47 protein-coding genes and 7 pseudogenes (1 of these 54 running past the window's edge) are annotated in these 56,360 nt (G+C 71.1%); 23 read left to right on the forward strand and 31 right to left on the reverse strand.

Annotation, left to right across the window (positions count from 1 at the left end):
• The 3 genes from ACZ4Z4_RS04595 to ACZ4Z4_RS04605 form a co-directional block, all read left to right on the forward strand.
• Positions 1-612: cytochrome c oxidase subunit I (locus ACZ4Z4_RS04595; protein WP_468322171.1), on the forward strand; the 612-nt coding region annotated here is incomplete at its 5' end.
• A gap of 5 nt (positions 613-617) precedes the next feature.
• Entirely contained in the window at positions 618-995 is a 378-nt protein-coding gene (locus ACZ4Z4_RS04600) for a hypothetical protein (protein ID WP_468322173.1), read from the forward strand.
• Between the two features lie 41 nt (positions 996-1,036).
• A complete protein-coding gene (locus ACZ4Z4_RS04605; protein ID WP_468322176.1) occupies positions 1,037-2,026 on the forward strand; it encodes an AraC family transcriptional regulator in 990 nt (329 codons plus the stop codon).
• A gap of 6 nt (positions 2,027-2,032) precedes the next feature.
• Here the strand turns inward: ACZ4Z4_RS04605 and ACZ4Z4_RS04610 are convergent, their stop codons facing one another.
• Complete coding sequence (locus tag ACZ4Z4_RS04610) at positions 2,033-3,010, reverse strand: alpha/beta hydrolase (protein ID WP_468322177.1); 978 nt, start codon at positions 3,008-3,010, stop codon at positions 2,033-2,035.
• Between the two features lie 318 nt (positions 3,011-3,328).
• On the opposite strand from ACZ4Z4_RS04610, the gene ACZ4Z4_RS04615 reads away from it, so the two are divergent.
• Positions 3,329-4,309, forward strand: a complete 981-nt coding sequence (locus ACZ4Z4_RS04615; protein WP_468322179.1) for a helix-turn-helix domain-containing protein — start codon at positions 3,329-3,331, stop codon at positions 4,307-4,309.
• A gap of 17 nt (positions 4,310-4,326) precedes the next feature.
• Here ACZ4Z4_RS04615 and ACZ4Z4_RS04620 read toward each other — a convergent pair whose 3' ends face one another.
• On the reverse strand, positions 4,327-5,247 hold the full coding sequence (locus ACZ4Z4_RS04620) for a helix-turn-helix domain-containing protein (protein WP_468322182.1): 921 nt from the start codon (positions 5,245-5,247) through the stop codon (positions 4,327-4,329).
• 232 nt (positions 5,248-5,479) lie between these two features.
• Here ACZ4Z4_RS04620 and ACZ4Z4_RS04625 point away from each other — a divergent pair, with 232 nt between their 5' ends.
• Positions 5,480-8,293, forward strand: coding sequence for an AAA family ATPase (locus ACZ4Z4_RS04625; protein WP_468322184.1), 2,814 nt, complete (start codon positions 5,480-5,482; stop codon positions 8,291-8,293).
• Here ACZ4Z4_RS04625 and ACZ4Z4_RS04630 read toward each other — a convergent pair.
• The 5 genes from ACZ4Z4_RS04630 to ACZ4Z4_RS04650 all read right to left on the reverse strand — a co-directional run bounded on the left by ACZ4Z4_RS04630 (position 8,275) and on the right by ACZ4Z4_RS04650 (position 14,141).
• On the reverse strand, positions 8,275-8,838 hold the full coding sequence (locus ACZ4Z4_RS04630) for a dihydrofolate reductase family protein (protein WP_468322186.1): 564 nt from the start codon (positions 8,836-8,838) through the stop codon (positions 8,275-8,277). The genes ACZ4Z4_RS04625 and ACZ4Z4_RS04630 overlap by 19 nt on opposite strands.
• 87 nt (positions 8,839-8,925) lie before the next feature.
• Positions 8,926-11,907: a helix-turn-helix transcriptional regulator gene (locus tag ACZ4Z4_RS04635; RefSeq protein ID WP_468322189.1), complete on the reverse strand. Its 2,982-nt coding sequence runs from the start codon at positions 11,905-11,907 to the stop codon at positions 8,926-8,928.
• Positions 11,880-12,221: a GNAT family N-acetyltransferase gene (locus ACZ4Z4_RS04640; protein WP_468322192.1), complete on the reverse strand. Its 342-nt coding sequence runs from the start codon at positions 12,219-12,221 to the stop codon at positions 11,880-11,882. Before ACZ4Z4_RS04640 ends, ACZ4Z4_RS04635 begins: the two co-directional genes overlap by 28 nt.
• Positions 12,222-12,343: 122 nt before the next feature.
• Positions 12,344-13,159, reverse strand: coding sequence for a phytanoyl-CoA dioxygenase family protein (locus ACZ4Z4_RS04645; RefSeq protein WP_468322194.1), 816 nt, complete (start codon positions 13,157-13,159; stop codon positions 12,344-12,346).
• A 70-nt stretch (positions 13,160-13,229) separates the two neighbouring features.
• Positions 13,230-14,141 carry a glutaminase gene (locus tag ACZ4Z4_RS04650; RefSeq protein WP_468322196.1) on the reverse strand — a complete coding sequence of 304 codons (912 nt, stop codon included), beginning with the start codon at positions 14,139-14,141 and terminating at the stop codon, positions 13,230-13,232.
• A 294-nt stretch (positions 14,142-14,435) separates the two neighbouring features.
• Here ACZ4Z4_RS04650 and ACZ4Z4_RS04655 point away from each other — a divergent pair, with 294 nt between their 5' ends.
• From ACZ4Z4_RS04655 to ACZ4Z4_RS04665, 3 genes are all read left to right on the forward strand, one after another.
• Positions 14,436-15,161 (forward strand): alpha/beta fold hydrolase, encoded by a 726-nt coding sequence (locus ACZ4Z4_RS04655; protein ID WP_468322199.1) that lies wholly within the window; start codon positions 14,436-14,438, stop codon positions 15,159-15,161.
• A gap of 74 nt (positions 15,162-15,235) precedes the next feature.
• Positions 15,236-16,105 carry an alpha/beta fold hydrolase gene (locus ACZ4Z4_RS04660; RefSeq protein ID WP_468322202.1) on the forward strand — a complete coding sequence of 290 codons (870 nt, stop codon included), beginning with the start codon at positions 15,236-15,238 and terminating at the stop codon, positions 16,103-16,105.
• Positions 16,106-16,148: 43 nt separating this feature from the next.
• Positions 16,149-17,129, forward strand: a complete 981-nt coding sequence (locus tag ACZ4Z4_RS04665; RefSeq protein WP_468322205.1) for a hypothetical protein — start codon at positions 16,149-16,151, stop codon at positions 17,127-17,129.
• Between the two features lie 60 nt (positions 17,130-17,189).
• On the opposite strand, the gene ACZ4Z4_RS04670 is transcribed toward ACZ4Z4_RS04665, so the two are convergent.
• From ACZ4Z4_RS04670 to ACZ4Z4_RS04715, 10 genes are all read right to left on the reverse strand, one after another.
• Entirely contained in the window at positions 17,190-18,641 is a 1,452-nt protein-coding gene (locus ACZ4Z4_RS04670) for a vanadium-dependent haloperoxidase (protein ID WP_468322207.1), read from the reverse strand.
• A gap of 136 nt (positions 18,642-18,777) precedes the next feature.
• Positions 18,778-19,203, reverse strand: coding sequence for a DUF6299 family protein (locus ACZ4Z4_RS04675; protein ID WP_468322210.1), 426 nt, complete (start codon positions 19,201-19,203; stop codon positions 18,778-18,780).
• Positions 19,204-19,307: 104 nt separating this feature from the next.
• Complete coding sequence (locus tag ACZ4Z4_RS04680; RefSeq protein ID WP_468322213.1) at positions 19,308-20,270, reverse strand: glycoside hydrolase family 6 protein; 963 nt, start codon at positions 20,268-20,270, stop codon at positions 19,308-19,310.
• Between the two features lie 95 nt (positions 20,271-20,365).
• Positions 20,366-22,597, reverse strand: coding sequence for a glycoside hydrolase family 3 N-terminal domain-containing protein (locus ACZ4Z4_RS04685; protein WP_468322216.1), 2,232 nt, complete (start codon positions 22,595-22,597; stop codon positions 20,366-20,368).
• 48 nt (positions 22,598-22,645) lie between these two features.
• The gene (locus ACZ4Z4_RS04690; RefSeq protein WP_468322218.1) at positions 22,646-23,482 is read right to left on the reverse strand and encodes a carbohydrate ABC transporter permease; all 837 of its coding nucleotides are present in this window, start codon (positions 23,480-23,482) and stop codon (positions 22,646-22,648) included.
• A complete protein-coding gene (locus tag ACZ4Z4_RS04695; RefSeq protein ID WP_468324104.1) occupies positions 23,479-24,465 on the reverse strand; it encodes a carbohydrate ABC transporter permease in 987 nt (328 codons plus the stop codon). Before ACZ4Z4_RS04695 ends, ACZ4Z4_RS04690 begins: the two co-directional genes overlap by 4 nt.
• A 5-nt stretch (positions 24,466-24,470) precedes the next feature.
• Complete coding sequence (locus ACZ4Z4_RS04700; protein WP_468322221.1) at positions 24,471-25,805, reverse strand: extracellular solute-binding protein; 1,335 nt, start codon at positions 25,803-25,805, stop codon at positions 24,471-24,473.
• 130 nt (positions 25,806-25,935) lie between these two features.
• On the reverse strand, positions 25,936-26,934 hold the full coding sequence (locus tag ACZ4Z4_RS04705; protein WP_468324107.1) for a LacI family DNA-binding transcriptional regulator: 999 nt from the start codon (positions 26,932-26,934) through the stop codon (positions 25,936-25,938).
• Between the two features lie 216 nt (positions 26,935-27,150).
• A complete protein-coding gene (locus ACZ4Z4_RS04710) occupies positions 27,151-28,212 on the reverse strand; it encodes a type I phosphomannose isomerase catalytic subunit (protein ID WP_468322223.1) in 1,062 nt (353 codons plus the stop codon).
• Between the two features lie 6 nt (positions 28,213-28,218).
• Positions 28,219-29,058: an SDR family oxidoreductase gene (locus ACZ4Z4_RS04715; RefSeq protein ID WP_468322226.1), complete on the reverse strand. Its 840-nt coding sequence runs from the start codon at positions 29,056-29,058 to the stop codon at positions 28,219-28,221.
• Positions 29,059-29,244: 186 nt separating this feature from the next.
• Here ACZ4Z4_RS04715 and ACZ4Z4_RS04720 point away from each other — a divergent pair, with 186 nt between their 5' ends.
• Entirely contained in the window at positions 29,245-29,820 is a 576-nt protein-coding gene (locus ACZ4Z4_RS04720; protein WP_468322228.1) for a DUF6328 family protein, read from the forward strand.
• A gap of 63 nt (positions 29,821-29,883) precedes the next feature.
• Here ACZ4Z4_RS04720 and ACZ4Z4_RS04725 read toward each other — a convergent pair whose 3' ends face one another.
• Complete coding sequence (locus ACZ4Z4_RS04725) at positions 29,884-30,801, reverse strand: LysR family transcriptional regulator (RefSeq protein WP_468324109.1); 918 nt, start codon at positions 30,799-30,801, stop codon at positions 29,884-29,886.
• A gap of 157 nt (positions 30,802-30,958) precedes the next feature.
• Here ACZ4Z4_RS04725 and ACZ4Z4_RS04730 point away from each other — a divergent pair, with 157 nt between their 5' ends.
• Positions 30,959-32,086 carry an FAD-dependent oxidoreductase gene (locus tag ACZ4Z4_RS04730; protein WP_468322230.1) on the forward strand — a complete coding sequence of 376 codons (1,128 nt, stop codon included), beginning with the start codon at positions 30,959-30,961 and terminating at the stop codon, positions 32,084-32,086.
• Positions 32,087-32,096: 10 nt separating this feature from the next.
• Here ACZ4Z4_RS04730 and ACZ4Z4_RS04735 read toward each other — a convergent pair whose 3' ends face one another.
• On the reverse strand, positions 32,097-33,338 hold the full coding sequence (locus tag ACZ4Z4_RS04735; RefSeq protein ID WP_468322233.1) for a cytochrome P450 family protein: 1,242 nt from the start codon (positions 33,336-33,338) through the stop codon (positions 32,097-32,099).
• Positions 33,339-33,601: 263 nt separating this feature from the next.
• Here ACZ4Z4_RS04735 and ACZ4Z4_RS04740 point away from each other — a divergent pair, with 263 nt between their 5' ends.
• From ACZ4Z4_RS04740 to ACZ4Z4_RS04750, 3 genes and pseudogenes are all read left to right on the forward strand, one after another.
• Entirely contained in the window at positions 33,602-34,414 is an 813-nt protein-coding gene (locus ACZ4Z4_RS04740) for an SAM-dependent methyltransferase (RefSeq protein ID WP_468322235.1), read from the forward strand.
• Between the two features lie 52 nt (positions 34,415-34,466).
• Entirely contained in the window at positions 34,467-35,027 is a 561-nt protein-coding gene (locus tag ACZ4Z4_RS04745) for an isochorismatase family protein (protein ID WP_468322238.1), read from the forward strand.
• A gap of 59 nt (positions 35,028-35,086) precedes the next feature.
• Positions 35,087-35,533: pseudogene (locus ACZ4Z4_RS04750) on the forward strand (cbb3-type cytochrome c oxidase subunit I); the annotation flags it as partial.
• Here ACZ4Z4_RS04750 and ACZ4Z4_RS04755 read toward each other — a convergent pair.
• Positions 35,490-35,651 (reverse strand): annotated as a pseudogene (locus ACZ4Z4_RS04755) (hemerythrin domain-containing protein); the annotation flags it as partial. The pseudogenes ACZ4Z4_RS04750 and ACZ4Z4_RS04755 sit on opposite strands and share 44 nt — an antisense overlap.
• A 242-nt stretch (positions 35,652-35,893) precedes the next feature.
• Entirely contained in the window at positions 35,894-36,289 is a 396-nt protein-coding gene (locus tag ACZ4Z4_RS04760; RefSeq protein WP_468322241.1) for a hypothetical protein, read from the reverse strand.
• 183 nt (positions 36,290-36,472) lie between these two features.
• On the opposite strand from ACZ4Z4_RS04760, the gene ACZ4Z4_RS04765 reads away from it, so the two are divergent.
• A complete protein-coding gene (locus ACZ4Z4_RS04765; protein WP_468322244.1) occupies positions 36,473-36,763 on the forward strand; it encodes an SbtR family transcriptional regulator in 291 nt (96 codons plus the stop codon).
• Positions 36,764-36,980: 217 nt separating this feature from the next.
• On the opposite strand, the gene ACZ4Z4_RS04770 is transcribed toward ACZ4Z4_RS04765, so the two are convergent.
• The 4 genes and pseudogenes from ACZ4Z4_RS04770 to ACZ4Z4_RS04785 form a co-directional block, all read right to left on the reverse strand.
• Positions 36,981-39,170, reverse strand: coding sequence for a WD40/YVTN/BNR-like repeat-containing protein (locus ACZ4Z4_RS04770; RefSeq protein WP_468322247.1), 2,190 nt, complete (start codon positions 39,168-39,170; stop codon positions 36,981-36,983).
• 63 nt (positions 39,171-39,233) lie between these two features.
• Complete coding sequence (locus ACZ4Z4_RS04775) at positions 39,234-41,615, reverse strand: non-reducing end alpha-L-arabinofuranosidase family hydrolase (protein WP_468322249.1); 2,382 nt, start codon at positions 41,613-41,615, stop codon at positions 39,234-39,236.
• Between the two features lie 180 nt (positions 41,616-41,795).
• Positions 41,796-43,298 carry a sigma-70 family RNA polymerase sigma factor gene (locus ACZ4Z4_RS04780; RefSeq protein WP_468322251.1) on the reverse strand — a complete coding sequence of 501 codons (1,503 nt, stop codon included), beginning with the start codon at positions 43,296-43,298 and terminating at the stop codon, positions 41,796-41,798.
• Between the two features lie 131 nt (positions 43,299-43,429).
• A pseudogene (locus tag ACZ4Z4_RS04785) lies at positions 43,430-43,537 on the reverse strand (pirin family protein); the annotation flags it as partial.
• A gap of 162 nt (positions 43,538-43,699) precedes the next feature.
• Here ACZ4Z4_RS04785 and ACZ4Z4_RS04790 point away from each other — a divergent pair.
• Positions 43,700-43,981, forward strand: a complete 282-nt coding sequence (locus ACZ4Z4_RS04790) for an NUDIX domain-containing protein (protein WP_468322253.1) — start codon at positions 43,700-43,702, stop codon at positions 43,979-43,981.
• Between the two features lie 90 nt (positions 43,982-44,071).
• On the opposite strand, the gene ACZ4Z4_RS04795 is transcribed toward ACZ4Z4_RS04790, so the two are convergent.
• Positions 44,072-45,469, reverse strand: coding sequence for an MFS transporter (locus ACZ4Z4_RS04795; RefSeq protein WP_468322255.1), 1,398 nt, complete (start codon positions 45,467-45,469; stop codon positions 44,072-44,074).
• 397 nt (positions 45,470-45,866) lie between these two features.
• Positions 45,867-46,460 carry a hypothetical protein gene (locus tag ACZ4Z4_RS04800; protein WP_468322258.1) on the reverse strand — a complete coding sequence of 198 codons (594 nt, stop codon included), beginning with the start codon at positions 46,458-46,460 and terminating at the stop codon, positions 45,867-45,869.
• Positions 46,461-46,904: 444 nt separating this feature from the next.
• On the opposite strand from ACZ4Z4_RS04800, the gene ACZ4Z4_RS04805 reads away from it, so the two are divergent.
• From ACZ4Z4_RS04805 to murJ, 3 genes and pseudogenes are all read left to right on the forward strand, one after another.
• The gene (locus tag ACZ4Z4_RS04805) at positions 46,905-47,930 is read left to right on the forward strand and encodes a serine hydrolase domain-containing protein (RefSeq protein ID WP_468322260.1); all 1,026 of its coding nucleotides are present in this window, start codon (positions 46,905-46,907) and stop codon (positions 47,928-47,930) included.
• A gap of 175 nt (positions 47,931-48,105) precedes the next feature.
• The gene (locus ACZ4Z4_RS04810) at positions 48,106-48,273 is read left to right on the forward strand and encodes a hypothetical protein (RefSeq protein ID WP_468322262.1); all 168 of its coding nucleotides are present in this window, start codon (positions 48,106-48,108) and stop codon (positions 48,271-48,273) included.
• A gap of 202 nt (positions 48,274-48,475) precedes the next feature.
• A pseudogene (gene murJ / locus ACZ4Z4_RS04815) lies at positions 48,476-50,160 on the forward strand (murein biosynthesis integral membrane protein MurJ).
• 66 nt (positions 50,161-50,226) lie between these two features.
• On the opposite strand, the gene ACZ4Z4_RS04820 reads toward murJ, so the two are convergent.
• The 3 genes and pseudogenes from ACZ4Z4_RS04820 to ACZ4Z4_RS04830 form a co-directional block, all read right to left on the reverse strand.
• Complete coding sequence (locus ACZ4Z4_RS04820) at positions 50,227-50,574, reverse strand: phosphotriesterase family protein (RefSeq protein ID WP_468322265.1); 348 nt, start codon at positions 50,572-50,574, stop codon at positions 50,227-50,229.
• Positions 50,575-50,771: 197 nt separating this feature from the next.
• Positions 50,772-50,974 (reverse strand): annotated as a pseudogene (locus tag ACZ4Z4_RS04825) (hypothetical protein); the annotation flags it as partial.
• Between the two features lie 299 nt (positions 50,975-51,273).
• Entirely contained in the window at positions 51,274-52,374 is a 1,101-nt protein-coding gene (locus tag ACZ4Z4_RS04830) for a glutamate--cysteine ligase 2 (protein WP_468322268.1), read from the reverse strand.
• A 157-nt stretch (positions 52,375-52,531) separates the two neighbouring features.
• Here ACZ4Z4_RS04830 and ACZ4Z4_RS04835 point away from each other — a divergent pair, with 157 nt between their 5' ends.
• Together ACZ4Z4_RS04835 and ACZ4Z4_RS04840 are read left to right on the forward strand one after the other, a co-directional pair.
• Positions 52,532-52,669 carry an FAD-dependent monooxygenase gene (locus tag ACZ4Z4_RS04835; RefSeq protein ID WP_468322271.1) on the forward strand — a complete coding sequence of 46 codons (138 nt, stop codon included), beginning with the start codon at positions 52,532-52,534 and terminating at the stop codon, positions 52,667-52,669.
• A gap of 55 nt (positions 52,670-52,724) precedes the next feature.
• Positions 52,725-53,198 (forward strand): annotated as a pseudogene (locus tag ACZ4Z4_RS04840) (FAD-dependent monooxygenase); the annotation flags it as partial.
• Here the strand turns inward: ACZ4Z4_RS04840 and ACZ4Z4_RS04845 are convergent.
• The gene (locus tag ACZ4Z4_RS04845; RefSeq protein ID WP_468324210.1) at positions 53,087-53,326 is read right to left on the reverse strand and encodes a hypothetical protein; all 240 of its coding nucleotides are present in this window, start codon (positions 53,324-53,326) and stop codon (positions 53,087-53,089) included. The pseudogene ACZ4Z4_RS04840 and the gene ACZ4Z4_RS04845 sit on opposite strands and share 112 nt — an antisense overlap.
• On the opposite strand from ACZ4Z4_RS04845, the pseudogene ACZ4Z4_RS04850 reads away from it, so the two are divergent.
• The 3 genes and pseudogenes from ACZ4Z4_RS04850 to ACZ4Z4_RS04860 form a co-directional block, all read left to right on the forward strand.
• Positions 53,320-53,685: pseudogene (locus tag ACZ4Z4_RS04850) on the forward strand (FAD-dependent monooxygenase); the annotation flags it as partial. The gene ACZ4Z4_RS04845 and the pseudogene ACZ4Z4_RS04850 sit on opposite strands and share 7 nt — an antisense overlap.
• Before the next feature lie 149 nt (positions 53,686-53,834).
• Entirely contained in the window at positions 53,835-54,215 is a 381-nt protein-coding gene (locus ACZ4Z4_RS04855) for a cupin domain-containing protein (RefSeq protein WP_468324112.1), read from the forward strand.
• A 261-nt stretch (positions 54,216-54,476) separates the two neighbouring features.
• Positions 54,477-56,360 carry the 5' portion of a type II secretion system protein GspG gene (locus tag ACZ4Z4_RS04860; protein ID WP_468322273.1) on the forward strand. 837 nt of this gene lie beyond the right edge of the window, so only the first 1,884 of its 2,721 coding nucleotides appear in the window; its start codon is at positions 54,477-54,479; its stop codon lies off the right edge, out of view.

The raw sequence follows: 56,360 nt of genomic DNA on the forward strand, positions 1-56,360 counted from the left end.
ACCCCGATGCTCTGGGCGGTCGGCTTCCTGATCACCTTCACCTTCGGCGGTCTGACCGGTGTCATCCTGGCCTCGCCGCCGATGGACTTCCACGTGTCCGAGTCCTATTTCGTGGTGGCGCACTTCCACTACGTGGTGTTCGGCACCGTCGTCTTCGCGATGTTCTCCGGCTTCCACTTCTGGTGGCCGAAGTTCACCGGCAAGATGCTCGACGAGCGCCTGGGCAAGATCACTTTCTGGACGCTGTTCGTCGGCTTCCACGGCACGTTCCTCGTCCAGCACTGGCTCGGCACGGGAGGAATGCTCCGCCGTGTCCCCGACTATCTGGCGGTGGAAGGCTTCACCACGCTCAACACCGTCTCGACCATCTTCTCCTTCCTGCTCGGCCTGTCGTTCCTGCCGTTCTTCTACAACATCTGGAAGACGGCCAAGTACGGCAAGAAGATCGAGGTCGACGACCCGTGGGGTTACGGCCGTTCGCTGGAGTGGGCGACGTCCTGCCCGCCCCCGCGGCACAACTTCATCACCCTGCCGCGCATCCGCTCGGAGTCACCCGCCTTCGACCTGCACCATCCCGAGATCGCCGCGACCGAACAGCGGGCCCTGCGGTGACGGCGATGGACGACCGCCCGGTGCGCGTGCGGGCCTTCATCAACGACGTCGAGGGACATCTCCTCGTGGCGGCCGCCCGCGCCGAGGGCCGCGCGGCGGCACGGCGCTTCACCGAACGGCTGCCCTGGCTGACCGACACCCAACGCGCCGAGGTGGAACGGCTCTACGCCGAGGAGCACCTGTCGCTCACCCGGCAGGGCTGGCAGCACATCGCCCGGCGCGGGCGCCGGCTGCGTGCCGAGTACGAGGAGACGTATCGCGTCCTGCGGCGACAGCTCCTGCTGCGGAGCCTGGTGGGTCTCGTCCTGGCGCTGATGGTGCTGCTGGTGCTCGGGGCGGTTCTGACGGTTCCGGTGGGGGAGGAGTCCTTGAGGATTCAATAAGGCAGAATGTGCTCCCAGGGTGTAGTTCTCCAGGGGGTTCCGTGTTGCTCGTCGATCTTTCCACCGTGGCGCCGCGCGAGCGCGCGGACGCCTTCCACCACGCCCTGACGGATTCGTCGGTGCCCAACGAGGTCGTCCACGAGGAGCCCGAGACGGGCATCCACGCCCGCATGGAGCTGTGGCGCGTGGGCGGCCTCGACCTCTTCTCCACCCGCAACTCGGGCTTCGAGGTACGGCGGAACGAACGGCACGTGCGCCATCACCGCAGCAACCCCGTGATCTCCGTCTCGCTCCAGCTGTCGGGCGCCCACCGCGCCGAGGTCGCCGGGCGGCAGCGGGTCCTCGGCCCTGACGACATCTGCGTCTTCCACGAGCTGTCGCCCCGGGTCTACGGCTGGTCGGGCGACGGCGCCTCCCAGGCCATGATGTTCGACGTGAACCGCCTCGACGTACCTGTGGAGACCGTCGAGCAGGCCTCGCACCGGCTGCGCGCCAGCCCGATGTACGACCTCGTCCTCAACCACCTGCGCGGTGTGTGGCGCGACCCCGGGCGCCTCGAAGCCGACCCCGGTGCCGGCGCCCTCGCCACGGCCACCACCGAACTCGTCCGTGGACTGCTCCTCTCGGCCGCGCACGCCGAGGACTCCCCCACCGTCCGTTCGACAATGGACGACACGCTGGTCACCCGGATCCTGGCCTACGCGCGCCGCCACCTCGCGGACCGCGAACTGACGCCCGAGCGGATCGCGCAGGAACACGCCGTCTCCGTGCGCAGGCTCTACCAGCTGCTCAACAACGCCGGCATCAGCCTCGAACAGTGGCTCATCACCGAACGCCTCGCCAAGGCACGCGAGATGCTGGCCGCGCCCCGCTACGACCGCCTCACCGTCGCGGCGGTCGCCGCCCGGTGCGGATTCAGCAGCCCGAGCCACTTCAGCCGCCGCTTCCAGGCGGCCTACGGCGCCTCCCCCAGCGAGTGGCGGCGCCACCGCGACAGCAGCCCGGGAGCCCAGGAGATCGACGCGCCCTGACGCGGCTCAGGCCGCGTGCAGCGCGGCATGCAGAGTGTCCGTCACCTGTATGCGGGCCGCCCTGGAGACCTCCGTGCGGCGCAGCAGGTCGAACAGGACGAAGCCGTGGATCGTGCCCTGGTAGCGGATCGACACGACCGGCACGTCCGCTGCCCGCAGGCGCGCCGCGTACGCCTCCCCCTCGTCGCGGAGCACATCGGCCTCGGCCGTGAGGACCAGCGCCGACGGCAGCCCGCGCAGCCGGCTCACCGGTGCGCGCAGCGGCGAGACGGCGCCGTGCGTCCGGCTCTCCGGGTCCGGCGCGTACCGCCGCCAGTACTCGCGCATGACGGCGCGGCCGAGGAAGTACCCCTCCGCGAACTGGCGGTAGGACGGGGTGTCCATCGCCGCGTCGGTCACCGGACAGACCAGCACTTGCTGGCGGAAGCCGGGCCCGCCGCGCTCGCGCGCCACGAGGGTGAGGGCCGCCGCCTGCTGGGCGCCCGCGCTGACACCGACGACCGCCATCCTGCTCCCGTCCAGGCCGCATTCCGCGCCGTGCCGGGCGACCCACCGGGCGACGGTGTAGGCACGCTCCACGGCGTGGGGGTGCCGCGCGTCCTCCGGTACGTCGTACTCGGGGACGACGACCGCGGCGTCCGCGCCGAGCACGAGATCCGCCACCAGCCGCCGGTGCGCGTACGCGTCCGTCAGCATCCAGCCGAGACCGTGCAGGTACAGCACCACGGGCAGCGGCTCGTCCGTGCCCGCGGGGCGCAGTATCCGTACCCGGATCCGGCTCCCGTCGGATGCCGGCAGGGCGAGCCACTCCTCCTCGACGTCCGGTTCGTCGTCACCGCCGCCGTCCCAGAGGGCCGCGACGCGGCTCCTGGTCGCGACGGGGTCGGCCTCCAACGGCACCGGGCACGCGTGCGCCTCGGCGAAGGCCCGCGTCCACCGTTCGAGGACAGGTGTCTCCCGGGCGGCCGGAATGTCTGCTTCCACGGGGACTCCTGCACGAGGGGCGGATCACGGGGCCGTTCGCGGCTCCACCGGGCACGGAGTACTCACCCTAGGACGCCGTCGACCCGAAAGGGGCGCGGCCACCCTACGGATCCATGCCGCTGCGTGCACACTTCGGTCGCGTCGCCCCCTCCGAACGCTCATCTCCTTCCTGACGAAGGCAGTCAAAGCACAGTCATATGACCTAACGCCTCCCCCGGTTGTCGGCCGAGACTCGCGTAAGGGCCGTGGGCCAGGGGCGACCGTCCCCCTCTGCCACGCACCGTGCACCGGCCCGGGGACGGACGAAGGGAGCCCTCCGTGAGCACTCGATCCGCGACGGCCGTGTCACCGGGCCCGGGAACCGAGGCCTCGACCGACGTGGCAGCCGCCTTCTCCCGGTGGCTCACGCCCGTCGTCGCACCCGCCGACCCGGGCGCGCCCGCCGACGGGGTCGTGACACTCCACCACTTCGGATACGTACGCGTGCTCACCTGTGAGACGGCCGGGCCGCTGCGCCTCGCCCGCAGCCCCCGCTCTGCCGGGCCGGGCTCCGGGGACGCGGTCGCCCTCCTCGTCCCCCGCGAAGGGACCGTGCGGCTGGCCCAGGACGGGCGCGGCACGAGCGTGTCGGTCGGCGAGGTCGCCCTCGTCGACCTGCGCCGCGCCTTCTCGGTCGAGCAGCGGGACCGGGCACGGACCCTCGTCCTGCGCCTGCCACTGCACGCGCTGCACCTCCCCGCGGTCCCCCTGCGCTCCCTCACGGCCCGCGCCGTCACCCCGCCCGAGGGTGCGGCCGCGCTCCTGCCCGCGCTGCTCCCTCGGCTGGACGTGCCGGGAGCCCGGGTGCCGGCCCAGGTGGGCGAGCGGCTCGGGGGCGTCATCGCGGACCTGGTCGCCGGTCTGGTCGAGGACCTCGCCGCCGACGCGGAGGGCCCACCGGGCCCCGACCGGCACCCTCTCCTCGCCACGATCCTCGACTACATCGAGAACCACCTCGGCGACCCGGACCTCTCCGCGGAGCGCATCGCCGCGGCCCATCTCATCTCGATCCGCTACCTCCACCGCCTCTTCGAGGCCGAGGGCGTGACCGTGGGGCGGCTGATCCAGCGTCAGCGCGTCGAGAAGTGCGCCCAGGAGCTCGCACGGCGCGGACGGGTGAGCCCGTCCATCGCCGTGGTGGCGTCCCGCTGGGGCTTCCGCAGCGCGGCCCACTTCAGCCGCGCGTTCAAATCCGTCCACGGTCACTCGCCGCAGCAGTGGCGGCGCCTGGTGACCGCGGCGGAGGCGGAGCCCCGCTGACAGCTGTCGGCGTCGGGCTACTCGGCGGGTCTCGTCCTGCCGTCGCGCCAGTCGCTGGGGGACATGCCGTATGCCGCGCGGAAGCTGCGGCTGAAGTGGGTGGCGCTGGCGAAGCCCCAGCGGCGGGCGACCGCCGACACCGTGATGTCGTCGCGCCCGGGGCGGGCGAGTTCCCGCCGTGCCTCCTCCAGGCGGCGGCGCTGGATCCACCGGCCGACCGTGCTGTCCCGGCCTTCGAAGAGCTTGTGCAGGTAGCGGATCGAGATGTGCTGGGCCTCGGCGACGCTCGCCGGGGTCAGGTTCCTGTCCCACAGGTTGGCGTCGACGTACGCGTGCAGCCGGTCGAGGAGCGCCTCGCGGTCCTGCCCGCCCTCCCGCGGCCCGGGGCCGCTGTCCGACGGCGCGCTTTCGGCGCTCTCGACGGCGAGCAGCCCGACCAGGTCGGCGACGGTGCCCGCGAGCCGGAACTCGGCGCGAGGCGCGTACCCGGGGCGTGGGGCCGCGATGTCCCGCAGCAGCGGGGCGAGCAGCGGCGCGACGGTCCCGTCGGCGAAGGGGGCCCGGCCGCCCAGCTCGCGTACCTGCCCGTCGGTGAGGGTGAGCGCCCGCCGCGGTATCCGCACGAGGTGCAGTTCGAAGTCCCCCTCCTCGTCGAGGACGAAGGGCTCCGCCCCGTCGCAGGCGAACAGGTCACCCGGCAGGCAGACCTCGGTGCTCCCCCGCCGCACGAGGGTGGCCCGGCCGAGGCTGTGGATGCCGAGGAGGACGTACGGCTCGGTCACCGCGTCGCTTCCGGGGTCGTGGTGGGGGTCGTGCCGCACGTGCTGCGCCGTTCCCCGCACCGTACGCACATGAAGGAAGCCGAGCGTGCGGGCGGTACGGGCGTCGCACGCGGCGGTGGGGGCGGGGTTCTGGGTCATGATCGTTGTGAGGCTCATACGGAGTCAGCCTGGGGCGTCCCGCCGTCGTTGACGAGAGCGTGCGGCGTCGCCTGCGGGCAGGGGCACGAGCAGTGCACGGTGAGGCATCGGAGCGGTGTCACGGTGGTCCGGAGGCGGCGCGCGAAGCGACGGGAGCCGGTCGTCGGACGGACGCGGTCGCATGGTTCGTGCGTCGGACGGACGCCGTCGGACGATCCGTACGTGGGGGCAACGGGACGAGGGGAAGGTCATGGGGAACGGACAGGGCGACAGGACACTTGTCGGCCGTCAGCGCGAACAGGCGCTCCTGGAACGCTCCCTGGAGCGTGCGCGGGCCGGAGCGGGCGGCTCTGCGACGGTGCTGCGCGGTGACGCCGGCATCGGCAAGACCACCCTGCTCGACTGGACGGCGACGCGCGCGGCGCGGGACGCCTTCACCGTCCTGCGCGTCGCGGGGAACGAGGCGGAGTCCGGCGTCGCCTTCGGCGCGCTGCACCACGTACTGCGGCCGCTGCGCGAGAACTCCCGTGCGCTGCCCCCGCACCAGCGGCTCGCGCTCGAACGGGCGCTCGGCCTGCGGGACGGCCTGCCCCCGGAGGGTTTCATGGTGGGCGCGGCGGCGCTGGCCCTGCTCGCGGAGGAGGCGCGCCGCCGTCCGGTGCTGGTCCTCGTGGACGACCTGCACTGGGTCGACCCGTCCAGCGCCGCCGTCTTCGTCTTCCTGCACCAGCGGGTCGCCGAGCTGCCCGTGGTCATGGTGTGCACGAGCCGGCCCGACCACTCGGCCCTGGAGGGCTGGCCGGCGCACCCGGTGGACGTCGAGGCGCTGTCGGGCGCGGACTCCCGCACACTGCTGCGGCGCTGGCATCCCGGGCTCGCGGCCGCCACCGCCCGGCGCGTGATGGACGAGGCGGCGGGCAACCCGCTGGCCCTGGCCGAGCTGCCCGGCCAGCTGGCGGCCGAGCACCGCAGGGGCGTGGTGCCGCTGCCGGAGAGGCTGCCGCTGGGCGAGCGCCTCGAGGAGTTGTTCGCCCGGCGGCTGCGGTCGCTGCCCGAGAGCGCGGCACGGGCCCTGCTGCTCGCCGCGCTGGACGGCGCCGCCACCGTCGGGAACGACGCGGCCGGGCAGGAGGCGGGCAAGGAGCGTGCCGAGTGGGTTCTCGGCCTCATCGAGGCGAGCGGTCTCGCGCGGCTGGACTCCGTGGGGCGGCTGGTGTTCCGGCATCCGCTGGTACGCAGCGCGGTGATCGCCTCCGCATCGGCGGCCGAGCTGCGCGCCGCACACCGGACGCTTGCGCGGCGGTTGCGCGAGGACGACCCGCGTCGGCTGCTGCACGAGGCGTCCGCCGCGGACGGCACGGACGAACCGCTCGCCGCGCGGTTGCAGGAGGCCGGGACCCGCATCGCGCTGCGCGGCGGTGACGCGGAGGGAGCGCTGCTCCTCGACCGCGCGGCGGCCCTCGGGGCCGACCCCGCGGACCGGGCGCGGCGGCTGACGTGGGCCGCCGTCATGTCGGCCCGGGGAGGACGCCTGGCGTACGCGGCGGAGCTGGTGAGGGAGATCCGGCGCGGGCCGGTGCCCGAGGACATCGCGCCGTTGTTCGCCTACGCGGTCGTGTACGTCGACCAGAGTCATCACGTCGACTTCGCCTCGTCGTTCACGCTGCTGCCCGGCGCCCTGGCCGCGCTGACCGCTCCCGGCGCCCCGGTGTTCGGCGATCTGGTCGAGCAGATGGCGTTCAAGCTCCTGCTCGCCTCGGCCTACACCGGCGACCCGCGGGGTTGGGAGGCGCTGGAGCGGCACCGCGAGCACCTCTCGCCCGCGGCGCTGCTGTGCCACCGCGCCTGGTCGGACCCGCCGCGCACGGCGCACGGCGCGGAGAAGGAGCTGCGGGATCTGGTGGCGCGTATGGCGGTGCAGCGGGAAGCCGCCCGTGCGTGGCTGGTGTTGTGGGCGGCCTCAGCGGTGGACGCGGCCGACGAAAGGCTGTGGCGGCTCTTCAACGACGAGCACACGTACGCCACGCAGGGGTCCGTCGCCAAGGCACGGTGCCATCAGGCGTTTCTGCGGGGCCGGTGGGACGCCGCGGAGGTGTGTCTGCGGGAGGCCGACATCGCCGAGGAGCTCGGCTACCACTGCAATGCCCTGCTCTTCAGGCACTACTACGCGCACTTCCTGGCGGGCCGGGGCGACGAGCGGGGCCTGCGGGCGGTGCGGGCGCGCGTCGAACCGGCGGCGGCGCGGGCACGGATGCGGTTCGTCACCGACCACCTCGACCGTCTCGAAGCCCTCGCCGCCCTGGCGCACGGCCGGCACGAGGAGGCGTACGCGCTGCTGCGGCGCTTGATGGCGCCGGGTGAACTGCCGCGCGGCCTTGCCTGGTTCCACCTCCCCTTCTTCGACTTCGTCGTCGCGAGTACGCGCTGTGGCCGCCGGGCGGAGGCGCTCGCCCACGTCGCCGCGGGGCGGGCGGCGGGGATGGACTCCGTCTCCGCGCACCACGCCTTTCTGCTGGCGGCGGCCTGTGCGATCACCGCCGACGACGAGGAGGCCGACGCGGCGTACGCGGCGGCCTACGCGGTGCCGGGCGCCGGCGAGTGGTCCTTCGACCTGGCGCGGCTCCGCCTGTCGCACGGCGCCTGGCTGCGCCGCCGGGGCCGGTGCGCCGAGGCGACGGAGCCCCTGCGTGCCGCGGCCCGCACCTTTCAGGAGCTGCGCGCCGACCCCTGGCTGGCGCAGTGCCAGGCGGAACTCAGATCCGCCAACCGCTTCCGGGTCTCCGCACCCGCTTCGCCCCCCTCGGCCGCCGCGACTATCCCCACCGTCTCGGCCGTCTCGGCCGGCGTGCTCACGGCCCAGGAGCTGCGCATCGCCCGTCTCGTCTCCACCGGCCTGACGAACAAGGAGGTCGGCGCCGCACTGCACCTGTCACCGCGCACGATCGGCGCCCACCTCTACCGGATCTTCCCCAAGCTGGGGGTCACGTCCCGGGCCGCTCTGGCGAGGGCGCTGCCGGGGCCGGGGCCGGACTCAGGAGGAGCCGGTCACCGCACCACGCGGTAGCGGAGGTAGACGACCTTCGAGTTGAAGGTGCGGGTCTCGGCCAGTTCGAGGTTCACCCGGCGCTCGTCCCGGGGAAAGAACGGGGTGCCTCCGCCGACCAGCACCGGGTGGACCACCGCCCGGTACTCGTCGATCAGATCCGCCGCGGCCGCCTCGGCGGCGAGGGTCGCGCCACCGATCGCGATGTCGCCCTCCCCCGGCTCGGCCCGCAACCGTTCGATCTCCTCCGCCACACCACCGGAGAGCAGGCGGGCATTGCCCTGCACCGACGACAGCGTGGTGGAGAACACCACCTTCGGCAGCGGGTTCCAGAGCCCGGCCCACTCAAGCGTGGACTCATCGAGCGAGGGGTCCTGGTCGGCGGTCTCCCAGTACAGCATCGTCTCGTACAGCCGTCGCCCGAGCAGGTGGACGCCGACCTCCCGGATCTCGTCGATCCAGAAGCGGAAGACATCCGGGTCGGGCTCCGTCCAGTCGAACCGGCCGTCGGGACCGACGATGTAGCCGTCGAGCGAGACGCCCATCGAGTAGGTCACTTTGCGCATCGGAAGTCCTCCTCGGGGAAGAGCCCACTCTCTCGCGTACGGCCGGCCGCCGCCACCGAACCGAGCGGGCTTCCCTGCCGGACACAGTCAGCGTGTCGGCCGGGGCTCGTCCTGCCGCCCGCTGCCCGCTCCGTCTTCGAGGGCGCGGGCGATCCCGGCCCGCGTCGTGATGCCCAGCTTGGGGAAGACGCGGTAGAGGTGCGCGCCGATCGTCCGCGGTGACAGACCGAGCCGCTCACCGATCTGCCGGTTGGTCAGCCCTTCCGCCGCGAGTTCGGCGATACGCGTCTCCTGCGCCGAGAGGAACGGGTGCCGGTGTACTGCGGTCGGTCCGCCGGGTGCGCCGACGTCCGCCGTCGCCGCGGCGAGTGCCTGAGACGTCTGTGCGGCCCAGGGCGCGGCGCCGAGTCGGTCGAACGCGGTGAGCGCGGTCCGGCAGTGCGCGGCCGCCTGCTCGGGCCGGCCGTGGCGTCGGAGCCACGCGGCGTGGGCCAGGTGGGCGCGGGCGAGCGGGAAGGGCCAACTCTCCGCGCCGGGCAGGGCGTACACCACCTCGTACCGCTCCGCCGCCTCGTCCTCCTCGGCGGCGAGGGCCTCGGCGACGGTCACCAGGAAGGTGTGGTGCGCCGACGCGCGGGCGAGACCGGAAGACCTGACCGCGTGCAAGTAACGTCGGGCCTCCACTCGTCGTCCGCTGTCGACTGCCGCCTGTATGCAGTCGACGAGCGACAGGTGCAGCCACGGGCTGCGGGCGGGGAGTTCGCCGGGCGGCATGAGGCCGCGTGCGTGGTGCCACGCCTCCTCGGTGAGACCGTGCCCGAGTGCACACAGCAGCTTTGCCGCGCGCAGCCGTTCGGCGACCAGGCGCAGCCCGCGGGCTCCGGCGGCCGTGCCCAGCGCGGGCTCCAGTGCGGCGAGGCCGGCCCGGTCCCCGCGAGCGGCGAGGATCTGTGCGGTGTTCTGCTGGAACAGCGTCTCGGTCAGCGCGTAGCCGTGGTCCCCGGAGGTGCGGGCGCCCGCGCGGGACGCGGTCAGGGATGTATCCCAGTGTCCGTGCAGGAAGTCGTCGTGGGCGCGCAGGCTGTCCATGAACGTCTGCGTCGCGTACGCGTGGCGGCGCGCGAAGGCGCTCCAGAGCGCGCAGTGCTCGCCGACGGCGTCGACGGCGGCGGCCGCCCACAGGAGGAGCCAGGCGGCGGTGGTCTCCCTGTCGGCCGGCAGGGTCGCGACGGTCTCGCGGAGCCGGAGCGGCACCTCGTGGACGACGTTCCGGAGAGGCGTCTCGTCGGTGGCTCGTCCGGGACCGGACCAGGCCTCCAGGCACAGCGTCGCCGCCGGGGAGGCGTGCGCGGCGTGGCGTTCGACGGCGGCCCATGCGCGCTCGTCCCCGGTGAGCACGGCCGCGACGAGGAGAAGGAAGAGCATCGGCTCACGAAGCGCCATCGGCTCGCCGTCGTGGCCCGCGCCTTCCGGTGACGCCTGCGCGTCAAGGACCGGGGGAAGCAGTTCGATCGCGGGGTTCGGGTCGGCGTCGAGCTGGAGGCGGGTCTGGGCGACGGCGAAGGCGTACGGGGCGGCGGGTTCGGGCTTGCCGGGGCAGGCCTCCGTCTCGGCCTCGGCGACGAGTTCCGCCGCGAGGTGCGGGCGGCCGCTCCGTACGGCGGCCGCTGCGGCCGTGACGAGGCGGGCGGTTCTGCGCGCCGGGTCCGGACTGAGCCGGGCCGCCCGCGCCATCAGCTCCGCCGCCTCCGCGTCACCGCCCTGGGCGGCCATGCTGTCGGCCTCGGTGTGCAGCAGCGCGGCCAGCTCGCCGTCGGTGCCGAGCGCGGCGGCGGCCAGGTGCAGGGCCCGGCGGGGGCTCTTGGCGGGCAGGGCGTCCGCGAGCAGCCGGTGCGCGGCGCGCCGCTCGGCCGGTGAGGTGATGTGCACGAGAGAGGCGCGCACCAGCGGATGGTGGAACACCACGAGGCCGCTCTCCGCGTCGGTGTGCGCGAGACCGGAGTTCTCGATGTGCTCGTCGATCTGTGTCCACGGCATGCCGGTGACCCGGTCGGCCAGGCCCCGCAGCACGGTGGCGCGCCGGGCGGGCGCGTCGTCGAGGGCGGCCACCAGCAGCAGGCGCCGCACGGCGGCGGGCAGGGCGCGCAGCCTGTCCTCGTACAGCCGTCCGAGGCGCTCGCCCAGCGGCAGTACGTCGAAGGGTTCCGTCAGTCCGAGCGGGGCGGGGCCCGCGAGGAACTCGGCGCGGTCGGCGGCCACGCGCCGCAGTTGTGCCGGGAGTTCGTGCAGGGCGAGCGGGTTTCCGCCGGCGGCCCGCAGCACCCTGCGGCGTGCTCCGTCGGGCAGTTCGGGGTGGATGGCGCGCAGGAGCCGCTCGGCCTGTGGCTCGTCCAGCGGCGGCAGGTCGATCACCCGTCCCGGCAGGCCGTGGTTGGCGTCGCGCTTCTCCTTGACGGCGGCGGGCGCGCGGCCTGCCGTGTCTCCCGCAGGCCGGGTCGCGGCGATGGCGACGACGGGCAGCGGGGCCAGATGCCGTTGTACGTATCCGAAGACGGCGACGCTCGACGGGTCGGCCCACTGGAGGTCGTCCAGGAGGACCACCGCGGGGCGGCGCGCGGCGGCGTGGGCGAGCAGGGTGAGGGCGGCGCTCGCCACGGTGAAGCCTTCGGGCGGCGCCCCTTCGCGGATGCCCAACGCGCTCTCCAGGGCGTGGCGTTGTTCCTCCGAGAGCCCCCGCGCGTCGTCGAGCAGCGGCCAGAGGACCTGGTGGAGGGCGGCGAACGGCAGCCCGGCCTCCGCCTCGGCCCCGGTCATCCGCAGGACGCGCAGACCGGCACGGCGGGCTGTCGCCTCGGCCGACCTCAGCAGCGCGGTCCGTCCCGTGCCGGGGTCGCCGCGCAGGATCACCGAGGTGCCGGTGGAGCCGATGTCCGCCAGGGCGGCGTCGATGACCGCGAGCTGCGCTTCGCGCCCCATCAGGTGGGGCACGTCGCGCGGATGGAAGGTGTCGCGGTCCGACGGATCGGCGGCGTCCGGACCCATCAGCGCTTCAGCACACCGTCCAGCCATGCCAGGACCTCGGGGGTCACCGGGTCGGCGAGATCGGCGAACTCCTCGTGCTTCTGAAGGAACTTCGCCACGTAGGGGCAGACGGGCACGATGCGCAGGCCGGCGCCGCGCACGTCGTCCAGTGCTCCCCGGACGAGCGTCGAGGCCAGGCCCTGTCCCGCGTAGGCGTCGTCGATCTCGGTGTGGAAGAACACGCGCCGGTCGTCCCGGTCGCGGTACGCGGTGAATCCCGCGCTCTTGTCGTCGACCAGGATCTCGTACCGATGCCTGGCATCCACGCGGCGGACCACCGGAGTCGGTGCGGGCTGCGTCATTGTCGTACTGCCTTTCAGTGGCGTGCCGGACTCCTGCCCGACCTCGACGATGTCCTCGCGGCCACGGCCGACGAAATACCATCACATCTTATACAGTTCCGGCGTCTGCCCAGGTCAAGCGGTTATGTGAGGTGAGGCGCACGTCCGAGGCCTCGGCGGATCGCGGCCTCCACCGGGGAGTGGGCGTCGCCATCGGGGCGTTCGGCGAACGGCCCGCGGCCCGGCTTGGGAAGCAGCGGCGGCTGCGCCATGAAACGGGGTTCGGCGCCTCGGTGCGGTTGCGCGGCGTGGACGAGGAAGGGGTGGCAGAGGTAGACGTCACCGGCCCGGCCCGTGGCCAGGGCGAGCGGCCGGTGCTCGGTGGCGGGCACGGCACGCCCGGCGAGCTCCATGAAGGGCAGACCGTCCTCGCGCTCGGGTCCGAGGAGTGCGGCGACGTCCAGGTGGGACCCGACACGGATGCGGGTGGGCGCGTCGTCCTTGCCCACGTCGGACATGAGGAACAGCATCAGCAGCCACCGCCCGCGCGAGGCGACGTTCACCCGGTAGGACAGGAAGTCGGCGGGATCGTCCCCCGGGTAGCTCGCGTCGATGTGCCATCCGTCGTCGCCCGGCTCCTCGTCACTGGGGAACCGCACCGGGAACGTGCCGAGTCCGCCGAGAGGCGCCCAGCGCCCCGCACCGGCGAGGGCGTCGAACGCGGCGTGCAGGCGCGGCGAGTTGGCGGCGGCCCGGAAGGGCTCCTGCGCATAGGCGCCGAGCCGCACGACGGGGCTCTGCCACGTCGCGGGGTCATCGGGCTCACCGTCGATGTCCCGCCACATGATGTCCCGGCACTGCGCCGCGAGGTCGCGCGAGAACGCCCCCTCCAGACGGAGAAACCCCTTCTCCACGAACCCGGACACGTCTTCGTCGCTGATCACTGACTCACTGCTCATGCCGTCAGCGTGTCATCGCGGCGAGGGCGCCCACCCGACACTTCCCGCACGGCTCCTGTCGGAACGACGGCTAGAAGACCGACCAGCCCGTCACCGTGGTGAAGTGGTCGAGCGCCGCCACGCCCGCCACGGAGTTGCCGTACGTGTCCAGGCCCGGGCTCCAGACGCACAGGGTGCAGCGTCCCGGGATGACCGCGACGATGCCGCCGCCGACACCGCTCTTGCCCGGCAGACCGACCCGGTAGGCGAAGCTGCCCGCCGCGTCGTACGTACCGCAGGTGAGCATGACCGCGTTGACCTGCTTCGCCTCGCGCGCGGGCAGCAGACGCGTGCCGTCGCCGCGCAGCCCGTGCCGGGCCAGGAACGCCCCCGCGAGCGCGAGGTCGCGGCAGCTCATACGGATCGCGCACTGCCGGAAGTAGTGCTCGAGGACCGTGGACACGGGGTTGTCGAGGTTGCCGTAGCTCGCCATGAAATGCGCGAGAGCCGCGTTGCGGTCGCCGTGCTCGGCCTCGGAGGCCGCCACCACCGGGTCGAAGGCGACATCCGGATTGCCGCTCTCCGCGCGCAGGAACTCCAGCATCGTCGTGGCGGCGTCCCCGGTGAGGCTCTGAAGCCGGTCCGTGACGACCAGCGCGCCGGCGTTGATGAAGGGGTTCCGCGGGATGCCGTTCTCGTACTCGAGCTGCACCAGCGAGTTGAAGGGGTTGCCGGACGGCTCCGTGCCGACCCGGTCCCAGATCCGCTCGCCGCCCTCCGCCAGGACGAGCGCGAGGCTGAAGGCCTTCGAGATGGACTGGACGGAGAACGGCTCCTGCCAGTCCCCCACCCCGTGCACCTCGCCGTTGACGTCGGCGACCGCGATACCGAAACGCTCCGCGTCCACGCCCGCGAGCGCCGGGATGTACTGAGCCACCTGGCCGCGGCCCACCAGTGGCCGGGCGAAGGCGGTGACTTCTTCTAGAACGGCCTGGTAGTCCACAACAACCCGAGCTTTCTGCTCTCTGCACTCTGCGTATACGGCGCGGCCGCTTCATCCTGAGAAACCGCTGGTCGGGGGCTGTGTCGGCGGCCGCGGCCACAGAATAACGCCCGGCCGGGGCGCGCTCTTGTCCGGGATGTCCCGTTCACCGCGGCCGCTCGGCGTACCCCTCCGCCTCGCCACTGGTCGACGTGGACACGCACAGACCACTGCCAGGCCGCCGACAGACAAATACCCCGGCGGCCCCGCCCCCATGATGCTCACGCCCTGCCCCGCCGAATGAGGGAGTTCCCCATGTCCAGTTCCGCCAAGCCGACCGTCGTCCTCGTGCACGGCGCTTTCGCCGACGCCTCCAGCTACGCCCGGGTCATCCCCCGGCTGATCGCCCGCGGCTACGACGTGGTCGCCCCGGCCGTGCCCAACCGCAGCCTGATCGGGGACGCCGCCTATGTCGCCTCCGTCGTCCGGCAGATACCCGGCCCGGTCGTCCTGGTCGGTCACTCCTACGGTGGCGCGGTCATCACCGTCGCCGGTACCGAGGACAACGTCAAGGCGCTGGTCTACCTGGCCGGTTACGCCCTGGAGAAGGGCGAGAGCCTGGGCGAGCTGCAAGGCCGCTTCCCGGACAGCGACCTCGCCGCCGCACTCGTGTACACCCCGTTCCCCATCGAGGGCTCGGCCACGCCCGGCACCGACGTGTCGGTCCGTGCCGACAAGTTCCCGGCCGTCTTCGCCGCCGACGTCGACCCGCGGCTCGCCGCCGTCCTCGCCGCGTCCCAGCGCCCGCTGGCCGCCCAGGCCTTCGCCGACGCGGCCCCGGCCGCGGCGTGGAGGACCAAGCCGTCCTGGGGCCTGGTCGCCTCGTCCGACCGCACCATCAACCCCGACGTGGAGCGGTACGGCTACCGGCGCGCCGGCATGACCACCGTCGAGGTCGACTCCTCCCACCTCGTGATGCTCGCCCACCCCGAGCGCGTCGTCGACCTGATCGAGGAAGCCGTACAGGCCACCTCCCGCTGAGGCCGCACACGTCCCTTCGCAGCGTCCCCATCCCCTCCAAGCAGAGTCCCCATCCCCTCCAGAGAGAGCGAACGATGAACCCACCGATCTCCCGCCGCACCGTCACCGTGTCCCTCCTGGCCGGCGCCGCCGCCCTGGGAACCGCCGGTGCCGCACAGGCCACGCCGACAACACAGACCCCACAGGCCACGGCCGGCCGCCCCGCCGAACGGTACGGTCGCCCGGCCGCGCCCACCGTCGTCCTGATCCACGGCGCGTTCGCCGACGCCTCCAGCTGGAGCGCGGTCGTCGAACGCCTGCAACGCCAAGGCCACCGCGTCCTGGCACCGGCGCTGCCCCTGCGCGGACTGGCGAGCGACGCCGCCTACATCCGCAGCGTGCTGGACAGCGTCACCGGACCGATCGTGCTGGTGGGGCACTCCTATGGCGGTGCGGTGATCAGCCAGGCCGCGGCCGATCACCCGAGGGTCGAGGCGCTGGTCTACATCGCCGCGTTCGTGCCCGACATCGGGGAGAGCGCGCTCCAGCTCACCGACAAGTTCCCCGGCAGCACGCTGGGGCAGGCGACCGCCACGCAGTACTACCCGCTGCCCGGCGGCGGTCGGGGCGAGGAACTGGTCATCAAGAAGGACGTGTTCCGCAAGCAGTTCGCGGCCGGTGTCCCCCGGCAGACCGCCCAGGTCATGGCCGCGGGACAGCGTCCGATCACCCTGGCAGCCCTGCGGGAACCGGCGACCGCGGCCGCGTGGAAGAAGATCCCCAGCTGGTACCTCGTGGCCACCGAGGACCGCAACATCCCGCCGGCCGCCGAGCGTTGGATGGCCGGGCGCGCCCGCGCCCACACGGTCACCGTCCGCGCCCCGCACGCGGTCTCAGTGAGCGATCCCGGTCCCGTCACCGGCCTGATCCTGCGCGCGGTCCGCTCCGTCCGCTCCCACCACTGACCGGAAGCACCCCAGAGACAAAGACAAGAAGAAGAGATCACCCATGCCCGGATTCCTGACAGGCACGCGCACCGGCCTCCTCGTCTCGGCCGTCGCCGCGGCCCTCACCATGACCGCGACCGGCCCCACGACAGCGGCCACCGCCGCCCCGAAGCCGCACGTACACTTCGTGGCCCACCTGAACATGGCCGACGGCCAGCGCCCGGAGAACATCACCCTGGAGCCCGGCGGCAGTGCCGTCGTCACCTTCGCCTACAGCCGCCAAGTTGCCCGCATCCACCCCGACGGCCGCGTACAGGTCCTCGCCACCCTGCCCAAGCCTCCGGCCGACGCGGAGACCCCCGCTCTCTCCTCGCCCTTCCTCGGCGGCATCGTCCGTTCCCATGACGGCACCCTGTACTTCCTGTACGCCACCGGCAGCAGCGACCTGACAGGGCTGTGGCGCCTGCGTCCCGGCGGCACCCCGCGGCGCATCGCCGCGCTCCCGGCCGACGGCCTGCCCAACGGCCTGGCCCTCGACCACCACCAGGGCCGGCTGTACGTGGCCGACTCGGTCCTCGGCACGGTGTGGCGGGTGCCCGTCACCGGAGGCAGGCCCACCCGCTGGGTCACCGCCCCGGACCTGGCCGCCGCCGGATTCCTCGGAGCCAACGGCATCAAGGTTCACAAGGGGGCCGTCTGGGTGTCCAACCTGGACAAGGGCACCGTGCTGCGCATCCCCGTCACCCAGTACGGCACCGCGGGCCGCGTCGAGACCCGGGCCACCGGCCTGACCAACATCGACGACTTCGCGTTCACCGGCCACGGCGACACGCTCCTGGCCGCGATCAACGCGGACAACGAAGTGGCCCGCGTCAGACCTGACGGCAGCCACACCGTCGTACTGACCGACGCCGACGGGCTGGAGAACCCGACCTCGCTCGCCGTACGCGGCAAGAAGGCCTACATCGCCAGCGGCGCCTACTTCACCAACAACGACCCCAACCTCCTGACCGCGCGGATCAGCCCTGCCCACACCCGATAGAGACCGCAGGCAGCCCGGCCGGTCGTCGTGCCGGCCGGGCTGCCGGGCCCGGGGCGGGCGTCAGAGCTTGCGCAGCTTGGTCGTGTAGACGTGGTTGGCGATCTTGTCACCGAGTACGAGGCCGTCCTCGGCGTCCCACGGGAAGTGGACGCCCAGCCAGACCCGGCTCTGTGCGTCCTCCTGGGCGGCCTGGCTGAAGCTGGTGAACGAGCGGGACTTGATCGGGGACTGCGGTTCGTCGGTGGTCATGGTGAAGGCGATCTCGTCGTTGCGGAAGTAGCGCTTCATCACGCCCGCCCAGGCGGCGCCGAAGGTGGCGTGTCCGGAGGCCCAGGCCGGGAAGCACGGGGTCACGTTGACTCCGGCGCGTGTCTTGAGGAGGGGCTTCCACTCGGGGTCCAGGCCGCTGTCGCGGATGGCGGACACGGGGCGCCACAGGTCGATCGAGGTCAGGTACTTCACGTCCCGCACGGCGATCCCGGCGTCCGCCATCGCGATGGAGACGAGCGCGAACAGCCGGGCGTTCTCGTACGTGTTGAGCTTCTGCTGGGTCGCGACCTCACGCGTGGCCTGGAGCAGCTGCCCCGGCGGCTTGTACGTGCCGTCCTCGTCGTTCGCCCAGAACCAGGCCACCGCTTCCTGCTCCGTCGTCCGGTTGACCTCGGGGGTCTTGGCGGTGGGCCCGTCGGCACCGGCCTTGCGCACCACCTCGACCTGCTGTTTGTACGCGTCGCTGGCCAGCAGCTTCTCGTACGTGCCGTACACACCGGGGGTCGGCGGCCGGAACTGCGAGCCCGACGTCAGTGCGAAGGGTTTGACCTGCCCCCAGAACGGGGTCACGGCCTGGCTGGCCTGCGTGCACGTGGGGTCGACCATGTCGGGATAGCTGGTGGGCCGCCAGGCGCCGGGCTTGTTGTCCGCGACGTACTTCTCGTCGTTGTCGGACCCGTCGGCGTGCCGCGCGTCCCGCATCTGCTTGACCATCGGCCCGACGATCGTCGTGTCGAGGAGGTCGAACCCGGTCGGCTCGGCGCCGAAGCGCTCGCGGAACCGTGCGTCCAGGTAGTGGGTCTGAGCCGGGTAGAGCCCGAGCAGGATGTTGTAGGCGGTCCGTCCGACGACCCGCTCCTCCTCGTCGGGCCCCTCGACCCAGCCCGCGTACTTGTCGGCGCGTATGTAGGGCTCGGACGTGATCTTGCCCTTCCACTTGAGCTGGTACGAGGACTCCGCGTCGTAGATGGCGGCGTTCAGCATCGCGGCGGACCTGGCCATCGGGCCGGGACCGCCGCCCTCTCTTCGTACGACCTCCATGAGCACGTCGTTCCAGAAGTGCACCGGGTTCGCGATGGTCTGCGGCGGCAGGGCGGCATGGGCCTGCTGCGGCACCGCGGTCAGCGTGGTGCTCGCGGCGGTCACCGCCACGGCGATCACCAGGGCCCGGCGCCAGCGCGCCGTCCGCTTGCCGTTGCCGGTCCGTATGTGCGCGGCCATGGGCGATATGTGCGCGGTCATGGTCGATCCCCCTGAGGACGGTCCGTGTCACTCACCACCGGTGCGGTGGCGGCGAGATCCTCGCCCCGGCGCACCGGTGGCACGGACCGCTCCCGGCGGAATGTCCGGCCCCGGCCAGGTGGTTGTCCGAAACCCGTCAGACGCGGACGAGGGTGATGTCCTGCCGGTGGAGCGCGTGGAACTTCGGCAGCGGGAGGCCACTGCGGGCGTCCAGCTCCATCACGGTCGCCTCGACATGAGCCGGGCCCGCAACCAGCTTGGACAAGGTACGGCCCCGGTTCACCCAGCGGTGCTCCGCACCGTCGCAGACCGCGCGGGAGCCACCGATGCCGTACCGGACACCGTTGGCCGCCTGGCCCACCGACGACGACACGAAGACCGGGCCCGTGCCACCCGTACAGCGGTAGGTGCCGGAGAGCGTGACGGTGCCGTCCGCGGCGAGCTTGCCGGTCCGGTCCACCGTCACCGACTCCAGGGGTGCGGCGGACGCGTCGGTGGCCGGGGCGGTGAGCAGGAGCAGTGCGGTGCCGATGAACGTGGCGGTGAGCTGTCGCAAGGACATGGGAATCCCTCATGGCGTAGGCACTCGGAACGAGGAGTTCCACATATACCGGCACGGCGTCGGTCCACACATGATTGACCCGGTTCGCGGCGTCGTGTCCCGGATCAGTATCCGTAGATCATCTTGTAGGCGACCTCGGGCAGGAACTGCCCGGCCGAGGAGCCGGCTCCGACGCCGCAGTTGCCGTCGGACTCGCCCGGGACCTTGATCCACAGGAGCATCTCGGCGCCTCCGCCCTGCTGGGTGGGGGTGCCGATACGGCGACCCGCGGGGTTGCACCACTGGCCGTTGGAGCCGTTTCCGTTGCGGCTGGTGTCCACGACGAACGGTTTGGTGTAGCCGTAACGGGCCTTGAGCTCGCTGTTCACGGCGTTGCCGTACGCGGTGTTCTCGGCCGTGGTCAGATAGTTGGAGACGTTGAGCGAGAAGCCGTGGGCCTGTCGGACACCGGCTTCGTGGAGGCGTCGGGCCATGGTCGCAGCGCTCGCCCAGGCCGGGTTGCCGGCGTCGAGGTAGACCCAGGTGTGGGGAGCCCGGCGGCCGAACTCCGCGAGGGCGCCGGTGAGCATGGACTCGCGTTCGTCGATCTGGGGCTGGGTCATGCAGCCGTAGTCCCCGAGGGAGTCCGGTTCGAGGACGACGACGGCCGGGCGGTCGGCGATGCCGCCCGCGAACCGGGCGATCCACTCCGCGTAGGCGGCCGGCGAGGCGGCCCCGCCCGAGGAGTGCCCGCCGCAGTAGTCGCGGTTGTAGATGTTGTAGGCGACGAGGAGGGGCAGCTTGTCCCGGGCGTCCGCGGCGCCCGTGTACGCGGCGGTGGCGGTGTCGATGCTGCCGCTCCACGAGCCGAACCAGCGGGCCGTCGGCGTGTTGGCGATGGAGGCGCTGATCGCGGGCGCCCGGCCGTCACCGGGGTTGGCGGCGACCCACCGCTTGGCGCTCGAGTCGGGGTCCACGTAGAACCCGTTGGTCATGGTCGTCGGGTCGGCCGCGTGGGCCGGTGCGGTGGCGAGCGCCGGCGACAGTGCGGCGAGCGCTGCCAACAGTGTGAGCAGTCTGCGGCGCATGACGGGTACCTCGGCTTTCTGACGGGGATGCGTCGGACGGTCGGTGGTGAACGGCTCCGGAATCTCCGCAGCGGCTGTTTCCGTGCGGGCGCGGTCTACTTGACCCGCGTCTCGCACCTCATCCGCCGCTCGTGCCCGACCTCGCGCACCGGTCCGGTCAGGGTGAGCGGCACCGTGTGGTGGACGTGGGCGCTGGAGGCGGCGATGCGCAGTTCGAGGGCGCCGGGTTCGACGACGCGACGGCCGTCGGCGCCGGTGTACGAGGCGAGGTCGGCGGGGAGCGTGGCGTGCACCTCCGCCGACGCCCCGGCCTCCAGCGGCACCCGGGCGTAGCCGACGAGGCGGACCTCGGGGCGGGCGACGGTGCCGACCGGGTCGTGCAGATAGAGCTGGACGACTTCGGTTCCGGGACGGTGTCCGGTGTTGCGGACGGTCAGGCGCAGCGCGGTCTCGCCGTCGGTGGCGAACTCCGTCGCGTCGCAGAGCGGCCGGCTCCAGCTGAACGTGGTGTACGAGAGGCCGTGCCCGAACGGGTACAGGGGTGTCGGGTCCACCGAGCTGGGGAAGCCGTGCCGGCCGAGCGGCGGCGCGAGGTACGGTGCGGGCTGGCCGCCCGGACCGCGCGGGACCCCGACGGGCAGGCGCCCGGAGGGGGTGACGCGGCCGGAGAGGACGCCCGCGACGGCGCCGCCGCCCTCCTGCCCGGGGAAGAACGCCTGGACGACGGCGGCTGCCCGGTCCGCCCAGCGGCCGAGCGCGTACGGTCTTCCGCTGAGTACGACGATGACGACCGGCACTCCGCGGGCCAGCACCTCGTCCAGCATCTCGCCCTGCCCGTACGGCAGTTGCAGGTCTTCGGCGTCACAGCCCTCGCCCGAGGAGCCGCGGCCGAACAGACCCGAGCGGTCCCCGACCACGGCCAGGCAGACGTCGGCCGCCGCCGGATCGTCGACGAACACGGCGTCCGGGAACTCGACACGCAGCGCCTCGGCGAGTGTCGGCACCTCGACGCCGGTGGGCAGTTCGGGATGGTGCACGCCCACGTGCCGGGGGAAGGTGTAGCAGCCGAGCATGGCGGCCTGTTCGTCGGCGAGCGGACCGACGACGGCGATGCGCGGCCCGGTGCTCAGCGGCAGCACCCCGGAGTCGTTGGCGAGCAGGACGACCGACTCCTCGGCGACCTGGCGGGCGAGCTCCCGCAGGTGGGGCGGGTCGAGGTCGACGGGTGCCCCGTCGGTGACGGGCTCCCAGTCGGGGTCGAGCAGCCCCAGTTCGCACTTCTGCGTGAGGACGCGCAGTGCGGCACGGTCGAGCAGGGCCTCGGGCGGCGGGTCGGCGGGGTCGAAGCAGCGGGCCGCCGGCAGCTCCACGTCGACGCCGGCCGCGAGCGCGAGCCGTGCGGCACGGCCCTCGTCGGCGGCGATCCGGTGCGCCTCCTCAAGGAGCGGGACGCCGTAGTAGTCCGACACCACGGTGCCGGTGAACTGCCACTGTGTGCGCAGGAGTTGGGTGAGCAGTTCGGCGTGGGCGTGGGCGGGCAGGCCGTCGAGGTCGTTGTAGGCGGGCATCACGGAGCGGGCGCCGCCGTCGCGTACCGCCATCTCGAACGGCGGCAGGAGCACGTCGGCGAGCTCCCGCGGGCCGAGGGACGCGGGCGCGTGGTTGCGGGCGGCACGCGAGGCCGAGTACCCGGCGAAGTGCTTGAGCGTGGCGACGATCCCCGCCGACTGGAGGCCGCGCACGTACGCGGTGCCGATGGTGCCCACGAGGTACGGGTCCTCGCCGATCGTCTCCTCGGTCCGGCCCCAGCGCGGATCCCGTGCGACGTCCAGGACCGGGGCGAGCCCCTGGTGGACGCCGACGGCCCGCATCGACGTGCCGACGGCCTGCGCCATCTCGGTGATCAGCGCGGGGTCGAAGGTGGCGCCCCAGGCCAGTGGGGTCGGCAGGACGGTGGCCTGCCAGGCGGTGAACCCGGTCAGGCACTCCTCGTGGGCGATCGCGGGCAGGGCGAACCGGTTGCCCGCACGGATCGTGCGTTGCAGTGCGGCGAGGCGGGCGACGCCCTCGGCGGGGGTGACGGGCACGGTGCCGAAGGGGCGGGTGAGGTGGCCGAGGCCATGGGGCAGCAGGGCGTCGAGGGCTGCGCTGCGGGCCGCGTAGGTGTGCTGGCCGGGGGCGACGTCGGAGGCTCCGTCGTCGTCCGACTCGGCGCCCATCCATACGCTGGTCAGCTGGGCGGTCTTCTCCTCGGTGGTCATCCGGGCGAGCAGGTCCGCCGCCCGGACGTGGGCGGGCAGGGCGGTGTCCTGCCATGGCTCGACCATGGAACTCCTCAAGTACGTCGTGGTGCGGGCGGGTTCGCGTCTGTGGGCTCAGCCCTTTGTCGCGCCCGTGGTGATGCCCCCGATCAACTGCCGTTCGGCGACCGCGTAGAACGCGAGGGCGGGCACCATGGCGAGGACGAGGTAGGCGAAGACGCGGGCGATGTCGGTGCCGTACTGGCCCTGGAACTGCTGGACGCCGATGGGGATCGTCCACCAGGTCTGTTCACTGAACACCAGCAGCGGCAGCAGGAAGTTGTTCCAGCTTCCGACGATGGCGAGGATGGACACGGTGCCGAGCGCGGGCCGTGCCATGGGCAGCAGGATCCGCCAGAAGAAGCCGAACGCCGAGCAGCCGTCGAGGGTGGCGGCCTCCTCCAGTTCGCCGGGGATCTCCCGGAAGAAGCCGCGCAGGATGACGATGGTCATGGGCAGTCCGAACGCGGCCTGCGGCAGGATCACGCCCCAGGGGTTGTCGAGCAGCCCGAAGGTGCGCAGCAGGACGAACAGCGGCAGGATCGCCACGGCGAACGGGAACATCAGTCCCACGGCGAAGAGCGTGAAGAGCACTTCCCGCCCGCGGAAGGCGAAACGGGCGAGCGCGAAGGCGGCGAGGGCAGCGGCGGCCACCGTCAGCACGGTGGTGCCGACGGCGATCAGGGTGGAGGCGCCCAGCATGCGCCAGAACGAGCCGGAGGCCAGTACGTCGGTGTAGTTGGACGTCACCCACGGCGAGGGCAGGCCGAAGGTGTTGCGGGACAGCTGGTCGGTGGTTTTGAACCCGGAGAGGAACGCGTACAGCAGCGGTGTGACCATGACGACGCCGACCAGCCACACCGTCACGTACAACGGCACGGAGCGCAGCTTCCCGCGCGCGCCCGCGCTCATCGGGAGGTTCGCATGGTGGTGAGGGCTCCTTGGGTGTCGCGACGCAGCACGGAACGCTGGTAGATGAGGGCGAAGACGAGGCTGATGAGGAACATGGCGATGCTGATCGCGCTGGCGTAGCCCATCTGGTAGCGCTGGAAGCCGAACTGGAACATGGTCACGGCCATGGTTTCGGAGTGGTGGTCGGGGCCGCCCTGCGTGACCACCCACACCAGGTCGAAGAGTTGGATGGCGCCGATCACGGAGAGGAAGACGCTGATGCGGACCGTCGGTCCGAGCAGCGGCAGGGTGATGTGGCGGAAGCGCTGCCAGGGGCTCGCGCCGTCGATGCGGGCCGCCTCGTGCAGTTCGGTGGGGATGCCTTGCAGTCCGGCGAGGTACAGCATCATGTGGAAGCCGAAGTACTTCCATGTCATGACGAGGAACAGGGTCGGCAGCACGTGGTCCTGGTCGGCGAACCACAGTCCGCCGAGGCCGTCGAGGCCGACCGAGCCGAGCACCTTGTCGGCGAGTCCGTCGTCCGGCGCGAAGATCATGGAGAAGAGGACGCCGGTGACGACCTCGGACAGGACGTAGGGGGCGAAGAACAGCACTCGGTACAGGGCCCGCCCGCGCAGCTTCCGGTTGAGCAGCACGGCCATGCCGAGCGCGAACGGCAGCTGCACGCACACCGAGAAGAGTACGAGCAGCAGGCCGCGCCACAGGTCACCGAGGAAGACCGGGTCACGGATGAGGCGGCTGTAGTTGTCGAGGCCGACGTAGTCCGAAGGGGACCCGAATCCGCCCCAGTTGAAGAGGCTGACGTAGAGGGCGTACAGGATCGGGGTGAGCACGAGCGCGCCGAACAGGAGCAGGGCGGGCAGGGTGAAGCAGAAGGCGGTCAGCCAGTCGGCGACCCGCCGGGCCGTCGGCCGGTCCGGCCCCGTCTCCGGCTGCCGCGGCGGGGCGGCGGGCTCGGGGGCTTTCACGTACGTGGAGGTCATGTCGGTCACTGGCTCTTCGCGACCTGGGTGATGGAACGGGCCACCTGCTCGGGCGACTTGGAACCGGCGATCAGGGCGGCGACCGAGTCGTTGATCTCCTGGCCGACGGCGGGCGGGTACGCCTGGTCGAGGTAGAGCTGGAAGCCGGTGGCCTTGTCGACGGTGTCGGAGACGAGCTTGAGGTTGCGGTCGGTCAGGGCGCTCGTCGCGTCCTTGACGACCGGCATGATCGAGGCCTCCTTCACGAGGATGCGGTCGGAGTCGGCCGTCATGAAGAACCGCAGGAAGTCGACGGCCGCCTGGGGTGCGCCTTTGCGTACCGCGTAGCCGCCTCCTCCGCCGAAGACGTCGGTGCGGGCGCCCTTGCCGCCCGCGACCGAGGGGAACGGGAAGAATCCGAGGTCCTCTCCTATGCCCTTGCCCGCGTCGGCCTGCACGACGGGTGCCCACTGGCCCATCAGCTCCATCGCCGCCTTGCCGTTGCCCATGGTGGCCGCCTCGCCGTTGGGCGTGGAGTACGCGGCGCCGAGGTGGCCCTTCTGGAACGGCCGGAGCGAGACGAGTTCCTTGAGGTGCTCCCCCGCCTTGACGAAGTCGTCCCCGGTGAAGTCCTCCGCGTCGGCGGCCTTCCGCATGCCGTCGACCCCGGCGATCCGCATGGACAGGTAGGCCCAGTAGTACATGCCGGGCCACTTCTCCTTGCCCGCGAGGGCGATCGGGGTGAGGCCGGCGCTCTTCAGCCTCTCGACCGTGTCGAGGTAATCGGCCCAGGTGGTGGGCGGTGTCTCGACGCCGGCTTTGGCGAACAGCGCCTTGTTGTACCAGAAGCCGACCGCTCCGATCTCGAACGGTACGGCGTAGGTCTTCCCGTCGATCTCGTACGGCTTCAGCGAGGCCGGCATGAGGGTGTCCGCCCAGGGCCGGATGGAGGGGGTCAGCTCCTCGACGAGTCCGGCGTCGACCTGCTGCTCGAGCACACCGCCGCCCCACGTGTGATAGATGTCCGGCAGTTTTCCGGAACTGGTCAGCGCCGTCATCTTCGACTTGTAGGCGTCGTTCTCCATCGTGACGAGCTTGATGCGCACATCGGGGTGCTCGGCTTCGAACGCCTTGGCCCGCTCGGGCCAGACGGACTTCGACGGCTCCGTGGTCTGGATGTTCCACCACTCCACGACGGTCCTGCCCTCGCTGTCGGTGGTGGTGGACCCGGAGTCCGAGCAGGCGGAGAGGCCTGCCGCGCCCAGCCCCACCGCCGACGCGGTGCCCAGGAACCGGCGGCGGGAGAGAGCTGTTAACGCGGCGCCGGACGCGGACGTGACGGCTCGGTCGAAGGCTGGCATGGCGCACCTTCCGGAAGAGTTCCGATAATTATCGAGAGGTGGCCATGGAAGTTACGGGCATACGTCGGGGGCGTCAACGGCCCGGACAGAAACGGCTGTTGACGCCCCCGAAGTGTGCTGTTCCGCTTCGCTATGCGGAGCGCGGTGGCGCGGTGCTCGCGCGGACGACCAGCTCGGTCGCGAGTTCCACCCGAGGCGACGCCGGATCGACGTTCCGCGCGAGGTCGAGCAGCATGCGCGCGGCCAACTTGCCCATGTCGGACAGCGGCTGACGGACCGTCGTCAGAGGAGGCGACGACCAGCGCACCTCCGGCAGGTCGTCGAAGCCGACGACGCTCATGTCCTCCGGCACCCGAAGGCCGCGACGGCGCAGCGCCTCGATCGCGCCGAGCGCCATCTGGTCGCTCGCGGCGAAGATCGCGGTCGGCGGCTCGCGGAGGTCCAACAGCCGTCCGGCGCCGGTGAATCCGGCCTCGTGGTAGAAGTCACCGGGCACCACGAGCGCGTCGTCGACGTCGGCCCCCGCCACGTCGAGGGCGGCCCGGTAGCCGTCGAGGCGGGCCCGTGAGCACAGCAGTCGCGGCGGGCCCTCGATGAACCCGATGCGCCGGTGTCCGAGCTGGAGCAGGTGCTCGGTCGCCGCCATCCCGCCCGCCCAGTTCGTGGCGCCGACAGTGGGCGCCTCGGTGGCGGGGGATCCGGCCGGGTCGATCACCACCAACGGCACCCCCAGGCGGCGCAGTTCGTCATGGAGGCCCGGTGCGAGCACCGACGTCACGAGGATCACTCCGTCGGATGCCCGGGCCCGCAGATTGGTCATCCACTGTCGCGCGGCGCCCGCCCGGTCGTGGATCGCGGAGACCACCGTGCCGACACCCGCCTCGTGCGCGACCTCCTCGACCCCCCGGATGATCTCGACGGCCCACGGACTGTCCAGGTCGTTGAAGACCAGGTCGAGCAGGGCCGCGCGGGCCCCGGGAGCGGACGGCCTGCGCCGGTAGCCGTGCCGGTGCAGCAGGTCCTCGATCCGGGCGCGGGTCGCGGACGAGACGTCCGAACGTCCGTTGACGACGCGCGAGACGGTCGGCACGGACACGCCTGCCTCCCGGGCGATCTCGGCGATCGTCACCTTCGCCGCCCCGTCCTGGCCGCCCCGTGTGCCTGTTTCGCGCTGAGTGCTTGTCGCGCGCTGGGTGCCCGTCTTGCGCTGGGTACCCGTCGTGCGCTGCGTGGCTGCCTTGCGCTGAGTGCCTTCCCCGGCCACCGTCCCCACCTCCCCGTCACTGGACGCCCGGAAGCTCCGGACGCCTTCCGGAAACCGTAAGACATGCCGGGTGGTGTGGTGTCAGGAAAGGTCTTCGCCGAGTGCGGCCACGACGTCCGGTCCGTAACCGGCGGCGGCGAGGGGGCGGCGGATGTCACGTTCGAGATCGGGAAGGTAGCCGACGAGAACGTCGGCGGCGCCCTGGACGCGTACTGTCCCGAGAGCGGCGGGCAGCAGTACGGTCTGCGCCCGGCCCAGCTCCAGGGCTCGGCCCGCACAGGTGACGGTGGCCGGCGCTCCCCCGTTGCTGAGGATGTGCGCGGTACCGAAGTCGTGGTCGAGCACGGCCTGGCTCCGTACACGCCAGCGTTCCAGGGCGAAGTACGGGCCGACGCACAGGATCACCCGGTCGACGCCGTCGGCCACGGGAAGGCGCAGCCCGGGTACGAATTCCGGTCGGCGGTCGGGCTTCCACTGCTTCAGGAGCGCCTCGATGTTGGCGTGCCACTCTTCGTCGGAGAGCGGGGAACCGTCCTCCATGCGGTGCCGCATCGCGTGTTCCTGGAGGTCGGACGTCTGCTCGATCTCGTACACGAGTGTGCCGGGGCCGAAGCTGTGCAGGGTGCCGGCCGGGACGTACAGCGTCTCCCCGGCACGCACGGGCAGCCGGCGCATCACCGCGTCGAAGTCCTGCGCCAGCAGCGCGCTGCGCAGCACCTCACCCGTGACGCCCGGCCGCACACCGACCAGGGCGGTGGCGCCCGGCTCGGCGTGGAGGATGTGCCACGCCTCGGTCTTGCCGTTCGGCTCGCCCCGGCCGTGCGCGGCGGAGTCGTCGGGGTGCAGATGCACCGGCAGCGGGCCCGCCGCGTCGATGAACTTCGTCAGGAGGGGAAAACGCTGCCCGCGCCATCCCCGGCCCATCAGACCTTCCGGATCCCGTTCGGTCAGTTCGCGCAGCGTGCTGCCGCTCAGCGGTCCCTCCCGTACGCGCGCCCCGTCGCCGTCGACATCGCTGACCTCCCACGTCTCGGCGATCCGGCCCGGGGGCAGGCCGGTGCGCCCCAGCAGGTCCGGGATGGTCCGGCCGCCGAAGACGTGCTGTTTGACCGGCGTGGTGAGCCGCAGCGGGTACCAGTCCACGACGGCCTACAGGATGGGCTGCCCGCCGGTGACCGCGATGCGGGCCCCGGAGACGTAGCTGCCTTCGTCGGAGGCGAGCATGACGTACACCGGTGCCACTTCGGCGGGCTGGCCCGGCCTGCCGAGCGGCACGTCCTGCCCGAAGCCCTCCACCTGTTCCGCCGGCATGGTCGAGGGGATCAGCGGTGTCCAGATCGGGCCCGGCGCGACGCTGTTCACCCGGATGCCCTTCTCCGCGAGGAGCTGGGACGCGGCCCCGACGAAGTTGGCGATTCCGGCCTTGGTGACGTCGTAGGGCAGCAGTTGCGGCGGAGGCATGTCGGAGTTGACGGAGGTGGTGGCGATGATCGACGCCCCCGGACGCATGTGCGGCACGGCGGCCTTGGACAGGTGGAACAGTGCGCTGAGGTTCACCGCGAGCGTGTGGTCCCACTCCTGGTCGGGGATGTCCTCCAGGGTGTCGCGGGTCATCTGGTACGCCGCGTTGGACACGAGTACGTCGATACGTCCGAAGGTCTCCGCCGCCGTACGCACCACGGAGCGGCAGTGCTCCGGGTCCGCCAGGTCGCCGGGGACGAGGACCGCCTTGCGGCCGGCCTGCTCCACCCACCGTGCCGTGTCGCGGGCGTCCTCGTGTTCGTCGAGGTAGGAGATCAGGACGTCGGCACCCTCACGGGCGAAGGCGATGGCGACGGCTCGTCCGATGCCGCTGTCCCCTCCGGTGATCAGGGCACTCTTGCCGGACAGCCGGCCGGAGCCGCGGTAGGACTCCTCACCGTGGTCGGGGCGTGGACGCATCTGTCCGGTGGTGCCGGGCGGGGACTGCTGCTGCGGGGGCTGGTTCACGAGGTTCTCCTGCCGATGACGCGCTGCTGCCCTGCCATCCTGCGGTGAAACGAGGCAGCGTGCATTTCCGGCCCGCGGGCTCGGGGGCGTACCGCCGGCTGCGGCCCGACCGGCCCGTCCACGCCTCGGACCTGCTTGGAAGGGAGCGGACGGGGCATCCGGTTCCCCTGAGCACGGGAGGATGCCATGACCATGACGGAGCGGTCGGCCGAGTCGGCGGACAAGGGCGCCGTCCGCTGTCCGCGTCAGGACAGTGACGGATCGAGGAGGAGCGATGCCGAAGCGCCGGAGTCCGCGCACGAGCGGGTCAACCGTCGCTGGCACGAGATCCTCCAGGAGACGCGGGTCGCCCAGACGGGCGTGCAGATCCTCTTCGGGTTCCTGCTCAGTGTGGCGTTCACTCCCCTGTTCCGGGAGCTGGGGACGTTCGACCGCGTCGTCTATGTCGTGACCGTGGTCCTTGGCGCGTCGGCCACGGGGGCGTTGATCGCGCCGGTCTCCCTCCACCGCTTCCTGTCCGGGCAGCGCATGAAGGACGAGGTGGTGCAGACCGCGGGGCGCCTGATGATGTGCGGCATGGTCCTCCTCGCGTTGACCATCGGCTGCACGCTCCTGCTGATCCTGCGCATCGTGGTGCCGGGCCCCCTTGCCGAAGCCCTCGTCGGTGGCGTCATGCTGTGGTTCGGCATCTGCTGGTTCGCCCTGCCGTGGCGCTTGCGGCGCCGCGCCGCCCGGCGCGCGACGCGGCCGCGCGAAGACTGAAGCACAGCGCGGTCGGGACGGAGCGACTGCCCTCGCTGTGGCGGTCGCCGGGTTCCGCGCGGTTCACCTCTCCGATACGTCGGCCATGCGGCCGCCGACGCGGGCCGCCGTCTCCCTGAGCCATATGTGGGCCGCGTCGTGGGTGTGCACGGGATGCCACCACAACGCCTCCCGCAGGGGCACCGCCTCGTACGGCGGCTCCACCACGCGCACGGCGGCGAGCGGCGCGAGGAGCCGGGCGAGGCGGGCCTGGATCAGGGCGATGCGCTGGGTGCCCGCGACCAGCAGCGGCATGATCTGGAAGCTCTCGACGGACACCTCGACCCTGGGTTCGATGCCCAGCATGCCGAGCTGCCGGACGGCCGGTGCGTCGTAGGTGCGCTGATAGGTGACCCACGGCAGGCGGGCCAGGTCCTCGTGGGTCAGCCGGTCGTCGATGCTCGGGTGGTCGTCGGCGACCAGGAACACCCACCGGTCCCGGTAGAGGTCGGTGGCGGGGAAGTCACTGATGACGCCGTGCGGCATGAGGAGTCCGTCGACGCTGCTCAGCAGGGTGTCCGTGGCGTCCACCTCGGTGGCCGGGGTCTGCGCGAAACGCAGTCGGATGCCGGGAGCCTCCTCGTGCACCACCCGGGCGAGTTCGGCGCCGAAGACCGCCACCGCGTAGTCGGACGCCACCAGGGTGAACTCGCGGCTCTCCCTGGCCGGATCGAAGGACGCCTGGCTGGCGAAGAGGCGCTCCAGCAGGTCGTACGCGGTGGACGCGCGGTCCAGGAGCACCTGGCCGAGGGCGGTGAGTTCGTAGTGTCCGCCGACGCGGGCCAGCAGGTCGTCGTCGAAGTGGCGGCGCAGGCGTGACAGCGCCGCACTCATCGCCGGCTGGCTGAGGCCGACGCGCTGCCCGGCACGGGTGACGTTGCGCTCCTCCAGGAGCGCGCGCAGGGCGACGACGAGATTGAGATCCAGGCGACTCAGATTCACGGGCGCGTTCCCCTCACTGTGCGGCTTCGACCTGCGGAAATTCGCCGCGTGGATGCCGGTCATCCACAGAATCTATTTCCTTGATCGCCGGTGGCGGGTCCAGATTAAGTGCCGTCGCAGACGCCGCCAAGCAGCCCGTGGATACAAGGAGTTCTCCATGAACCACCCCCGCACCGTCCTCGTCGTCGGCGGCGGCGCGGCCGGCACCGCCGTGACGATCCTGCTGCGCCGCGCCGGTCACACGGTGGACCTGATCGAAGCCAGGGACGACTGGAACGCCACCGCCGGATCCGGCATCACCCTCCAGGGCAACGCCCTGCGCGTCCTGCGTGAACTCGGCGTCTGGGAGCAGGTGTCAGCGTCCGGTTCCGGTTTCGGCTCGATCGGCATCGTCGCCCCCGACGGCACGGTCCTGCACGCGCAGGACGACCTGCGCACCGGCGGTGACGATCTGCCCGCCACCGTCGGCATGCAACGCCCCCGGCTCCAGCGCATCCTCAGCCAGGCAGTGCGCGCGAGCGGGGCGACCGTCCGGCTCGGCACCACCGCCGAGATCCTGGGCCAGGACGCCGACGGCGTCTTTGTCAGGCTCTCCGACGGTGTCGAGGCCCGCTACGACCTGGTGATCGCCGCCGACGGCCTCGGTTCGGCGACCCGCGCCGCGATCGGCATCACCCTCAAGCCCGAACCCACCGGCATGGCCATCTGGCGCGTCGCCGCCCCGCGCCCGGCCGGCGTCACCCGCGCCGACCTCGCCTACGGCGGTCCCGCCTACATCGCCGGCTACTGCCCCACCAGCGACACCACCCTCTACGCCTTCGTCGTGGAGGCCGGCCGCGACCGCGCCTCCATACCGCACGAGGCGTACGCGGACGAGATGCGCGGACTGGCCTCGGCCTACGGCGGCCACTGGCCCGAGATCACCGAGCACATCACCGATCCGGCGAAGGTCAACTACACCTGGTTCGACCGGCTGCTGGTCGAAGGCTCCTGGCACCGCGGCCGTGTCGTCCTCGTCGGTGACGCCGCCCACTGCTGCCCGCCCACGCTCGCCCAGGGCGCCGCCCTGTCCCTGGAGGACGCCTGGGTCCTCGCCCAGCTACTGACCGGCTCCGACACCTGGGACGACGCGCTGTTCCAGGCGTACTACGAGCGACGGATCGCCCGCGTCCGGCCGGTCGTCGAGGCGTCCGTCCGGATCGGGCAGTGGCAGCTCGACGGGGTGCGCGGCGACGTGCCGGGCCTCATGAACCGCACCATGACCATGCTCAGGGAACTGCCTTGACAGTCGGCGCTCAGACCCAGCGGACCGGCAGGCGGTGCGGGCCGCGGACGAGCATGCCGGTGCGCCACGACAGCGCCCCGGCACCGGGGTCAAGGGCCAGGCCGGGGCAGCGTTCCAAAAGGGCACGCACGGCGATACGGCCCTCCAGCCGGGCCAGCGGGGCGCCCAGGCAGTAGTGAATGCCATGGCCGAAGGCGATATGACCGCGGGCGTCGCGGGTGATGTCGAAGCGGTCCGGGCCGGGGAAACGCTCGGGGTCACGGTCCGCGGAGGCGAGGGAGACCAGCACGAACTGCCGGTCGGGGACGACGGTGCCGCCGATGTCCACAGGGCCGTCCGTGAAGCGCCAGGTGGCCGCCTCGATCGGCCCGTCGTAGCGCAGCATCTCCTCCACGGCCCCCTCCACAAGGCCTAAGTCGGCCCGTAACGCAGCCAGTTGGTCGGGGTGGCCAAGCAGCGCCCGGACGCCATTGGCGATGAGGCTGACGGTCGTCTCATGGCCGGCGACCAGCAACAGGGAGGCCATGCCGATCAGTTCTTCCCGCGAGAGCCGGTCGGGGTCCGGACCGCTCGCCCCGTCCCCGTCGACGCTCCCATCCCCGGCACCGCTCCCGTCCGCGGCGCGGACCAGCGCGCTGAGGAGGTCGTCGCCCGGCTCCCGGCGCTTCCTCTCGATCAGCCCGTCGAGGTAGCCGGTCATGCCCAGGACGGCGGCTTCGACCGCCTCCTCGTCCGTCGGGGTGACGATCTCGTTGGACCAGCCGCGGAACTCGGCCCGGTCCATGTCCGGGACGCCCAGCAATTCGCAGATGACAATGATCGGGAGCGGGAAGGCGAGCGCCTCGACAAGGTCGGCACGGCCGTCGGGAGTGGCCAGCATCGCGTCCAACAACCCGTCGGTGATCTGCTGGACGCGGGGGCCCAGTGCCTCGATCCGGCGGGCGGTGAACTCCCGTGCCACCAGCTTGCGCAGGCGGGTGTGGTGCGGTGGGTCGAGCTCCAGCAGGTTGCTGGAGAGCGGGGTCAGCCTGTCGCTCTCGTCCCACATGCGGGTGGCACGCCAGTCCTTGGCGAGGCGGGGGTCGGCGAGCGCGGCCCGCGCCGCGTCGTGACCGACCACCAACCACGCCTCCTGCCCGCCGGGCAGCCGCACCTGGTGCACCGGGCCGCGGTCGCGCAGCTCGGCGTAGTAGGGATACGGATCAGCCCTGAAGTCCTCGCCGTACGCGTCCAGATCAACGATGCCGGCCATGTGCTGCCCGCCTCTCCGGCCCGGCCTGCGTCGCGGCCCGGGCCCGCATTTCGGTCTGTCTCGACCGTATTCTCCCGACGCCCGCCTCGTCCCAGGTTCTTCGACAAGCGCGGGCCCCAGGCTCACTGTCGAGGGCCTCGGATCCCTCACCGACACCGCCGTTCCCGGGAACGGCCGTGAGCGACAATGGCCCAACGGTTCATCGTCATCACAGTGGTTGCGCGCGCAGGACAGCATCTGCGTGCGCGCGGAGAGGGGAAGACGTGAGTGTGAGCCAGCACCCGTCGGACGTATCGGGCAGGCTGAACACCGGGGTCGCGCACAACGCACGGGTGTGGAACTACTGGATCGGCGGAAAGGACCACTACGAGGTCGACCAGCAGGTCGGCGACCAGGTCGCCACCATGTTCCCCGTGATCCGCGACGTGGCCCGCGCGGACCGCGAATTCCTCGGCCGCGCGGTCCGTTTCCTGACCGCCGAGCGCGGAGTGCGGCAGTTCCTGGACATCGGCACCGGCCTGCCGACCCTGGACAACACCCACGAGATCGCCCAGCGGATCGCGCCCGAGTCCCGGATCGTCTACGTCGACAACGACCCCATCGTGCTGGTCCACGCCCGCAGCCTGCTGGTCGGCACCCCGCAGGGCGCCACCGACTACATCGACGCCGACGCCCACCACCCGGACAGCGTCATCGAGGGCGCCTCGGCGACGCTCGACCTCGACCGGCCCGTCGCGGTCATGATGCTGGGCATCCTCAACTTCGTCCTCGACACGGAACAGGCGCTGGACATCGTGCGCCGGATCATGTCCGCGGTGCCGTCCGGCAGTTACCTCGCCATCACCCATCCGACCACCGACACCGATCTCGGCGGCGAGGGCAACATCGAGGCCATGCAGTTCTGGAACGAGAACGCCACGCCCCCGATCACCGCCCGGAGCCGTGCGGAGGTCAGCGCGTTCTTCGACGGCCTCGACCTCGTCGCCCCCGGCCTCGTGTCGTGCGCGCAGTGGCGCGCGGAGCCGGAATCCGCCGGAATGCTCCCCCAGTTCGGAGCGGTGGCCGTGAAACCCTGAGAGTCCGCGCGCCGCGTACAGGCGGCCCACCGGGAGCAGGGGGAGAAGGATCGTGACCACACTGGAGAACCGACCCAACACCGTACTCCTCGTCGTCGACGTGCAGGAGGACGTCGTCGACGGGGCCCACCGGCGTGACGCGGTCGTCGCGAACGTGGCCGGTCTCGTCGAGCGGGCCCGGCGGGAAGGGGCCCCGGTCGTCTGGGTCCAGCACTCCAACGAGGCGCTCACGAAGGGCAGCGACGGCTGGCGGATCGCCCGGGAGCTGACACCGGCGGACGCCGAGCCGCTCGTCGAGAAGCGCTACGGCGACTCCTTCGAGGACACCACTCTGGAGTCCGTCCTGGCGGGGCTCGGCGCGGGGCGGCTCGTCGTCGCGGGCGCGGAGACCGACGCGTGCGTCCGCTCCACGCTCCACGGCGCGTTCACCCGGGGCTACGACGTGACGCTGGCCAGCGACGCCCACACGACGAACGACAAGACGGCGTGGGGCGCGCCGCCACCGGACCAGGTCATCGCGCACACGAATCTGTACTGGAGCCACCAGGCGGCTCCGGGACGGACGGCCGCAGCCGTCGAGACCGAGAAGATCTCCTTCGGCGGCACACTCTGACGTCCCGTCCACCCGGCGATCCAGCTGTGCAGCGATTCAGCCGTGCAGCGTTTCAGCGATTGCCCCGGATCCGCCCGCGCGGCGCCCGCGTTTACCTGCATCACAAGAAGATCGGCCATCTGTATCTCATTACGTCGTTCGCGTTCTTCCTGATCGGTGGGGCGCTGGCCATGGCGATCCGGGCGGAGCTGGGCCGCCCGGGGATGCAGCTGCTCTCGACCGAGCAGTACAACCAGTCCTTCACCATGCACGGCACGATCATGCTGCTGCTCTTCGCCACCCCGACCTTCGCCGGCTTCGCCAACGCGATCATGCCGCTGCAGATCGGCTCCCCGGACGTCGCCTTCCCCCGCCTGAACATGCTCTCCCACTGGCTGTTCCTCTTCGGCGGACTGATCGTGCTCGGCAGCTTCCTCACCCCGCAGGGCGCCGCCGACTTCGGCTGGACGGCCTACACGCCGCTCAGCGGCGGCGAACGCACATGGCCTTGCGGACGGCGTCCTTGGTGCGATCCGTGAGCGCGGCCACCGGCCCGAGGGCCACGTTGGCCGCGCCGGACTCCACCCCCGGGTGCGGCCGGGTGGGCGCCATGGCCTCGGCGGCCTTCACGGCCTTTCGACGGGCCCTCTGCCCGGACGGCAGGACCGTCCTGCTCGGTCAGGACTGGGACGCCATCATGATCGACTCGAATGGCGCGGCGCTCACCCGCAGGGTCGCGCACACCCGCGCCGACCTCCTGGGTACGCCCCGCGCCGGCCACCAGTACCGCAGCCTGCTTCTGGCCGGCGGCTTCGACGATGTCACGGTCGAGGTGTACAGACGACCATCCGACGGCCGCGCGGGCAGCGGGCGTTCGACGCCGTGGGTCAGTTCAACGGGGCCTTGGGCGGCGTCCCGTAGAAGGTGATGCGCGGCCAGCCGCGCCGGGCGGCGAGTTCGTTGAGGGCCTCGGCGACCTCCGCAGGGGTGATCTCCTGCTGGCCGGAGGTCTCCTCGTGCCGGATGCTGAAGGTCATCGACACCTCCGCATACCCCGAGGCGTGCTGGGCTCGCCCGGAGAACTGGGTGCCCGGCTCGAACGCCACCGCCGCCGCCCGGGCGGGCCCGGCCTCGGTACTCTGCGCGCCACTGTCCCCCTTGTCGCCGGTGCTGATATCGGTGCTGTCGCTGTCCGCGTGAGCCGTACCCGCCGAGGCGAGCACCGCGCCTGCCGCCGCCGAGCCCGAGTAGCCCAGCAGTGACCGCCTGGAAACGTTGGACATGTTCCCTCCCTGGTGAGACTGGCCCCTCCCCTGGAGACCCGCAATGATCGTAAAGGGCAACACGGGCCCCCAGGGCGGAACTTGACCACCCACTTCACACGCCGCGCCCAGACTCCAGCACACGAGTGACTGCGCCACGGGCGCGGTGGTGTTGGCGGGCGCTACCCGGTCGCCGAGCGCCTGATGGCCATCTGCGACCGGACGACGGACGCCGCCACGCAGATCATCGAGCGAGCCCAGCAGGCCGGCGCCACCCGCCCGGACTTCACCGGCGAGGACCTTCTGCTCTTCTTCGGCACCAACGCGCTGCTCGCTCGCGCCGTCGCGGATACCGCGCCCGACGCCCGGCGCCGCCAAGTCGCCTTCCTGCTGAAGGGACTGAGCACGGATACGGCGCACGGGCCGCTGCCCGCCGCCCCGCTGACCGCACAGCAGATGCACGACGTGATGGGCAGGCTCGCCGGCACGCCGTAGCAGTGCCGATCGCTCGGGGAGCGAAGGGGCATGGCCCGGAAATTGCGATTATGCGGATAGTCCGCCTTCCGGGGGTGCACGCTGGGCCGGCTGCTGTCCCGGCACATGCGTTCGCCGGTACGGCCCGCTCTGCGTGCGCGGGCAGCGAGCCGCCCTCCTGACCGTGATGTCGCCTCGGCCAGGAGGGCGGCCCGCTGTCACGGGTGACGTACGAGGATCAGGACGGGTCGCCGTACTGGAGGCCGCGGCCGTTGGTGCCGATGTAGACGCGGCCGTAGGTGTCGGGGTCGCCGGTCACGACGCCCTGGCTGCCGATGGCGCCCCACTGGTGTGCCTTGTCGTTGACACGGGTCCAGGTAGTGCCCTTGTCGGTGGAGCGGAAGACTCCGGTGACGTCCTTGACCGTGCCGATCAGGTACAGCGTCTGGTACGGGGCGCGCGGCGCAGCCTTGCCGAAGCCGACCGCCGAGGCGGACGTCACCGAGGTGAGCCGGGTGAACTTACCGCCACCGTCCGTGGAGCGGAGCAAGCCCTTGCCGCCGCCCGTGATCCACAGGTCGCCGGCCCGGCCCGGGAGGGCCTTGAGGCGGCCCTCGGCGGGCAGGCCGGTCGCGCGGGCGGTGAAGGTCGCGCCGCCGTCGGTGCTGGCGTAGAGGGTGCCGCCGGTCAGGGAGTAGAAGGTGCGGGCGGAGGAGCGGTCGGCGACGACCTCTGCCCCCGTGCCCAGCCCTCGCACCTTCGACCAGGTCGCTCCCTTGTCCGTCGAGCGGTACGGGGACTGCCCGGACTGGGTCCACACCAGCGTGGAGCCGTCCGCCGCGAGGGCGATGCGTCCGCTGTGGGCGCCGGCCACCGGTTCGGCGGCGAAGCCCCGCCAGGTGACGCCGCCGTCGGTGGAGTAGGCGCCGTCCTGCTTGCCGCCCGTACCGACCCGCGCCATCACCGACGGCTTCGACGCGGCGTAGTCGATGTCGGTGCTGTTGCTCATCAGCGGGTTCTTCATCCGGCCGGATGGCACCCGCGTCAGGTCGGTGTGGCGGAATCCGCCCTGGTCACCCATGGCGGTCAGGACGGTGGCGCCGCCGGGCGGGGCGATGGCGTCGAGGATCGCCGTCTCCTCAAGTCCCTTGGCCCCTACGGTCCAGTGGCTCCTCCCGGCGTCGGCGTCCTCGCTCCGCCAGATCCCGTTTCCGGTGCCGTACAGCACGTGCCCGGAGTCAAAGGGGTCGATCGCGAGGGCCGTCATCCAGTGACCCGTATGGGTGCCGACGTACGGCGCGCCGGAGGCGTCCCGTACGGACCTGCCGGAGAGGGCCTTCCAGGTCGAACCACCGTCCGTGGTGCGGTAGATCTCGTCCTCGGGGTACCAGCGGCCCAGCGTCGTGACCATCACCGTGGACGGCTTGCGCGGGTCGACCGCGAGCCCCGAGAAGCCGTACGAGCCCTGCGAGGGGGATATGTCCTTCCAACCCCCGCCGTTCGGCGTGTACTTGCGGACCGAGCCGCCGGTGACGCCATTGGGCCCGAGGCTGTCGGTATACGTCACATACAGCGTGCCGTTGCCCGTGACGACACCGTGCTGTGGCAGCTGGCCGGTCGGCTGCCCGGCGACCGCCTGCCAGGTGGCACCGCCGTCGGTCGACCGGTAAAGGGACGCGGACTTGTCGGCGACGCCGGCGTACACGGTGTCGCTGCCCTTCGGCCCGTAGGTCACGAACGTGATGCCGGCACCGCTGCCCGCCCCGTCCTTGACCGGGAAGGACTCGACCTGACGCCAGGTCGCACCGTGGTCGGTGGATCGCCACAGCCCGTTCTTGCGGGAGCCGAGGAGCAGGTTCGAGTGGTTCGACGGGTCGACGACGAGGCGTTCCCCGGCGCCGCGGCCGTCCTCGTTGCCGCCGAGTTTGAAGGGCAGCTCGGTGCGCTGGAAGGTGCGGCCGCGGTCGGTGGAGCGGAGGATCGCGCCGTTGCCCGCCCAGTCGTTGGTGTAGGTGCCGGCGCCGAGGTAGAGCCGGTCGGGGTCGACGGGGTCGGTGGCGAGGGAGTCGATGCCGAGTAGGTTCCAGTCCTTCTCGCCGAGCCAGTCGGTGAGCGGGATCCACTTCTCGGCGCGTGCGTTCCAGCGGTAGGCGCCGCCCATGTCGGTGCGGGCGTACAGCAGACCCCGCTCACGTTGGTTGAAGACGAGGCCGGAGACGTAACCGCCGCCGACGACCTGCGCGTTCTTCCACGCGTACGGCGCTGTCGCGGACGTCCGGGCCTTCGCGGCCTGCGAGTCGTCCTGTGTGAGGACCAGGTACGGCACGGCCGCGGCGGGCACCGCGAGCAGCACGGCGATGGCGCCCCGGCGGCGACGGTGCACACCACGCCGCCGGGAGCCCGTGCGGGTGGGGTAAGAGGTGTTCATGGGGGGTTGTGCTCCTTGCGAATAGCTGGCGGACAGCCGGCGGACAGCTGTCAGCGGAACGGCTCAGCGCTTCAGGGTCAGAACGCCCGGCCGGTACGGCAGCGCGTCATAGGGGGCGTCCGACTTCGGGTCCTTGCCCTGGTAGAGCAGTTGGAGGCGGCACGGGTCGACGGTCATGGTCTGGTCCGGGTTGGACCGGATCAGGTCACCGTGGCTGATGTCATTGGTCCAGGTAGCACCGCTGTTGGCCTTGCCCGCGAAGGGGTTGGACTCGGTGGCGGCCTGCGGGGTCCACGTGCCGTTCAGGCTGGTCGCCGTGAAGGAGCGGAAGTAGCGGTTCCCGTTGGCGCCCCGCGCCTCGACGATCATCAGGTACTGGTTCTGGCCCTGGACCTTGTAGACCTGCGGTGCCTCGAAGAGGTTCTTGACCGTGTCGCTCATGACCGTCGTGTACGACGAGCCGAAGTTGCCGGGGAAGTTCCCGATCGGCATGGACGCCCGGTAGATCTTGCCGTTGTCACCGGCGAAGAAGAGGTACATGTTCTGGTCGTCGCCGATCAGCGTCTGGTCGATGGGACCGGTCCCGGAGTCGGGCAGCTTGCCGGTGAACAGGGGCTGCGGTGCGGACCAGCCGTTGGCGTTGGTCGGGTCGGCCGAGGTGCGGTAGCTGAAGGGCGAAGCCCCCCACTGGTAGGTCAGCACCCAGATCTTCTTCGGCGCGAAGTAGAAGAGGGTGGGCGCGACCGCGTTCTGGCTCATCTTCGTCTGCGGGGCGCTCCCCATGCCGGACCAGTCGGTGAACGGGGCGAACGCCATCGAGCCGTACGAGCTGCCCGTCGACATCGACCCGTAGACGAGGTGCTTGCCGTTGTACGGGACGTGGGTGAAGTCCTTCAGCGAGGCCCAGCCGTGGGCGGGCTGCGCGAGGGCGCCGGTCGAGCTCCACTTGTACGTGGACGGCAGCGCGCACGTGCCACCGGCCGACCCGGAGGGGGCGGTCCACTTCTGGTTGCCGACGTCGGCGCAGGTGTACAGCTGGATCTTGGTGCCGTTGGACGTGCCCGCGCCGATCGCGTCCACGCACTTGCCCGACTGGACGCCGGAGATCGAACCGTTGCTGTTGATGTTCCACTGCTGGTTCGTGCCGCCGTTGCAGTCCCAGATGACCACCTCGGTGCCGTTCGTGGTGCCCTTCGCCTTCGCGTCCCGGCACTTGTTGCCGAACACCTTCAGCTGCTTGGCGGTGGTGTGCGTCCAGCTCTGGTTCGACTGCCCGTCGCAGTCCCTCAGCTGTACTTGAGTGCCGTTGGCGGTTGACGAGTCGGGGACGTCCATACAGCGCCCGGAGGGCACGCCCTTGATCTCGCCGGTGTCGTCGCCCGCGTCGGCCGGGGTTGTGCCCGACCCGGCGTCGAACGCTTCCTTGACGGCGTCGTACGCGGGCTTCGGCTTGCCGGCCGCGTCGAAGAGCAGCGGCTTCTCGTCCGCGCGCCACGAGTCGCTGTCACGGACGCCCCACACCGTGATTCCGGTGCAACGCTTCACGCCGAGACAGGCGTTGACCGCACTCGCGTAGTGCCTGGGGGACGCCTGGGCGATGTCCAGTTCGGTGATCTGCACGTCGACGCCGAGGGCCGCGAAGCTGTCGAGGGTCTTCTTGAAACTGGCCGGCGGGCCGCCCGCCCCGAAGTGGCTCTGGAAGCCGACGCAGTCGATGGGGACACCGCGCGCCTTGAAGTCCTTGACCAGGCGGTACACGCCCTGGGTCTTGGCGGCCGACCAGTCCTCGATGTTGTAGTCGTTGTAGCAGAGCTTCGCGGCCGGGTCGGCCGCGCGGGCGGTGCGGAACGCCTCCTCGATGAAGCCGCTGCCGAGCACCTTCTTGAACACCGAATCGCGCAGCGCACCGCTGCCGCCGTCCTGGAAGGCCTCGTTGACGACGTCCCAGGCGTAGATCTTGCCCTTGTAGCGGCCCATCGTGGTCTTGATGTGGTTGTTCGTGACGCTGCGCAGCGTGCCCGGGTCGTTGATCGCCTTCACCCAGTCCGGCAGCTGCGAGTGCCACACCGTGGTGTGGCCGCGCAGCCGCTGGCCGCGCTCCAGGGACCGGTTGACGATCCTGTCGGCGGCCGCGAACCGGAAGGTGCCGCGGGACGGCTCGATCGCGTCCCACTTCATCTCGTTCTCCGGGGTGATCATGTTGAACTCCCGGTCGGCGATCGACGTGTACGTCGAGTCGCTCAGCCGCCCCGCGGCTATCGCCGTACCGAAGTATCGGCCCGACGAGGACGCCTTGGCCTCCAGGCTCGCGGCCCCGGCGGAGTTGGGGAGCAACGTCACGACACCGGCCACCAGCGCCGAGGCTGTCAGGCCGATCGTCAGCGTCCGGCGGGGCCGGCGGAGACGGTGCAGGCCTTTCCGGGATTCGTCGGTGTGTCTGGTCATGGAAGTGGCCTTCTTCAGGGGACAGGTCAGCGAGGAACGCCTGTTTAGGCGCGCCCCTGAAGAGGAGGCTGGTGAAGGTGGGACGGCGTAACGAAAAATGTGCGTGCCCGCGCAGTGAGGGATCTCGCAGCAGAAAAACGTAATGCGGGGCGCGGTGCTGAAGTCAGCGGGTTCCCGCGCTCACCTCTGCGGCGCGCGGACGACGAAAGAGGCCTGGCCGGTGAAGGTACGCGTGCCGTTGGAGCCGTCGAGGCGGATCGATCCGTCGCGGGGGCGCAGTGCGGATCCCGGGTAGTTGTGCGCGTACAGAGTCACCGATCCGTCGACCGTCCCGGGGCGCGGGCAGAAGGTGGCGTCCTCCCGGAACAACCGACTGCCGTCGTCGGCGCTCAGGCGCAGCCGCAGGTAGTGGTGGCGCAGATACCGGCCGTCGGCCGCCCGGAACGTGACACACCGGCTGTCGGCGAGCCCCTTGCTGACGGTGAAGGTGGCAGCACCGCTGCTGAGCGTCGCGAAGTCGCCGTCGTACGTGAGGAACTGGCCGGGCCGGTCCACGGACTCCAGGGACCGCACGCCCAGCGGAACCCCGGCCGGACCCGACGGCGACGGCGTGGCCGACGGAGCCGAGGTGGTCGAGGGAGCCGGGGTGGCCGACGGAGCCCGGGTGACCGACGGGGCCCGGGTGGTCGTACCGGCCGTCGGCGCGGCGGCGACACCCGGCGCCCGGTGCTCCGGTTCGGGCCAGGCGACGTACGCGGCGGTCCCGGTGACGAGCACCGCACCGGTGGCGAGGATCGCGATCGGATGGGCGGTCACCACGTGGAGCTTGCCGAGCAGAGCGCCGCCCCCTGCCGCCGTGCCCGTGGCGCTCGCGGTTGCCGCCGTCGCCACCGTCGTACCCGACAGCAGGCCCTTCGCGACCAGCGCCCCGAGGAGCGTCGCCGGCACGGCCAGCGGCGTGAGGCCGGACAAGAGCAACTCGGCCGGTACCCGCTCGGCCGCCGTTGCCGTACAGGTCGCGCAGTCGCGCGTGTGCCGGGCGATCCGCTTGCGCCACACGGACGTTCGCGCACCGTCCCAGCCGGAGACGGTCGCACTCAAGCCCGGACAGCGTGGGTCGGCCGCCAGTGCGGCGACGATGGTCCGGCTCAGTTCCAGCTGCTCGCGCATGCGCTGTAGGCGAACCCCTGTGTGGGAGACGCCGACGCCTGTCGCGTCCGCGATGTCCTGGCGGCTGAGCAGCCCGGCGCACTCCTGCCACCACAGCGAAAGGAGCACCCGGTGTTCCGGGTCGAGCCAACGGCCGGCTTCGACCGCCTGCCCCCGCTCGTCCGACATGCGCAACCGCAGGATCGTCGTCTCCTCCAAAGAGGCGGCGGCGTCCGGCACCGGGAACGCCTCGTCGAGCAGCGTGGTCCGGTCGGCGAGTGTGCGCTGCCGCTGCCAGTACGTGTTGACCTGCCGGAGCGTGATCGACACCAGCCATGAGCGGAAGCTCTCCGGGGCCCGCAGGGCGGGCAGGTCGCGTACCGCGCGCAGCAACGTCTCCTGGACCACGTCGTCCACGTCGGCATGGCCGCTCAGCGCCCGTCCGACGATGTTGTACAACAACGGCAGATACGCGGAAACGAGCTCCTCGCGCGCCCGCTCGTCACCGCGCTGCGCAGCGACGACCAGCCTCACGTGATCCGCTTCCATGAGCCCCAGTCCCATCTCTTCAGGGGAGTGATCCGCCGAGTACGGCGCCACACCTTAACCGTGTGGACCACGGTGTCGCCCCCAGGGGTGACGATCACGCGACGCGTGGGGCAGTCCGGGGCCCTGCCGTACCCCTGCACGAAACCGAGGCAGTCGCCGGTCATCCAGTCCTCGCGGGCCTGCGTGATGTTCGCATGCGTGCGGCCGATGAAGTTCCACCACATCTCACGGGCAAGGCGTTCGCACAGGTCAGCCGCCTTGCAGAACAGCTCGCCCTCGTGGTGCTGGGCAAGAAGGCACGCTCCGGCCAGCCATCGAGCGCGCTCACCCGCCCTAGCCGGGCGCGGTGTTCGGTGCGGCTGCGGTGGTGACCGACAGCCAGGGCCGTGTCCTGCTCGGCCGCCGTCTGGGACGCACTCCTGCGTGGGAGCTGCCCGCCGGGCGGGATCGAGCCTGGCGAATCGGCGGCCGCAGCCGCGGTACGAGAGTGCGGCGAGGAGAGCGGACTGTCCGCACGGATTGAGCACGCCCACGTGCTCGCCGTGCCGCACGACGCACGCGAGACCCTCACCCGCGTGACAGCCGTCGTATGGATCAGCGCGCCCGCCGCGATGCGACCGGTACGTCGATCAGCTCGATCTCGGCGGCGTGGCTCCAGGCCGACATGACCGCACGGCTTCGGCGACAGGGGCGCGTTGTGTGAGGTGTACAGGCAAAGGCGGCGGCACTGGGAGGTGCCGCCGCCTTGGGAAACCGGCTTAGTCGGCCCGGTTCTTCGTGCGTTCGGGCAGGAAGAACATAAGGGCCCACATCAGCGTGAGGAGGCTGCCGACCCACCACAGCACGGTGATGAACGCGTCGCGGTTGAGTCCGGCGTCGGGTGAGCCGCCGGTGGTGGTGAAGAACACCAGGGCTGTCAGCGCGGTGCCCAACGCGATGCCCAGGTGGATGGCGGTGTTGAACAGACCGGAGGCGGCTCCGGCGTTCTCGTGCGGGACGCGGGCCAGCGACAGGTCGGCGAGGGGGCCGCTGACCATGCCGAGGCCGAAGCCGATCAGTACCACCGGAGCGGTCATCGCCAGCAGGGTCAGGTCTGCCTGATCTCCGGCCTGGAGTCCGTAGGCGGCCATCGAAGCAGCCGCGATGAGGGCTCCGGCCTGGGGAAGGCGGCGGGCGAAGCGCCCACCGCTCTTCGCCGCGATCGTCGCGCCGGCCAGCTCGCCGAGGGAGAGGAGCACGAAGGCCAGGGCCGCGTGGAAGGGGCTCATGCCCAGTCCGTGCTGGAGGTAGAGGGTCCAGGTCATGAAGAACAGCCCGCACAGCAGGCCATGCACCATCTGGGCGGCCGTGCCGCCGGAGAACTGCCTGCCCCGGAAGAGGGACAGGGGCACGAGGGGTGCCTTGTTCTGCTTGCGCTGCTGGTGGCGCAGGAAGATGCCCAGCACGAGGAGACCAGTGGCGAGCATGGCGAAGCACCACAGTGGCCAGTGATGGAGGTGCCCCTCGCTGAGCGGGAAGACGATCAGGACGACGGCCAGTGCGGACAGCAGCATGCCGGTGAGGTCAGGCCGGTCGGCCTTCTTCACGGTCGACTCGGGGATGAACCGGCGTCCCAGGAGGAGCACGGCGAGGCCGACGGGCACGTTGACCAGGAAGATCGGCCGCCATGACAGCCCGAACAGGTCGGCCTCGGTCAGCAGGCCGCCCATCACCGGGCCCAGGACATTGGCGAGCGACATGACGGCCCCGTACAGACCGAATACCTTGCTGCGGTTCTGCCCGTCGAAGGTGACGTGGAGGGTGGCCAGGATCTGCGGGATCATGACGGCCACTCCTACGCCCTGGAGGGCGCGGGCACCGATCAGTACGCCAGGCCCGGCAGCGAGGCCGCACAGCAGCGAGGCCGTGGTGAACACGACGGTGCCGATCAGGAGGATCTTTCGCCGGCCGTAGAGGTCGCCGAGGCGTCCGCCGGTGATCAGTCCGACGGCGACGGGCAGGGAGTAGCCGGTGGTCAGCCACTGCACCGCGTCCGGTCCGGCGCCGGTCGACTCCTGGATCGCGGGCAGGGCGGTCAGGACGACCGACTGGTCGATCATGTCCATCAGCTCGGCGCCCAGCAGCACCAGGAGGGCAATCCAGGCAGCCAGACCCATCTTCGACGGTCCGGGTGTGGGGCGGTTCGGGGGCTCGGTAGTGTGCTGCGGCTCGTTGTCGAGCGCGGAGGAAGGCACTGCGGGGGGCTCCTGATTCAAAGGAGTCGGGGAGCCCTGCCGTCAGCCGCGCCGGGGCCGAACAACACGAAACCCGGGGCAGACGGCAGAGCTGCACCCGGAAAATGACAGGGAAATACGGGGGTGGGTGACGCAACTCAGACCAGCGCAACGTCCGCCCCCGGACACGTTCAAACGATCAGAACGTGGGGAACTGCGGACGGCTACTTGGCCTGGGAGATAAGTCGTCACCTCGAAACACAGCGCCGGGCCCCGGAGTGGGCACAGGCGGAACTCGAACAGCGTAAAGGCCCCTCCGGCGCCCATGCAAGGCGATAACTCACCCACACCCCGCTGCGGCCTGCCGGGCTCGCAAGGCAACCCTGGATGACCAGGGCACCACGGTGTCTGAGCTGGCCCAGGCATGGATATCACCCGGCAGGCCGTGCATGGCCTGGTCCGCGATCGGTGGCGGTCCTCTTGGGTCCGTCGAGACTCCGATGCCTCGGCGGCGGTGATGTGGACCTCGGTTGCGCCGAGGATGCGTCCATTGGCCTGGACCTCGATGCGGTGCGGGCCGGGGTGGATCGTGCGGACCGACAGACTCGCGAAGCGGGTGTTGGCGTGAACCGGGCCGCTTGGCCCCCGCGGGGAGGTCCCGGACGGTCAGCTTGAACACCTTGCCCGTTCTGGGGCCGATCTTGGCGTTGCCGCGTCGGTTCACGACGAGCTCGCGGACCAGGACGGTCAGCGGCATCGGGAGGACGACCGGCGAGGCCCCCAAGGTGATCGCGATGGTCTCGCCGGCGATATCGACGTCATCGGTGGTGAGCCGGCTGATGGTGGGGTCGGCCATCCAGCGTTCCTGGTCCGGCGGCTGGGTGCAGGTGCCCAGTGTCAGCCCTTCGCGGGCATCTGGAATCAGCGGTGCCACGGCTGGTCCCCGGGCTCCGCCAAGCCGTGCGGAGCGTCAACTACCGGCTGCCCCAGGGATCACCGAGGCGATGGCCTCCGGCCTGCGCGGGATCAGCACCTTCGCCAACGGCCCTGAACAGCGACTACGACGCCGTCCACGCCGGGCTGACCACCCACTGGAACTCCAGCCACGCCGAAGGCTCCGTCAATCGGACAAGACACTGAAACGGCACATGTTCGGCTGCGCCGGCTTCCCACTCCCACCCAAACGAGTCCCTCTGGCCTGACGCTACGTCAGGGCAGAGTCAGAAGTGACCAGCCCGTTCGGCCCACCGGTGATAGCCGGGTTATTCATACGGTAGGAGTGATCCGGAACGCCTACGGACGAGTAAGGGGTGGGCTGATGGGAAGTACCGGAGAGCGCCTGAACGGGGGCGTCGATCTCGGTGACCCTTGGTCTGGGGTGGACACTGCCTGGCTGGCGCACGCGGCGAAGGAGCAGAGCGAGCGCCCGGTGCCAGGCGTGCGGGACATGGCGGCGTACCTGGCGACTCAGGTGTCCGACATCTCGCACCGCGAGGTGGTGGGCCCCCTGCTCGACGGACAGGGAGCGAGCGGGGTCGTTGTGCGGCGGGGCGTGGTGCTCGCCTCCTGGGGCGACCCGGAACGGGAGGAGATGGCCTACAGTGCCACCAAGAGCGTCCTGTCCCTGGTGGCCGGCCTGGCCTTCGACGACGGGCTGCTCCGACTGGACGAGCCGGTCTGCCGGTCGGTCGACCTGCCGCAGTTCGGCGACACGCACGGACGGAAGATCACCTGGCGGCACCTTTTGGACCAGACCAGCCAGTGGGAGGGCGAACTCTGGGGCAAGCCCACGTGGGTCGATGCCCAGAGCACCCGTGAGGGCACGGAGTCGGCCGGAGGCTCGCCCGGAGCTGGCTGGGCCTATAACGATGTCCGGGTGAACCTGACCGCCCTCGCTCTCACCGTTCTGCTCCGCCGTCCCCTGCCCGAGGTGCTGCGCGAGCGGATCATGGAGCCGATCGGGGCCTCGTCCAGCTGGTCCTGGCACGGCTATGCGGACTCGGCGGTCGAGCTCGACGGCCGACGGGTCCCCGTGGTGTCCGGTGGCGCGCACTGGGGCGGCGGACTGTGGATCAGCGCCCTCGACCTGGCCCGGATTGGGCAGCTCTGCCTCCGAAGTGGGCAGTGGGGTGAGCGCCGCCTCTTCTCCGCCCAATGGGCCGAGGAGATGTGGCGGCCCTGCCCGGTCAAGCCCAACTACGGGCTGTCGTGGTGGCTGAACGACCACCTCACAGTCTGGCCCGAGGCGCCGTCCTCCGGACGCTGCGCCCGAGGGAACGGCGGCGGCCACCTGCTGTGGGTCGATCCCGCACGGGATCTGGTGGTGAGTTCGCGCTGGGGAGCGGAGGTCGAGTCGCTCCTTGCGGAGGTGTCACGCGCAGTAGAGCCGACGCCGGCGGCCTGAGAGCACGCCCCGCGGTGCTCCTCGTTGTCGAGCACGACCCGGATCGTCACCGTTGCTTCCAAGTAGGGACCCGCCTGAAAGTCGGTCTATAAGCCTGTCCGGCAGCAAAATCCGTGACGCGCCGTCACCGATCACAGAACTTGGGCCAGATCCCGACAACGCCCTCGCCCACAACGTGCCCACGGCGGGCTCGGTCCAGCTGGCCGTCCGCCGGCAGGAGACGGTGGTCCTGGAGATCGAGAACACCGGCCCGCACCTCGCCGCCGCCGTGGCGGACCGGCTTTTCGTTGTCCGAGAAGAGGCGTCCTCTGAGCAGCGAGGGAGCGGACAGGGTGAGCGGTGAACCCAGCGGCAGGAACAGCAGACTGCCGAATGTCAGAAGGTCAGCGCGCGCCCTCTCAGCCTCGCGCCCCCTACCTGAAGACCGGCTCCTCTCCCACCGCGCCGTCTCCATGCAGTCCCGGGCCTTGTGGGATGCGCCGATGTCGGCATGCACTCCCGCCCCGCAGGTCGTGCAAACGAACACCGAGCGGGTGCGTACTGGCGTGGTCGAGGGGGCGAACTCCGCGGCGCAGACCATGCCGCAGGAGCAGCAGGGAAGAGGGCGGCATGCCGCCCGCCGGAAGAAGGGCAAGGGCGGGTTGGCTCGTTCGTCCTTACTGATGGCTGTTGGCACGGTGGTGTCACGAGCGACGGGACTGATCCGCCAAGTGTTGCAGGCCGCAGCGCTCGGCACAGGGTTGCTGGCCAGTACGTACAACACGGCGAACACCGTGCCGACGAGCCTGTACACGCTGCTGATCGGCGGCGCGCTCAACGCCGTGCTGGTGCCGCAACTGGTGCGGGCCAGGACGACGCAACCCGATGGCGGACGCGCATACGAGCAGCGTCTGGTCACGCTCGTGGTCTGCGTACTGGGTGTGGGGACGGCGCTGGCGGTGTGGGCGGCGCCGCAGATCGTGGGTCTGTACATGCGGGACACCCCGGACAGTCACGAGGCCTTCGAGCTGACGGTGACGTTCGCGCGGTTTTTGTTGCCGCAGATCTTCTTCTACGGCCTGTTCAGCGTCTACGGGCAGGTGTTGAACGCCCGCGAGAAGTTCGGCGCGATGATGTGGACCCCGGTGCTGAACAACATGGTGCTGGTCGGCATGTTCGCCGCCTATCTGGGGCTGATGACGGTGCCCGACCGGGTGGAGGACATCACCGCCGACCAGGTGCGGCTGCTGGGGATCGGGACGACGGCAGGCATCGCCGTGCAGGCCTTGGCGCTGATCCCGTTCGCGCGGGCGCGGCGGGATTCCGTTTCCGCCCGCGGTTCGACTGGCGGGGCACCGGCTTGGGCACGAGCGTCCACGCGGCGAAGTGGACGCTGCTGTTCGTCCTGGCCAATCAGGTCGCCCTGACGGTGGTCACGAACTACGCCAATGCCGCCGACCAAGAGCTGCCGCAGGCCGGCGCGGGCTACTCGGCCTACACCTATGCCCAGACCATCTGGATGCTGCCCCAGTCGATCGTGACGGTGTCCCTGGTCACGGCCCTGCTGCCGCGCATGAGCCGGGCCGTCGCCGAGGGGCGCATCCCGGATCTGCGCGCGGACCTGTCCCGGGTACTGCGGATCAGCGGCGTGATCATCGTGCCCACCGCGTTCCTCTTCCTCGCTCTGGGGCCGCAGATCTCCTCGCTGCTGTTCGCCCACGGGGCGGCGGACACCGCCTCAACCCGCCCGCTGGGGTACATGCTGCAGGCATTCGGACTCGGGCTCATCCCGTTCTCCGCCCAGTACCTGCTGCTGCGCGGCTTCTACGCCTATGAGGACACCCGCACGCCGTTCTTCATGGCGGCCTGGATCGCCGGCGTCAACATCGCCCTGGCCACCGCCTGTCATGTGCTGCTGCCCGCCCGCTGGGCGGTCGTCGGCATGGCCGGCGCCTACACCCTCTCCTACGTGGCCGGTCTCGCACTCACCGCGCACCTGCTGCGCAGGAGGCTCGGGGGTCGCATCGACGACGGCGATCTGCGCCGCACCTATGTGAAACTGTTCTGCGCCGCGGGCCCGGCCGCCGGCCTGGGCTGGGCTGCGGCGCGTGCGTGTGAGGGCATGGGAAACGGGACGGGGCCCACGGCCGGCGCACTGGCCGCCGGGGTGCTGGCGACAGCCGTGGGGTACCTCCTTCTCGCCCGGCTGATGAAGGTCAACGAGTTGCGTCGCCTGCCGGGGATGCGCTGAGTCCAGCCAGGCGATGCGAGGAGGCGTGCTTCCTGGGCGGTCCTGTGCGCGCGTCTGGCGATGTTGTCAGTTGACGAAATTCGCCCAGTCCGTCGCGTTGTCGATGCTGGTCCCGGTGAGAATGGCAAGGATTGAGGCAGGAACGGCGGCTGCCAACGCGAGACGGGCGGTGTTGCGGCCCGCAAGACCGCCCAGTCCGAGCTGCTTGAGCCGCAGGTAGATGTGGTGCGACTGGATGGGGCGGGCCGGGTTCAGGGCAGCTGCGCGGAAGGCCATTTCCTCCACCGGGGAGATGCGGTGGCGGTCGGATCCGATCTCGCCGACGATCCCGGGCCGGATGTCGCTGCCGCCGACCCCGTGGCGGATCTCGCGTACGAGGTCGTCGGCGAGCTCACGGGTGGGGGCGGTCCGCATGTCCTGGTCGTACTAGAGCTCGCAGTACCAGCCGCAGCCCATGGCGATGTTCAGGCCTGTAAGTTCCCCGTCCCGCCCTTGTCCTCACGGGACCAGGGAGCCACGCGAGTGGTGCCCTGGCGTACGGCGGCGCCGCGGCTGCTTCCCGGGTTCCGCCGAGCCGTGCGGAGCGTCACTGGTGCTGGACGCGGCCTGCCACGTGCGGGCCGGCCCGGCATGACCTCGGTCAGCCCGGCCATGATCGACTCGGCCTTGCGGTGCTCGATCATCTCGTACAGATTCGCGTACCGGTACAGATGAGGTATGGATCCGGTTCCATCCGCGCCACCCAAGCCGTCAGCTCCACCGCCACCTGCTCGTACGCGATGGGTGCCTCCAGCACCGACGACACACCGGGCAGCGCTTCCGCTTGACGCCCGGGTCCACCGTGTTGCGGGCGAGCTGGCGGCCCCCACCGTTCGAGCGGATCGAAAGCCATCTGGATGCCTCCTGGAAGAGGGGAACTTCAGGGCCACCCAGTACCCCGCCATCAGGGGCGAGCGCAGGGCCATTCTCGAACTTGCGCGCGACCGGCTGCTTTCGGCCGGCGCCTGCGCGCCAAGGCCCGCGGTTCCCCCAGACGGGTCAGCCGGGGCACGGCTTCCGCGGCGCGATCGCAGAAGGATGCAGAAAGAGATGGGCAGGCCTCGCGCCCCCGGCTCAGGCCGCGCCGGTTTCGGTGATGATGAGGTCGATGACGGCACGCAGGCCGCCCTCGGCCAGGGCCCGGCGCTGCCGGTCGGCCGCTGTGCCTTCCCGCAGCAGGCGGTGGACGAGCGCGGTGACCTCACGGATGTCCCCGGCCTCTTCGAGGGCGGGCATGATGTGGTCCATCAGCTGGGACAGCACGTCGCCGGAGCTGCGGAGCCTGCCCTCCCGGTCGACCAGCGACCCGGTGAGCCCGTGCCGGGCGGCGTGCCAGGTCGCGGCATGCAGCAGCTCCGGCGCGCACGGCAGTACCGGAACACCGGCCTTGACCTCCTCGATGGCGGTCGACACGAGCGCACGGACGATGCCGGTGTACATCACCGCCTCGTCCGTGCGGAGCTGCACGTCCGAGCAGCGGACCTCGATGGTGGGGTAGCGGCTGGAGAGGCGGGCCTGCCAGTAGATCTGCCCCGGGTCCAGGATCGCGCCCGAGGCCAGGAGCTGCCCCACCCGGTGCTCGTGGTCGGCGAGGCCGTCGAAGTGCGGCGGCGGGCCGCTGACCGGCCAGCGCCCGAACACGACCGTGCGCCAGCTGGCGAACCCGGTGTCATGGCCGGCCCAGAACGGTGAATTCGCCGACATGGCGACGAGGACCGGCAGCCACAGCCGGACACGGTTCAGGACGGCCACACCGATCTCCGGGTCGGGCACCGCGACATGGACGTGCATGCCGCACACCAACTGCTCGGCCACGAGCTGCGGCGCCTGCGCCCGCAGGGCCCGGTAGCGCGGCAGGCTCGTCACCGGCAGCGGCGCCGCCTCCTTGAGCGGCGGCGTACCGCAGGCAGCCAGGCGGCACCCGAGGCTCTCCGCCGCGCGCCCGAGCGCGTGGCGCAGGCGCAGCAGGTGACCGCCCACTTCGTCGAGTTCGGTGCAGACCGGAGTGGCGACCTCGATCTGCGCCTCGATCAGCTCCGCCTGGATCTCCCGCTCCTCCACGATCGGCTCGAGGCCGGCGGCGGCACGGACCTGCTCGGCCAGCGGAACGGGAAAGCCGGACGAGGGATCGAGCAGAACGTACTCCTCTTCGACACCCACCGTGATCAGACTCATCGTGCCCCGAGCCTAAGCGAAATACCTGGTCGCTTCCCGTCAGGGCACCCCGCTCTGCGCGACTGGCCGAGTGGGCGGAAACACCGGTGACCGGCGGGAGCCCCTGATGCCAAGGTTGTCGGTGTTCCGAACGTCCGCAGCCGCTCCAGGAGATGCCATGGCCGACTCCGCCGTCGACACCGTTGCCTCGGTTCCCATAGCCGTCATCGGGGCCGGCCCCGCCGGCCTGGTGCTGGCTCACCTGCTCGGGCGCGCGGGCGTGGAGACGATCGTGCTCGACATCCGGACGCGGTAACGAGAACGAGACGACGCAGCGGGCCGGCCTCCTGGAGGCCGACGCGGCACGGGATTTGGTCGAGACGGGTGTCTCCGACCGGATCCTGCGCGAGGGTCACGAGCACCAGGGCATCGAGCTCCGGTTCGACGGCCGGCCGCACCGCATCCACTGCAAGGAGCTGGTGGGTGCCTCGGTGTGGCTCTATCCGCAGACCGACGTGTTCATCGACCTGGCCGACGCCCGGGACCGCGACGGCGGAACGGTCCACTTCGGCGTCCGGGAGACCGAGGTACTCGACATCACGACCGGCGCTCCCCGCGTGCGCTACACCGCGTCCGACGGCGCCCGCCACGAGATCAGGGCGCGGTACGTGGTCGGCGCGGACGGGTCACGCAGCATGTGCCGCGACCTGGTGCCCGAGGAGCGGCGGGAGCGCTACGGCAGCGAATACCCCTTCGCGTGGTTCGGCATCCTGGCCGAGGCGCCGATGAGCGCGCCCGAGCTGGTCCACGCCCACTCCGAGCACGGGTTCGCGCTGATCAGCCAGCGCACCGAGACGGTGCAGCGGATGTACCTCCAGTGCGCCCCCGACGAGTCCGTCGACGCCTGGCCGGACGACCGTATCTGGGAGACGCTCCAGGCCCGGGTGGCCGGCCGGGACGGCTTCCGCCTCAAGGAGGGGCCGGTTTCTGGAGAAGACGGTGCTGAGGTTCCGCTCCTTCGTCCAGGAGCCGATGCGCTGGGGCTCGATGGCGCTCGCGGGCGACGCCGCGCACACCGTGCCGCCGACCGGCGCCCGCGGGCTCAACCTCGCGCTGCACGCCTATCAACCGCGCGCCCTGCGGCGGGTCTGGCGGGCACAGAACTTCTCGTACTGGATGACCCAGTTGCTGCACACGGCGCCCGACGGCACACCGTTCGACCTGCGCCGTCAGCTCGGCGAGCTCGACAACGTGGTCGGCACCCGCGCCGGTCGCACCGACCTCGCCGAGCAGTACACGCGCTGCCCCTCCGGCACCTCGCGCCGCCGGTGATCAGGGACGACGCGGTGATCCAGGTGGCGTCCCCCGGTTGACAGGCGGACGATGGGATGAAGGGGTCGGCCGGTGATGTCGACCGTGGGCCCCGCGGCGGCGGCGACTGACTCCGGAGCATGGGCACGGCCCGGACGGAGGAAGTCGTCATGATCGAGGTCAAGACGGTCGAGAAGCCGGACGAGCGGCGAGATTTCCCCCGCGGTCACCTCGACGCCGTCCATCTGACAGGGCTGGATTTCGCCGTGGGCACCTTCGAGCCCGGCTGGCGCTGGTCGGAGTCCGTGGCCCCGCTCGCGGGGACCAAGAGCTGCCAGGTCCACCACAACGGCTACGTGGTCGAGGGCCGCATGCACATTCGCATGGACGACGGCGGCGAGAGCGAAGTCGGACCGGGCGATGTGTTCGTGTGCTCACCCGGCCACGACGCCTGGGTCCTCGGCGAGGAAACGGTCGTCCTGTACGACTTCGCGGGAGGCATGGCACAGGAGTACGCGAAGGCGGCGGGCGCGGAGGTGCAATCCTCCTAGCCCTCTGCACCGGGCATGACCGGCGCCCGCACACCCCTGCGACGGCTGGAAAGCGTTCACTCGCCAGGGTGACGAAAGCGGCTGGCTGGAGCTGCTAGCGTGCCGCATCGACCACTTCTTCGCCGCTTCCCGCACCCATTTCCTCGCCATTTCCTCGCCGCTTTCTTCGTCACAGGCGCCTCGTCACAGGCGCCTCGAAACAAGCGCTTCGTCATGCGCTGAACACCGCGGCACCGCCGCGGTTCGAGGGGGGACGACAACATGTCCGGACTGACCAACTCCACCCGTGCGATCCTCAAGGCGACCTACACCCAGCCCGTCCCGTCGGCCGTGCCGGCCGAGCCCACCGATCCTGGTGCGGCCCCCGCACGGGGTACATCGATGTCGGTGTTCGCGAAGCTGAACTTCATGCGGTCCCTGGGGCTGACCCGTTCCGAGACCGAAGCTCTGGGAGAACGGCTCCGGGGACCAGCCACCGAGAGCACCGAGAGCACCGAGAGCACCGGGCTGGCCGACGCGTTCCGGACCATCCTGCCCTCCCTCCTCGACACCGACCCGGCCACCGCCGCGAGCACCGCCCGGCTGTACGCCGATGTCGCCCCCGGGACGCTGGCCGCCCTCGGCCGCGAGGTCGCCGCGCTGCGTACACCGGCCGACTCCGTGCCGGCCGACACGGAGTCGGCCGACGCGGAATCGGGAACCGTACAGCCCTCCGCGGCCGACGTCGCCCTGCTCGTCGACCGCTTCGTCGAGCAGGCCGATATCCAGCCGGTCGGCTGGCTGCATCTGGAGCGGATCGAGATGCAGCCCGTCGGCCTGGAGCGCGGCGAGCTCGTCTCGACCATCCCGATGGCCCCGGGCGAGACCGTGCGCGTGAGCCACAAGGAATGGTCGACCACGAGCGAGGAGCTGTCCCGCATCGTCACCGACGAACTGGAGACGTACGCGGAGAAGGGCGTGGCCGAGAAGACGGACGTGGCCATGTCCACCAGCAACGAGTCCAAGCGCGACACCAACCTCAACTTCGGCGTCACCGCCAGCGGCAGCTACGGCACGGTGTCGGTCACGAGCACGTTCAACTACGGCGTGTCCACCTCCGACCACGAGTCGCGCCAGGCCAGCAACAAGCACGCCACGGAGATCACGTCGAAGGCCTCCTCCCGCTCGCGCAAGGAACACAAGGTCTCCTTCCGTACCGAGACCCGGCGCGGCGAGGAGGACGAGGCCGCCCGCGTGATCACCAACAACTCCCCGCGCGTGATGCGCATCGACTACTACCGGATCATGCGCAAGTGGCGCGTGGACCTCATGCGGTACGGCCTGCGCATGACGTACGACCTCGTCGTCCCCGACCCCGGCGGCGCGCTGCGGCGACAGCTCATGGAGCTCGCCGAGATCGACAGGACCCTCGCCACCCCCTACGAATTCGGCTTCGGCATCGACCAGATCGACCGGACCAACTGGATGACGCTCGCCGCCCGTTACGGCGCGCCGGTGACCGCGCCACCGGAGGAATACCTCAGTCCGCCCGACTACACCTACGAGTTCCCCTCCATCATCGGTGAGGACGAAGCCGTCACCACCCGGTACCAGTCCTGGCAGATCGACCTGCCGGAGGGCTATGAACTGGTGCCGATCCTGTTCGAGGTCAACTACTACGGCTGGCAGCCCGCCGAGCTGGCCCGCTTCGACGTGATCGGCGACGAGGCCCTGGAGGTCCACGCGACCCCGGTCGGCGCAGAGATCAAGGGCCGTTACCAGTCCCAGCTCCTGCACCTGAACGGCAAGACCGGCCGCCTCTCCATCCAGTACACACACCGCAACATCAGCTGGGCCGGATTCCGGCTCGCCGCCACCCTGCGCCTGTCGGACCAGGCATATCTGGCCTGGCAGGTCGCCACCTGGCAGAAGCTGCGCGAGGCCGCGGAGCAGCAGTACTACACGCTCCAGCAGCGGGTGCGGGACCGCCGCGAGCAACTCCTCGCGGAGCTGAACCGCGACGACACCCTCACGCTGCGCCGCGCCGAGCGCGAGGAGCTGATGAAGCGCTCCCTGCAGTGGCTCTTCGGCGTCGACTTCGACACGGCGCCCGACGACATCGACGCGGTGCTCGCGGCCCTCGGCACCAGCGGCACCCCGACCTGG

The sequence above is a fragment of the Streptomyces sp. NPDC030245 genome (assembly GCF_055572995.1).

Excerpts from the sequence above, each read along its gene's own strand:
- ACZ4Z4_RS04775 (WP_468322249.1), bottom strand. The coding sequence starts at position 41,615 with ATGACCAGACACACCGACGAATCCCGGAAAGGCCTGCACCGTCTCCGC.
- ACZ4Z4_RS04640 (WP_468322192.1), bottom strand. The coding sequence starts at position 12,221 with ATGACGCAGCCCGCACCGACTCCGGTGGTCCGCCGCGTGGATGCCAGG.
- ACZ4Z4_RS04630 (WP_468322186.1), bottom strand. The coding sequence starts at position 8,838 with ATGCGCAAAGTGACCTACTCGATGGGCGTCTCGCTCGACGGCTACATC.
- ACZ4Z4_RS04645 (WP_468322194.1), bottom strand. The coding sequence starts at position 13,159 with ATGAGCAGTGAGTCAGTGATCAGCGACGAAGACGTGTCCGGGTTCGTG.
- ACZ4Z4_RS04685 (WP_468322216.1), bottom strand. The coding sequence starts at position 22,597 with ATGGTCGAGCCATGGCAGGACACCGCCCTGCCCGCCCACGTCCGGGCG.
- ACZ4Z4_RS04625 (WP_468322184.1), top strand. The coding sequence starts at position 5,480 with ATGGGGAACGGACAGGGCGACAGGACACTTGTCGGCCGTCAGCGCGAA.
- ACZ4Z4_RS04760 (WP_468322241.1), bottom strand. The coding sequence starts at position 36,289 with ATGTCCAACGTTTCCAGGCGGTCACTGCTGGGCTACTCGGGCTCGGCG.
- ACZ4Z4_RS04620 (WP_468322182.1), bottom strand. The coding sequence starts at position 5,247 with ATGAGCCTCACAACGATCATGACCCAGAACCCCGCCCCCACCGCCGCG.
- ACZ4Z4_RS04665 (WP_468322205.1), top strand. The coding sequence starts at position 16,149 with ATGCCCGGATTCCTGACAGGCACGCGCACCGGCCTCCTCGTCTCGGCC.
- ACZ4Z4_RS04655 (WP_468322199.1), top strand. The coding sequence starts at position 14,436 with ATGTCCAGTTCCGCCAAGCCGACCGTCGTCCTCGTGCACGGCGCTTTC.
- ACZ4Z4_RS04830 (WP_468322268.1), bottom strand. The coding sequence starts at position 52,374 with ATGAGTCTGATCACGGTGGGTGTCGAAGAGGAGTACGTTCTGCTCGAT.
- ACZ4Z4_RS04765 (WP_468322244.1), top strand. The coding sequence starts at position 36,473 with ATGGCCATCTGCGACCGGACGACGGACGCCGCCACGCAGATCATCGAG.
- ACZ4Z4_RS04600 (WP_468322173.1), top strand. The coding sequence starts at position 618 with ATGGACGACCGCCCGGTGCGCGTGCGGGCCTTCATCAACGACGTCGAG.
- ACZ4Z4_RS04730 (WP_468322230.1), top strand. The coding sequence starts at position 30,959 with ATGAACCACCCCCGCACCGTCCTCGTCGTCGGCGGCGGCGCGGCCGGC.
- ACZ4Z4_RS04675 (WP_468322210.1), bottom strand. The coding sequence starts at position 19,203 with ATGTCCTTGCGACAGCTCACCGCCACGTTCATCGGCACCGCACTGCTC.
- ACZ4Z4_RS04855 (WP_468324112.1), top strand. The coding sequence starts at position 53,835 with ATGATCGAGGTCAAGACGGTCGAGAAGCCGGACGAGCGGCGAGATTTC.
- ACZ4Z4_RS04635 (WP_468322189.1), bottom strand. The coding sequence starts at position 11,907 with ATGGCTGGACGGTGTGCTGAAGCGCTGATGGGTCCGGACGCCGCCGAT.
- ACZ4Z4_RS04735 (WP_468322233.1), bottom strand. The coding sequence starts at position 33,338 with ATGGCCGGCATCGTTGATCTGGACGCGTACGGCGAGGACTTCAGGGCT.
- ACZ4Z4_RS04670 (WP_468322207.1), bottom strand. The coding sequence starts at position 18,641 with ATGACCGCGCACATATCGCCCATGGCCGCGCACATACGGACCGGCAAC.
- ACZ4Z4_RS04795 (WP_468322255.1), bottom strand. The coding sequence starts at position 45,469 with ATGGGTCTGGCTGCCTGGATTGCCCTCCTGGTGCTGCTGGGCGCCGAG.
- ACZ4Z4_RS04695 (WP_468324104.1), bottom strand. The coding sequence starts at position 24,465 with ATGACCTCCACGTACGTGAAAGCCCCCGAGCCCGCCGCCCCGCCGCGG.
- ACZ4Z4_RS04835 (WP_468322271.1), top strand. The coding sequence starts at position 52,532 with ATGGCCGACTCCGCCGTCGACACCGTTGCCTCGGTTCCCATAGCCGTC.
- ACZ4Z4_RS04690 (WP_468322218.1), bottom strand. The coding sequence starts at position 23,482 with ATGAGCGCGGGCGCGCGCGGGAAGCTGCGCTCCGTGCCGTTGTACGTG.
- ACZ4Z4_RS04700 (WP_468322221.1), bottom strand. The coding sequence starts at position 25,805 with ATGCCAGCCTTCGACCGAGCCGTCACGTCCGCGTCCGGCGCCGCGTTA.
- ACZ4Z4_RS04680 (WP_468322213.1), bottom strand. The coding sequence starts at position 20,270 with ATGCGCCGCAGACTGCTCACACTGTTGGCAGCGCTCGCCGCACTGTCG.
- ACZ4Z4_RS04770 (WP_468322247.1), bottom strand. The coding sequence starts at position 39,170 with ATGAACACCTCTTACCCCACCCGCACGGGCTCCCGGCGGCGTGGTGTG.
- ACZ4Z4_RS04820 (WP_468322265.1), bottom strand. The coding sequence starts at position 50,574 with ATGCGGACCGCCCCCACCCGTGAGCTCGCCGACGACCTCGTACGCGAG.
- ACZ4Z4_RS04720 (WP_468322228.1), top strand. The coding sequence starts at position 29,245 with ATGACCATGACGGAGCGGTCGGCCGAGTCGGCGGACAAGGGCGCCGTC.
- ACZ4Z4_RS04660 (WP_468322202.1), top strand. The coding sequence starts at position 15,236 with ATGAACCCACCGATCTCCCGCCGCACCGTCACCGTGTCCCTCCTGGCC.